The sequence below is a fragment of the Bradyrhizobium sp. P5_C12 genome (assembly GCF_054049735.1).
Genome location: NZ_JBFULU010000019.1, coordinates 1 through 57,110, shown reverse-complemented (window position 1 = coordinate 57,110; position 57,110 = coordinate 1). Strand labels below are relative to the sequence as shown.

The 57,110-nt window shown below is 65.1% G+C and carries 51 protein-coding genes and 1 pseudogene (1 of these 52 running past the window's edge); 29 read left to right on the top strand and 23 right to left on the bottom strand.

The window, feature by feature from the left end; all coding sequences use genetic code 11:
• Window positions 1-580 carry the 3' portion of a hypothetical protein gene (locus tag ACXJMY_RS18665; protein WP_456620802.1) on the top strand. 338 nt of this gene lie to the left of the window's left edge, so only the last 580 of its 918 coding nucleotides appear in the window; its start codon lies beyond the left edge, outside the window; its stop codon occupies window positions 578-580.
• An 18-nt stretch (window positions 581-598) separates the two neighbouring features.
• Window positions 599-1,759, top strand: coding sequence for a TAXI family TRAP transporter solute-binding subunit (locus ACXJMY_RS18660; RefSeq protein WP_456620801.1), 1,161 nt, complete (start codon window positions 599-601; stop codon window positions 1,757-1,759).
• A 182-nt stretch (window positions 1,760-1,941) separates the two neighbouring features.
• On the opposite strand, the gene ACXJMY_RS18655 is transcribed toward ACXJMY_RS18660, so the two are convergent.
• Window positions 1,942-2,331 (bottom strand): YkvA family protein, encoded by a 390-nt coding sequence (locus ACXJMY_RS18655; RefSeq protein ID WP_456620800.1) that lies wholly within the window; start codon window positions 2,329-2,331, stop codon window positions 1,942-1,944.
• 90 nt (window positions 2,332-2,421) lie between these two features.
• Entirely contained in the window at window positions 2,422-2,724 is a 303-nt protein-coding gene (locus ACXJMY_RS18650) for a 4a-hydroxytetrahydrobiopterin dehydratase (protein WP_456620799.1), read from the bottom strand.
• Window positions 2,725-2,875: 151 nt separating this feature from the next.
• Between ACXJMY_RS18650 and ACXJMY_RS18645 the strand changes: the two genes are divergently transcribed.
• Entirely contained in the window at window positions 2,876-4,321 is a 1,446-nt protein-coding gene (locus ACXJMY_RS18645; RefSeq protein WP_456620798.1) for a TAXI family TRAP transporter solute-binding subunit, read from the top strand.
• 173 nt (window positions 4,322-4,494) lie between these two features.
• On the top strand, window positions 4,495-6,036 hold the full coding sequence (locus ACXJMY_RS18640) for an alkaline phosphatase D family protein (protein WP_456620797.1): 1,542 nt from the start codon (window positions 4,495-4,497) through the stop codon (window positions 6,034-6,036).
• 6 nt (window positions 6,037-6,042) lie between these two features.
• Here ACXJMY_RS18640 and ACXJMY_RS18635 read toward each other — a convergent pair whose 3' ends face one another.
• The gene (locus tag ACXJMY_RS18635) at window positions 6,043-6,441 is read right to left on the bottom strand and encodes a response regulator (RefSeq protein ID WP_456620796.1); all 399 of its coding nucleotides are present in this window, start codon (window positions 6,439-6,441) and stop codon (window positions 6,043-6,045) included.
• Between the two features lie 160 nt (window positions 6,442-6,601).
• On the opposite strand from ACXJMY_RS18635, the gene ACXJMY_RS18630 reads away from it, so the two are divergent.
• Entirely contained in the window at window positions 6,602-7,378 is a 777-nt protein-coding gene (locus ACXJMY_RS18630; RefSeq protein ID WP_456620795.1) for a Crp/Fnr family transcriptional regulator, read from the top strand.
• Window positions 7,379-7,681: 303 nt separating this feature from the next.
• Complete coding sequence (gene typA / locus ACXJMY_RS18625; protein ID WP_135178564.1) at window positions 7,682-9,508, top strand: translational GTPase TypA; 1,827 nt, start codon at window positions 7,682-7,684, stop codon at window positions 9,506-9,508.
• A 99-nt stretch (window positions 9,509-9,607) separates the two neighbouring features.
• On the opposite strand, the gene ACXJMY_RS18620 is transcribed toward typA, so the two are convergent.
• The 5 genes from ACXJMY_RS18620 to ccmA all read right to left on the bottom strand — a co-directional run bounded on the left by ACXJMY_RS18620 (window position 9,608) and on the right by ccmA (window position 12,775).
• Complete coding sequence (locus ACXJMY_RS18620) at window positions 9,608-10,192, bottom strand: DsbE family thiol:disulfide interchange protein (protein WP_456620794.1); 585 nt, start codon at window positions 10,190-10,192, stop codon at window positions 9,608-9,610.
• A complete protein-coding gene (gene ccmD, locus ACXJMY_RS18615) occupies window positions 10,189-10,374 on the bottom strand; it encodes a heme exporter protein CcmD (protein ID WP_456620793.1) in 186 nt (61 codons plus the stop codon). The genes ACXJMY_RS18620 and ccmD overlap by 4 nt, the downstream gene beginning before the upstream one ends.
• Complete coding sequence (locus ACXJMY_RS18610; RefSeq protein ID WP_456620792.1) at window positions 10,371-11,162, bottom strand: heme ABC transporter permease; 792 nt, start codon at window positions 11,160-11,162, stop codon at window positions 10,371-10,373. The genes ccmD and ACXJMY_RS18610 overlap by 4 nt, the downstream gene beginning before the upstream one ends.
• Window positions 11,163-11,238: 76 nt before the next feature.
• Entirely contained in the window at window positions 11,239-11,907 is a 669-nt protein-coding gene (gene ccmB / locus ACXJMY_RS18605) for a heme exporter protein CcmB (RefSeq protein WP_456620791.1), read from the bottom strand.
• A 265-nt stretch (window positions 11,908-12,172) separates the two neighbouring features.
• A complete protein-coding gene (gene ccmA, locus ACXJMY_RS18600; protein WP_456620879.1) occupies window positions 12,173-12,775 on the bottom strand; it encodes a heme ABC exporter ATP-binding protein CcmA in 603 nt (200 codons plus the stop codon).
• A gap of 255 nt (window positions 12,776-13,030) precedes the next feature.
• Between ccmA and acnA the strand changes: the two genes are divergently transcribed.
• The 3 genes from acnA (at window position 13,031) to ACXJMY_RS18585 (ending at window position 17,738) form a co-directional block, all read left to right on the top strand.
• Window positions 13,031-15,751, top strand: a complete 2,721-nt coding sequence (gene acnA / locus ACXJMY_RS18595) for an aconitate hydratase AcnA (RefSeq protein WP_456620790.1) — start codon at window positions 13,031-13,033, stop codon at window positions 15,749-15,751.
• Between the two features lie 231 nt (window positions 15,752-15,982).
• A complete protein-coding gene (locus ACXJMY_RS18590; RefSeq protein ID WP_456620789.1) occupies window positions 15,983-16,759 on the top strand; it encodes a DUF1223 domain-containing protein in 777 nt (258 codons plus the stop codon).
• 607 nt (window positions 16,760-17,366) lie between these two features.
• Window positions 17,367-17,738: a DUF2794 domain-containing protein gene (locus ACXJMY_RS18585; RefSeq protein WP_456620788.1), complete on the top strand. Its 372-nt coding sequence runs from the start codon at window positions 17,367-17,369 to the stop codon at window positions 17,736-17,738.
• Between the two features lie 228 nt (window positions 17,739-17,966).
• Here the strand turns inward: ACXJMY_RS18585 and ACXJMY_RS18580 are convergent, their stop codons facing one another.
• The 4 genes from ACXJMY_RS18580 to ACXJMY_RS18565 form a co-directional block, all read right to left on the bottom strand.
• Window positions 17,967-18,497 (bottom strand): N-acetyltransferase family protein, encoded by a 531-nt coding sequence (locus tag ACXJMY_RS18580; RefSeq protein ID WP_456620787.1) that lies wholly within the window; start codon window positions 18,495-18,497, stop codon window positions 17,967-17,969.
• A 317-nt stretch (window positions 18,498-18,814) separates the two neighbouring features.
• Window positions 18,815-19,606, bottom strand: a complete 792-nt coding sequence (locus ACXJMY_RS18575) for a Bax inhibitor-1/YccA family protein (protein WP_014490629.1) — start codon at window positions 19,604-19,606, stop codon at window positions 18,815-18,817.
• Window positions 19,607-19,875: 269 nt separating this feature from the next.
• Window positions 19,876-22,446, bottom strand: a complete 2,571-nt coding sequence (locus tag ACXJMY_RS18570) for an ABC transporter permease (RefSeq protein ID WP_456620786.1) — start codon at window positions 22,444-22,446, stop codon at window positions 19,876-19,878.
• A complete protein-coding gene (locus ACXJMY_RS18565) occupies window positions 22,443-23,165 on the bottom strand; it encodes an ABC transporter ATP-binding protein (protein ID WP_456620785.1) in 723 nt (240 codons plus the stop codon). The genes ACXJMY_RS18570 and ACXJMY_RS18565 overlap by 4 nt, the downstream gene beginning before the upstream one ends.
• A 55-nt stretch (window positions 23,166-23,220) precedes the next feature.
• Here ACXJMY_RS18565 and ACXJMY_RS18560 point away from each other — a divergent pair, with 55 nt between their 5' ends.
• From ACXJMY_RS18560 to ACXJMY_RS18500, 13 genes are all read left to right on the top strand, one after another.
• The gene (locus tag ACXJMY_RS18560) at window positions 23,221-23,865 is read left to right on the top strand and encodes an arylesterase (RefSeq protein WP_456620878.1); all 645 of its coding nucleotides are present in this window, start codon (window positions 23,221-23,223) and stop codon (window positions 23,863-23,865) included.
• Window positions 23,866-24,036: 171 nt separating this feature from the next.
• Entirely contained in the window at window positions 24,037-24,573 is a 537-nt protein-coding gene (gene thpR / locus ACXJMY_RS18555) for an RNA 2',3'-cyclic phosphodiesterase (protein ID WP_456620784.1), read from the top strand.
• Window positions 24,574-24,788: 215 nt separating this feature from the next.
• Window positions 24,789-25,976, top strand: a complete 1,188-nt coding sequence (gene zapE / locus ACXJMY_RS18550) for a cell division protein ZapE (protein ID WP_456620783.1) — start codon at window positions 24,789-24,791, stop codon at window positions 25,974-25,976.
• A 243-nt stretch (window positions 25,977-26,219) separates the two neighbouring features.
• A complete protein-coding gene (mdh, locus tag ACXJMY_RS18545; RefSeq protein ID WP_008145224.1) occupies window positions 26,220-27,188 on the top strand; it encodes a malate dehydrogenase in 969 nt (322 codons plus the stop codon).
• A gap of 219 nt (window positions 27,189-27,407) precedes the next feature.
• Window positions 27,408-28,604 carry an ADP-forming succinate--CoA ligase subunit beta gene (gene sucC, locus ACXJMY_RS18540; RefSeq protein WP_456620782.1) on the top strand — a complete coding sequence of 399 codons (1,197 nt, stop codon included), beginning with the start codon at window positions 27,408-27,410 and terminating at the stop codon, window positions 28,602-28,604.
• Window positions 28,605-28,608: 4 nt separating this feature from the next.
• Window positions 28,609-29,088, top strand: coding sequence for a DUF1579 family protein (locus ACXJMY_RS18535; RefSeq protein ID WP_456620781.1), 480 nt, complete (start codon window positions 28,609-28,611; stop codon window positions 29,086-29,088).
• Window positions 29,089-29,091: 3 nt separating this feature from the next.
• Window positions 29,092-29,718 (top strand): hypothetical protein, encoded by a 627-nt coding sequence (locus tag ACXJMY_RS18530; RefSeq protein WP_456620780.1) that lies wholly within the window; start codon window positions 29,092-29,094, stop codon window positions 29,716-29,718.
• A 23-nt stretch (window positions 29,719-29,741) separates the two neighbouring features.
• Window positions 29,742-30,626, top strand: a complete 885-nt coding sequence (sucD, locus tag ACXJMY_RS18525; RefSeq protein WP_456620779.1) for a succinate--CoA ligase subunit alpha — start codon at window positions 29,742-29,744, stop codon at window positions 30,624-30,626.
• A gap of 136 nt (window positions 30,627-30,762) precedes the next feature.
• Window positions 30,763-33,720: a 2-oxoglutarate dehydrogenase E1 component gene (locus ACXJMY_RS18520; RefSeq protein ID WP_456620778.1), complete on the top strand. Its 2,958-nt coding sequence runs from the start codon at window positions 30,763-30,765 to the stop codon at window positions 33,718-33,720.
• A gap of 162 nt (window positions 33,721-33,882) precedes the next feature.
• Entirely contained in the window at window positions 33,883-35,127 is a 1,245-nt protein-coding gene (gene odhB / locus ACXJMY_RS18515) for a 2-oxoglutarate dehydrogenase complex dihydrolipoyllysine-residue succinyltransferase (protein WP_456620777.1), read from the top strand.
• Between the two features lie 55 nt (window positions 35,128-35,182).
• A complete protein-coding gene (locus ACXJMY_RS18510; RefSeq protein WP_456620776.1) occupies window positions 35,183-35,944 on the top strand; it encodes an SDR family oxidoreductase in 762 nt (253 codons plus the stop codon).
• 38 nt (window positions 35,945-35,982) lie between these two features.
• Window positions 35,983-37,383, top strand: coding sequence for a dihydrolipoyl dehydrogenase (gene lpdA, locus ACXJMY_RS18505; protein ID WP_456620775.1), 1,401 nt, complete (start codon window positions 35,983-35,985; stop codon window positions 37,381-37,383).
• Between the two features lie 34 nt (window positions 37,384-37,417).
• Window positions 37,418-37,948, top strand: a complete 531-nt coding sequence (locus ACXJMY_RS18500) for a hypothetical protein (protein ID WP_456620774.1) — start codon at window positions 37,418-37,420, stop codon at window positions 37,946-37,948.
• Between the two features lie 209 nt (window positions 37,949-38,157).
• Here the strand turns inward: ACXJMY_RS18500 and ACXJMY_RS18495 are convergent, their stop codons facing one another.
• On the bottom strand, window positions 38,158-38,748 hold the full coding sequence (locus tag ACXJMY_RS18495; RefSeq protein ID WP_456620773.1) for a DUF4337 domain-containing protein: 591 nt from the start codon (window positions 38,746-38,748) through the stop codon (window positions 38,158-38,160).
• Window positions 38,749-38,831: 83 nt separating this feature from the next.
• Complete coding sequence (locus ACXJMY_RS18490) at window positions 38,832-39,797, bottom strand: tyrosine recombinase XerC (protein WP_456620772.1); 966 nt, start codon at window positions 39,795-39,797, stop codon at window positions 38,832-38,834.
• A 121-nt stretch (window positions 39,798-39,918) separates the two neighbouring features.
• Here ACXJMY_RS18490 and ACXJMY_RS18485 point away from each other — a divergent pair, with 121 nt between their 5' ends.
• On the top strand, window positions 39,919-42,126 hold the full coding sequence (locus ACXJMY_RS18485) for a primosomal protein N' (protein WP_456620771.1): 2,208 nt from the start codon (window positions 39,919-39,921) through the stop codon (window positions 42,124-42,126).
• Between the two features lie 198 nt (window positions 42,127-42,324).
• Here the strand turns inward: ACXJMY_RS18485 and ACXJMY_RS18480 are convergent, their stop codons facing one another.
• Window positions 42,325-42,822: a septal ring lytic transglycosylase RlpA family protein gene (locus ACXJMY_RS18480; protein WP_456620770.1), complete on the bottom strand. Its 498-nt coding sequence runs from the start codon at window positions 42,820-42,822 to the stop codon at window positions 42,325-42,327.
• Between the two features lie 636 nt (window positions 42,823-43,458).
• On the opposite strand from ACXJMY_RS18480, the gene ACXJMY_RS18475 reads away from it, so the two are divergent.
• From ACXJMY_RS18475 to ACXJMY_RS18450, 6 genes are all read left to right on the top strand, one after another.
• Window positions 43,459-44,019, top strand: a complete 561-nt coding sequence (locus tag ACXJMY_RS18475) for a F0F1 ATP synthase subunit delta (RefSeq protein WP_456620769.1) — start codon at window positions 43,459-43,461, stop codon at window positions 44,017-44,019.
• The gene (atpA, locus tag ACXJMY_RS18470; RefSeq protein WP_456620768.1) at window positions 44,019-45,548 is read left to right on the top strand and encodes a F0F1 ATP synthase subunit alpha; all 1,530 of its coding nucleotides are present in this window, start codon (window positions 44,019-44,021) and stop codon (window positions 45,546-45,548) included. Before ACXJMY_RS18475 ends, atpA begins: the two co-directional genes overlap by 1 nt.
• A gap of 151 nt (window positions 45,549-45,699) precedes the next feature.
• On the top strand, window positions 45,700-46,575 hold the full coding sequence (locus ACXJMY_RS18465) for a F0F1 ATP synthase subunit gamma (protein WP_456620767.1): 876 nt from the start codon (window positions 45,700-45,702) through the stop codon (window positions 46,573-46,575).
• Between the two features lie 54 nt (window positions 46,576-46,629).
• The gene (atpD, locus tag ACXJMY_RS18460; protein WP_456620766.1) at window positions 46,630-48,072 is read left to right on the top strand and encodes a F0F1 ATP synthase subunit beta; all 1,443 of its coding nucleotides are present in this window, start codon (window positions 46,630-46,632) and stop codon (window positions 48,070-48,072) included.
• A 109-nt stretch (window positions 48,073-48,181) separates the two neighbouring features.
• Entirely contained in the window at window positions 48,182-48,589 is a 408-nt protein-coding gene (locus tag ACXJMY_RS18455; RefSeq protein ID WP_456620765.1) for a F0F1 ATP synthase subunit epsilon, read from the top strand.
• 151 nt (window positions 48,590-48,740) lie between these two features.
• Window positions 48,741-50,390 carry an adenylate/guanylate cyclase domain-containing protein gene (locus ACXJMY_RS18450; RefSeq protein ID WP_456620764.1) on the top strand — a complete coding sequence of 550 codons (1,650 nt, stop codon included), beginning with the start codon at window positions 48,741-48,743 and terminating at the stop codon, window positions 50,388-50,390.
• 179 nt (window positions 50,391-50,569) lie between these two features.
• Here the strand turns inward: ACXJMY_RS18450 and ACXJMY_RS18445 are convergent, their stop codons facing one another.
• The 8 genes and pseudogenes from ACXJMY_RS18445 to ACXJMY_RS18410 all read right to left on the bottom strand — a co-directional run.
• Window positions 50,570-51,073 carry an RNA pyrophosphohydrolase gene (locus ACXJMY_RS18445; RefSeq protein ID WP_456620763.1) on the bottom strand — a complete coding sequence of 168 codons (504 nt, stop codon included), beginning with the start codon at window positions 51,071-51,073 and terminating at the stop codon, window positions 50,570-50,572.
• An 85-nt stretch (window positions 51,074-51,158) separates the two neighbouring features.
• Window positions 51,159-51,665 carry an RNA pyrophosphohydrolase gene (locus ACXJMY_RS18440; RefSeq protein ID WP_456620762.1) on the bottom strand — a complete coding sequence of 169 codons (507 nt, stop codon included), beginning with the start codon at window positions 51,663-51,665 and terminating at the stop codon, window positions 51,159-51,161.
• Window positions 51,666-51,737: 72 nt separating this feature from the next.
• On the bottom strand, window positions 51,738-52,979 hold the full coding sequence (locus tag ACXJMY_RS18435; protein WP_456620761.1) for a divergent polysaccharide deacetylase family protein: 1,242 nt from the start codon (window positions 52,977-52,979) through the stop codon (window positions 51,738-51,740).
• 193 nt (window positions 52,980-53,172) lie between these two features.
• Complete coding sequence (locus tag ACXJMY_RS18430) at window positions 53,173-54,531, bottom strand: S41 family peptidase (protein WP_456620760.1); 1,359 nt, start codon at window positions 54,529-54,531, stop codon at window positions 53,173-53,175.
• Window positions 54,528-55,865, bottom strand: a complete 1,338-nt coding sequence (locus ACXJMY_RS18425) for a murein hydrolase activator EnvC family protein (RefSeq protein ID WP_456620759.1) — start codon at window positions 55,863-55,865, stop codon at window positions 54,528-54,530. The genes ACXJMY_RS18430 and ACXJMY_RS18425 overlap by 4 nt, the downstream gene beginning before the upstream one ends.
• 33 nt (window positions 55,866-55,898) lie before the next feature.
• On the bottom strand, window positions 55,899-56,381 hold the full coding sequence (gene rlmH / locus ACXJMY_RS18420) for a 23S rRNA (pseudouridine(1915)-N(3))-methyltransferase RlmH (protein ID WP_456620758.1): 483 nt from the start codon (window positions 56,379-56,381) through the stop codon (window positions 55,899-55,901).
• Window positions 56,382-56,476: 95 nt separating this feature from the next.
• Window positions 56,477-56,833: a ribosome silencing factor gene (gene rsfS, locus ACXJMY_RS18415; protein ID WP_027523570.1), complete on the bottom strand. Its 357-nt coding sequence runs from the start codon at window positions 56,831-56,833 to the stop codon at window positions 56,477-56,479.
• A gap of 208 nt (window positions 56,834-57,041) precedes the next feature.
• A pseudogene (locus ACXJMY_RS18410) lies at window positions 57,042-57,110 on the bottom strand (nicotinic acid mononucleotide adenylyltransferase); the annotation flags it as partial.

Sequence of the window (57,110 nt, the reverse complement as noted above, 5' to 3'; positions counted from 1 at the left end):
GGGCGTCGTGCTCGACCAGGCCATAGCATCGACCAACATGGCGCCGGCCAACGCGCCGGCGGTACCGCAGACCCCGGGCAAGGATCCGGCGCGCGTGACCGGCACAAGGCTGGCGAGCGCTGACGCGCAGGATCTCCGTGCACCGTCGACGCCGAGCCGCGAAGCGATCGCGAGCGCCTATCAGACCGCGCTGCAGGCCCAAGGACCTGTACAAGGACCTGTACAAGCACCCGTGCAGGCGCCCGTGCCTGTCGCGGCGCAGCCTCCGCCCCCTCCGCCCGCCAAGACGCTCGAGAAGACACTCGACGCCGACACGCTGGCCGGGCTGATGGCGCGCGCGAAGAGCCTGCTCACGGTCGGCGATATCGTTGCGGCGCGCCTGCTGCTCGAACGCGCAGCCAATGCACGGGATGCGACGGCCGCCCATCTGCTGGCGCAGACCTATGACCCGGCCGTATTGGGCACCAGCGACGCGCGGCGCATCGCCGCCGACGTGACCGCCGCGCGCGACTGGTATCAAAAGGCCGCGGCACTCGGATCGGCGGAGGCGCGCCAGCGCCTCGCCCAGTTTCAGAACTAGAACGCTTCAGAGGACATCATGCGTAACGCTTTGAAAATGGCGCTTGCCGCCGTCATGACGATCTGTGCCTTCGCGGCCCGCGCCGACCAGACCGAATACGATCCGGCCAAGGTCTCGGACGGCCTGAAGGCCATCTTCCAGTTCGGCTCGACCTCGACCAAGCAGTCGCTGAACGCCAACACCGTCACGCTGATCACCGGCACGATCGGCGGCACCTATGTGCAATTCGGCGCCGACCTCGCCTCCGTGCTCGACGACGGCAACAAGATCCGCGTGCTGCCGATCGTCGGCCGCGGCTCGGTGCAGAGCGTCGCCGACATCCTGTTCCTGCAAGGCGTCGATCTCGGCGTCGTGCGGGCCGATACGCTCGACTATCTTGAACGCAAGGGTTTTGCCAAGGACATCAAGCGGCAGTTCACCTATGTGACCAAGCTCTACAACGAAGAGATGCAGGTGATCGCGCCGAAATCGGTCGCGACATTGAAAGATCTCGAAGGCAAGACGGTGAGCGTGGACCTGCCGAACGGCGGCACCTTCGTCACCGCCCTCACCGTGTTCGAACGGCTCGGGATCAAGGCGAAATTCGTCTATGTCGAGCAGCGTATCGCGATGGAGAAGCTGAAGGCCGGCGAGATCGACGCCGTCATCGTGGTCGGCGGCAAGCCGTACAAGTCGGTCTCGACCTTCGGCAATGACGGCCGCTTCCATCTTGCGAAGGTCGACTATGCCAAGCCGCTCCAGAGCGACTACCTGCCGGCGACGCTGACGCCGAAGGACTATCCGAACCTGATCAAGGACGGCGAGAGCGTGGACACGATCGCGGTGCCCGCGGTGCTTGCGGCCTACAACTGGGCGCCGAACACCGAGCGCTATCGCAAGCTCGCGCTGTTCGTGGACGCGTTCTTCACGAAATTCCCCGCGCTGCAGAACCCGCCCTTCCATCCCAAGTGGAAGGAGGTCTCGCTCGCGGCGCCCCTGTCCGGCTGGAACAGGTTGCCGGTGGCGCAGCAATGGCTCGACAAGCACGGCGTCGAGCCGGTGACGCAGCAGCGCTTCGAGGCGTTCCTGAAGCAGAACGCCGCGGGCGCGAAAGTGTCCGACGCGGACAAGGAAACGCTGTTCAGGCAATTCCAGGCCTGGGACGCGGAGAAGGCGCGGGCGCAGGCGGAGAAGAAGTAGCGAGCAGCCATCCACACGCTCGCTGTCATCGCCCGGTTTGACCGGGCGATCCAGTACTCCATGACGCCAGTGATTGAATCGAGAGGCCGCGGCGTACTGGATTCCCCGCCGGAGCCTGTCATCGGGCTCGCCGAAGGCGAGACCCGGTGGCGGGGAATGACAGCGGAGTGTGTGACGCCACGCTACTGCGCGGCTTCGGCTTCCGCCTCATCCACGCCGCGCTTCAGCGCGGTGCGGGCGGCTTCGCGGTGCTCGGTCGTGATGTGGCTGGCAACCATGCGAATGGCGGTGGCGAGCACGGCGGCGTCGTCGGTGAAGCCGAGGATCGGCATCACGTCGGGAACGAAATCGAACGGCAGGATGAAATAGGCGATGGCACCGAGCAGCGACGCCTGGACGTGGCGCGGCGTCTGCCTGTCGAAGGCGCAGTAATAGGCGGCGAGCAGATCTTCCGCGAACGGCAGTTGCGCGGCGACACGCTTCAGCTTGCGCCAGAAGCGGCGTCGCACGCTCTCGCGATCTTCCGCCAGCCGATCGGCCGGCTCGAAGCCGACACTGTGTTCGGCGGCCATGCTTCCAAACTCCCGGTTCAGCCCGGCGCGGCGGAACGCCGCATCCGGTGCTGATCACAAGATGGGGATGCGGCCCCTGCCTGCAAGATGTCAGCCCGGTGTAAGCTTGGCGATGGCGTTCATCGCCTTGGCGAGCTCGATGTCGAGCGCCGTGACGCCGCCGGCGTCATGGGTCGAAAGCACCACCTCGACGGTCTTGTAGACATTGCGCCATTCGGGGTGGTGATCCATCTTCTCGGCGACCAGCGCGGCGCGGGTCATGAAGCCGAAGGCCTCGTTGAAATCCTTGAAGACAAAGGTCTTCCCGATGGCGTCGCGGCCCGAAACCTCGGTCCAGCCCGGTATTCCGCCCAGCGCCTGCTTGCGCGCCTCCATCGTCAGCCGTTCTGCCATGATCGTCTCCGTGCTTCAGGGGAACTTTACCCTAACACCGTGCTTACGCCCGGGTTCATGCGGGATTTGCCCCATCCGCTAACCATGACGGAGATGTAACCCCGCCGGACAAGAAATTTGCTACAATTGCGGGCGTAAATCGCCGGCCAAGATGAAACTGAGCCTCAAGCGCCTGTTTGGGAGATCGATGACCGGGGGATTGGACCTGGCCGAAGCGCCCACTCCGCCTTCGCCGCGATCCGCGGCGCGGAAGACCGCGCTCGTGACTCTCGCGCTCGTGCTCGCGATCGTCGGCGCGCTTGTCGGCGGCTACTACTTTGCCATGCGGCCGGTGATGCTGAAGATCGCGGTCGGCCCCGCCAACAGCGATGACGTCAAGGTCGTGCAGGCGCTGGCCCAGGCCTTCGCACAGAACAAGAGCTATGTGCGGCTGCGTCCGGTCCAGACCGACGGCGCCACCGCCAGCGCCGAGGCTCTCGCAGAGGGCAAGGCCGATCTCGCCATCGTGCGCGGCGATCTCGACGTGCCGAAGAATGCGCAAGCGGTTGCGACCCTGCGCAAGAACGTCGTGGTGCTGTGGTCCGTCCCCGGCAAGGGTAAGAAGAAGGGCGCGAAGATCACCAAGATCGCGCAGCTCGCCGGCCATCGCGTCGGCGTGGTCGGCCGCACGCAGGCCAACGTCAACCTGCTCAAGGTGATCCTCCAGCAATACGGCGTCGATCCCGCCAAGGTCGAGATCATACAATTCCCGGCCAATGAGGCCGCCGAGGCAATCAAGGCCCAGAAGGTCGATGCCTATCTCGCGGCCGGCCCCGTCAACAGCAAGATCACGTCGGATGCGATCGCCGCTTCCGCCAAGGATTTCGGCACGCCAACGTTCCTCGCCATCGATTCGGCGGATGCGATCGCGCAGAACCATCCCGTCTATGAAGCGTCTGAGATCCCCGCGGGCACGTATGGCGGCTCGCCCGACCGTCCCGACGACGAGGTCAAGACGATCAGCTTCTCCCATCACATCGTGGCACGCAAAGGCCTGTCGGAGACCACCGTCGCGGCGTTCACGCGGCAGCTCTTCGCCGTGCGCCAGCAGCTGGTGACGGAATTCCCGCTCGCCGCCAAGATCGAAACGCCCGATACCGACAAGGATGCCGTGATCCCCGTGCATCCGGGTGCCGCCGCCTTCGTCGACGGCGAGGAAAAGACCTTCCTCGACAAATACAGCGACTACATCTGGTGGAGCCTGATGGGGCTCTCGGCCATGGGCTCGATCGGCGCGTGGTTCGCGGGCTATCTGAAGAAGGACGAGCGCGACAACAACAGCCATCTGCGCGAGCGGCTTTTCGACATGATCGCGGCGGCACGCAAGAGCGAGACGACCGAAGAGCTCGACCAGATGCAGACCGAGGCCGACGAGATCCTGCGCGACACGCTGCGCTGCTACGATCACGGCGCCATCGAGGAAGGTGCACTCACCGCCTTCAACATCGTGCTCGACCAGTTCCACGTCGCGGTCGCCGACCGCAAGGCGGTGCTGTTCAGCATGCCGCAGAACCTGCAGCGCGCCGGTGCGCAATTCAGGGCCGCCGGCAACGCCTGAGCGCTTGCGCGCGTAATCGCTGCGTCACATTGTCACAATATAGCTTCGACCGTCATTCCGGGGCGATGCGTCAGCATCGAACCCGGAATCTCGAAATTTCGGATCTGGTCCCTCAGACCATCCCGGAATGATGGCGCAAGATGCGCGCAAGACAGCCAACTAGCGAACCCGCCATGAAGATCAAAGTCTCCCGCCGCCGCTTCCTCACCACCAGCGCCGGTGCGCTCGGCGCGATCGCGATGCCTCATCTCTCGCGCGCGGCCGACCGGCCGGCCGTCACCCATGGCGTGCAGTCCGGCGACGTCACCGTCGACGGCGGCGTGGTCTGGGCGCGCGCCGACCGGCCCGCGCAGATGCTGGTCGAGGTGGCGACGACGGAATCGTTCAAGGGCGCGCGGGCGCTGCCGCCGATCGCGGCGCTGCCGGAAAGCGACTTCACCGCAAAGATGCTGCTCGAGAATCTTCCCAGTGGCCAGGACATCTTCTACCGCGTCCGCTTCCGCGATCTCTCGCATACCGCGATCGAGGGCGAGCCCGTGACCGGCCGCTTCCGCACCGCGCCGGCCGACCGCGGCGACGTCAGCTTCGTCTGGGGCGGCGATGTCGCGGGACAAGGCTGGGGCATCAATCCCGACGACGGCGGCATGTTCACCTTCTCGGCGATGCGCAAGCACCGTCCGGATTTCTTCCTGCATTCCGGCGACACGATCTATGCCGACGGCCCGATTGCATCCGAGGTGAAACTCCCCGACGGCAAGATCTGGAAGAACGTCACGATCCCGGAGAAGGCCAAGGTCGCCGAGACGCTCGACGAGTACCGCGCCGCGCACAAATACAATCTCACCGACGACAATCTCCGCGCCTTCAATGCCGAGGTGCCGATCTTCGTGCAGTGGGACGATCACGAGGTGACCAACAACTGGTCGCTGTCGAAGGAGCTGCCGGCGTCCTACAAGGTGCGCGACATCACGCTGCTCGCGGCCCGCGCGGGCCGCGCGTTTCACGAGATGTATCCGATGCGCGAAAGCATCGTCGAGTCCGGCCGGGTCTATCGCCAGATCTCCCACGGCCCGCATCTCGACGTGTTCGTGCTCGACGAACGCAGCTATCGCGGCCCGAACGGCGCCAATCTGGAAACCGAATACGGCCCCGGCAGCTACTTCCTCGGTCCGGACCAGATCGCGTGGCTCAAGCGCGGCCTGCTCAATTCGCGCGCGACCTGGAAGGTGATCGCCTCCGACATGCCGCTCAGCTTGATCGTATCAGACACGCCGAAAGGCGGCTCGGAAGCTATTGCGCAAGGCGACGGGCCGGTGCGAGGCCGCGAATTCGAGATCGCCGACATCCTGCGCTTCATCAAGATGGCGCCGATCAGCAACACGGTGTGGCTGACGGCGGACGTGCACTACGCCGCCGCGCATTACTACGACCCGAACAAGGCACAGTTCCAGGACTTCGAGCCGTTCTGGGAATTCGTGTCGGGTCCGCTGCACGCGGGCACTTTCGGTCCGAACGCGCTCGACAACACCTTTGGGCCGGAGGTGCGCTTCGTCAAGGCGCCGGGGAAAGACAACCAGAACCTGCCGCCCTCCGCCGGCATGCAGTTCTTCGGTCACGTCAAGATCGACGGCGCCTCGGGCCAGATGACCGTGACCCTGCGCGACCGCGCCGACGTTGCGCTGTGGTCGACCACGCTCGATCCCAGGCTCGCTTGAGCGGCATCAGCCGCCGCGCGACCGTAGCGCGGCCTCGAGCGCGTCGCTCGAGCATGGCTTTTGCAGACGCGGCCGGTTGACGAATTCGGGCGCGATCCGTGTCTCGGCGCCGTAGCCGGTGACGAAGACGAAGGGAATTTGCAGCGCCGCCAGCCGTTCGGCGACCGCAAAGCTTTTCTCGCGACTGAGCTCGACGTCGAGCAGCGCGAAGTCGGGTGCGCGTGCTGTGATCGCGGCCAGCGCCTGCGCCACCGAGCCCACCGTGCGCACGCTCTTCACACCAAATCCGAGCAGGCGATCCTCGAAGTCGATCGCGATGATCGGATCGTCCTCGACGATCAGGACGTCGGCAGGGCAATCGGAGCCGTCGGGTAAAGCGGGGGCCATGATCTCGTTTTGAAGCATGAGGGTTTTCCGGTCGGGACAGCCGCGCCGCGATGCCYGCGCCCAGCGCGGAGGGTTCCCGGAACGAAACCCACCACATCGCCGTTCTCCAGTCTGTCCACTTGTGCACACAGGGTCTGGACGGAACTCGCTAATGTGGGGGGCGGATGAGGAGTTCACGATGGACGTGCGTACCAGCAAGGCCACCGAGGTCGACAGCCGGCCGGCCAACAATCTGCTGCGGCGCTTGAGCCAGGCGGACTACGCGCTGCTTGCGCCCCACGTCATGGTCGAAAACACCGCGGCGAACGAACTGCTCTACAATCCCGGCGACAACGTCCAGGTGGTCCACTTTCCCTGCGGGCCTGCGCTTGCGACCTTTCTCGTTCCCAACGAGGACGGCCGCGACGTCGAGACCATCCTGGTCGGCCGCGAAGGCGCGGTGGGCGGCATCGTCAGCGAGGGATTCTTGCCGGCCTATACCCGCATCTGCGTGAAGTTCGGCGGGCCGTTCGCGCGCATTCACGTCGGCAAGCTGGAAGCGGCCAAGCAGCGTTCGGTCTCGTTAAGGCACGTTTTCGTGCGTTATGCCGATTGCATGCTGGCGCAGATCTTCCAGTCGACCGCCTGCAACGCCATCCACTCGATCGAGCAGCGCACAGCCAAATGGATTTTGGCGGCGATGGAGCGGACCGGTGACGAGAGCAGCGTGCCGCTGACGCATGAGCAGCTCGCGACATTGCTCGGCGTCGGCCGCAGTTATGCGAGCCGCGTGCTGCAATCGTTCAAGGCGGAGGGCGTCCTCGAAACGCGGCGCGGCTCGATCCTGGTCCGCAACCGCGACGGCCTGCGGCAACGCGCCTGCCTCTGCAATGACGCCGTGAAGATGCACTTCGAGGAGGTATTGCGGGGGGTCTATCCGACCGAGGACGCGGACCTCAGCTCGGCGCAAGGCTGATCTGGCGGTCATTTTGCAGCCCGGCCGGGGGCGGCGCCCCCGATAAGCCCTGGATCGGCCCTAAGCCCCGGGAATTCCCGGACAAAATTCAGTCAACCAACCGCGAAAGAACGCATTGTTTTTTGGCGGTTTTTGCTTATATTGCGCCGCAAACGCGTAGGGTGCCCGGTCGATATGGCCGGGCTTCCTTTTTGGGCGTAGCAGGCCCCGTTTTCCACGTTTCCAGCGTTGTCTGTGAAGAGGTCCCGGCTTGACCGGCGAGATCGCGCTTAACCCATTGTCCGACCGCAAAGAAGCTCACTCATGAATCTCCGCAACGTCGCCATCATCGCCCACGTCGACCACGGCAAGACGACCCTGGTCGACAAACTCCTCCAGCAGTCCGGCACGTTCCGCGAGAACCAGAAGGTGACCGATCGCGCCATGGACTCCAACGACCTGGAGCGTGAGCGCGGCATCACCATTCTGGCCAAGGCGGCCTCGGTGCAGTGGAAGGACACCCGCGTCAACATCGTCGACACCCCCGGCCACGCCGATTTCGGCGGCGAGGTCGAGCGCATCCTCAACATGGTGGACGGCGCGCTGGTGCTGGTCGACGCCGCCGAAGGCCCGCTGCCGCAGACCAAGTTCGTGGTCTCGAAGGCGCTCAAGGTCGGCCTCAAGCCGATCGTCGTCATCAACAAGGTCGACCGCCCCGACGCGCGCCCGACCGAAGTCATCAACGAGGTGTTCGACCTGTTCGCGGCGCTCGATGCCAGCGAGGAGCAGCTCGACTTCCCGATCCTCTACGGGTCGGCCAAGCAGGGCTGGATGGCCGAGAGCCCCGAGGGTCCGCAGGACAAGGGCATGGAGCCGCTGTTCGACCTGATCCTGCGCCACGTCGCGCCGCCCACGGTCGAGGAGGGCCCGTTCCGGATGATCGGCACCATCCTGGAGGCCAACCCCTATCTCGGCCGCATCATCACCGGCCGCATCTCCTCCGGCGTGCTCAAGCCGAACCAGCAGGTCAAGGTGCTGCATGCCGACGGCAAGCTGGTCGAGACCGGGCGTATCACCAAGATTCTCGCGTTCCGCGGTCTCGAGCGCACGCCGCTCGAGGAAGCCGAAGCCGGTGACATCGTCGCCATCGCGGGCCTGACCAAGGGTACGGTCGCCGACACCTTCTGCGATCCGAGCGTCGAGGTGCCGCTGCCGGCACAGCCGATCGACCCGCCGACCGTGTCGATGTCGTTCATCGTCAACAACTCCCCGCTCGCCGGCACTGAAGGCGACAAGGTGACGAGCCGCATGATCCGCGACCGTCTGCTGCGCGAAGCCGAAGGCAACGTCGCGCTGCGCGTCGTCGAAGCCGCCGACAAGGACGCGATGGAAGTCTCGGGCCGCGGCGAATTGCAGCTCGCGATCCTGATCGAGACCATGCGCCGCGAGGGCTTCGAGCTCTCGGTGTCGCGCCCGCGCGTCGTGTACCAGAAGGACGAAGCCACCGGCGCCGCCATGGAGCCGATCGAGGAAGTCGTGATCGACGTCGACGAGGAGCATTCCGGCGTCGTCGTGCAGAAGATGAGCGAGCGCAAGTCCGAGCTGGTCGAGATGAAGCCGTCCGGCGGCAACCGCCTGCGCCTGGTGTTCTACGCGCCGACCCGCGGCCTGATCGGCTATCAGGGCGAACTGCTCACCGACACCCGCGGCACCGCGATCATGAACCGCCTGTTCCACGGCTACGCGCCGTACAAGGGCGAGATCCAGGGCCGCCGCAACGGCGTGCTGATCTCCAACGACCAGGGCGAGGCCGTGGCCTACGCCATGTTCAAGCTGGAGGATCGCGGCCCGATGATGATCGAGCCGGGCTGGAAGGTCTACAAGGGCATGATCGTCGGCGAGCACACCCGCGACAACGATCTCGAGATCAACGTGCTCAAGGGCAAGCAGCTCACCAACATCCGCACCACCTCGAAGGACGAAGCGGTGCGCCTGACCCCGCCGATCCGCATGACCCTGGAAAAGGCGCTGGCCTATATCGAGGACGACGAGCTCGTCGAGGTCACGCCGAAGTCGATCCGCCTGCGCAAGAAGCACCTCGACCCGAACGAGCGCAAGCGCGCGGAGAAGTCCAAGGAAGCCGTGGCGTAAGCCGCGCCGTCAACATGGTCATGCCCCTGGCTTTGCGGGGCATGACCGAAACAGGCGGGTGCACGATTGGCCTCGCCATGACGAGGCTGACGAGCTTTTCTACTTCAAGGCCTTGTCCAGCTGCGGCAGCAGCACCGTTCGCAAATTATCCGGCGTGATCGGCCCCACCAGCTTGTAGACGATGGTGCCGTCGCGTCCGACCACGAACGTCTCGGGCACGCCGTACACTCCCCACTCGATCGAGGCGCGGCCATTGGCGTCGGTGCCGACGCGGCCGAACGGATTGCCGTAGCGGCCGAGGAAGCGCCGCGCGTTGTCCGCTGCATCCTTGTAGTTGATGCCGATGATCTGGAAGCGCTTGTCTTTGGCCAGTTCGGTCAGGAGCGGCGCCTCGTCGTGACAGGGCACGCACCAGGACGCCCAGACATTGACCAGGCTGACCTTGCCCATGAACGCCGCCGGATCGAGGCCCGGCACCTGCGCGCCGTTGTCCTGCAATCCATCGAGCGGCGGCAGCATGGTCTGCGGCGCCGGCCGGCCGATCAGCGCGGAGGGGATGCGCGAGGGATCGCCGCTGCCGAGCCGGAACCAGAACAGCAGCGCAAGGACGATGAAGGCGATCAGCGGCAGCACCATCAGGAAGGTGCGTCGCTGCGGCGTCGCGGGGGTCGATTGATCGCTCATGACATATCCGTCGCGCTGCGGCCCGAGCGGCGGGTGATGCCGCTGCGATCGAGCTCGCGCAGGCGCCGGGTCTGGCTGCGGTGGTCGAGCACGATCCAGCCGATCAGGATCGCCACCACGATGGCCACGGCGGCATAGGACGACACGATGAAGGACGCGTAGGGGCCGAGTGACATCATCATGCGGCCCCAGCTTCCTTCGACGCGCCGTCGTCACGCGAGCCGGCGCCCATTTCGCTCGAAAACGCGATGCGGCTCGCCTGCATCATCTGAAGCGAGCGGACACGGCGGCGCAGGATCTCGTTGCGCATCGCCGCCAGATGCAGCGTGACGAACAGCAGCGTGAACGCGATCGCCATCACGAGAAGTGGGATAAGAAAAGAACGGTCGAGCGAGGAGCCGCCCATGCGCATCACCGAGGCCGGCTGGTGCAGCGTGTTCCACCAGTCGACCGAGAACTTGATGATGGGCAGGTTGATCGCGCCGACCAGGGTCAGCACCGCCGCGGCGCGCGCCGCGCGCGAGGGATCGTCGACCGCGCGCCACAGCGCCATCAGGCCGAGATACATCAGGAACAGGATCAGCACCGAGGTCAGCCGCGCATCCCATTCCCAATAGGTGCCCCACATCGGCCGGCCCCACAGCGATCCCGTGAGCAGCGCGAGGAAGGTGAAGGCGGCGCCGATCGGTGCGGCCGCTTTCGCGGCGACGTCGGCGAGCGGATGCCGCCACACCAGCGTGCCGAGCGAGGCGATGCTCATCACGCCCCACACGAACATCGACAGCCAGGCATTGGGCACGTGGATGAACATGATCTTCACGGTCGCGCCCTGCTGATAGTCGTCGGGCGCGGTGGCGGACTGATAGAGGCCAATGGCGAGCAGGACGATTGTCGCGGCCGCAAGCCACGGCAACAGCCGCGCTGTCAGCGCAAGGAACCGCGTCGGATTGGCGAGATCGGTCAGCGTCATGGTATCCTGATAATCACCGGTGACTGCTCACGCAATCAGCACGAAAGGGCGCAGCGAAAATTGATCGGGGTCAAGCTCAATCAAGGCCGTGCCTCAGGCTTGCCGCCGCCGCGAAGGGACCGACCACGAGGCTGACCAGCGACAGCGCGCAGAGGATCGAGAACGGCGCGCCAAATGACAACGGTCCTGTGATTGCGGCTTGCGAAGCTGCAACGCCGAAGATCAGCACGGGAATTGACAGCGGCAGCACCAGAACCGCCATCAACAGCCCGCCGCGATGCAGCGTCACCGCCAGCGCGGCGCCGATCATGCCGGTGAAGGTCAGGGCCGGGGTGCCCGCGAGCAGCGTCAGCGCCACCGCGCCGGTTGCGACCATGTCCAGGTTGAGCAGCAGGCCCAGCACCGGTGTTGCGACGATCAGCGGCAGGCCCGCAGCCAGCCAATGCGCCAGCGCCTTGGCGGCACAGGCCAGTTCCAACGGCGTCCGGCTCATCGTGATCAGGTCGAGCGAGCCGTCCTCATGGTCGGCCATGAACAGCCGGTCCAGCGTGAGCAGGCTCGCCAGCAGCGCGCCCAGCCACAGGATCGCCGGCCCCAGCCGCGCCAGCAGCGCCAGGTCCGGGCCGACCGCGAACGGCATCAGCACCACGACGGTCAGGAAGAACAGCACGCCAATGAGCGCCCCGCCGCCGACGCGGACCGCGATCCGGATGTCCCGGCGAATGAGGGCGGCGAGGGCGGTCATGGGGGGCTCCCATCAAGCCCCAAGGGCGGTGCGCTCCCTCCCCCGCTTGCGGGGGAGGGTTGGGGAGAGGGTGTCTCGACAAAGAAGACTCCCCCAGAGGAAAGAACCCTCACCCGGCGCTGCGCGCCGACCTCTCCCGCAAGCGGGAGAGGCGAGGGAGCCCGGAGCGCCCCCTCCCCTGCGTCCGCCTTCGCCCAGGCTTCAGCGGGGGAGGGAACGGATGGTGCGGGGCCCGGCCGCTTGGAAAGCTGAGGGTCGTGCCGTCTCATGCCGCACCCCCGATCCGCAGCTCGCGCGCCTCGATCCCCAGCGGCGCGTGGGTGGCGGCGATGATCAGGCCACCGCTGGCGAGGTGGTCGCGCATCAGGCCGCCGAACATGTCCTGGCCGGCGACGTCCAGCGCCGTGGTCGGCTCGTCCAGCAGCCAGACCGGGCGGCGGACCGTGAGCAGGCGGGCCAGCGACAGCCGGCGGCGCTGGCCGGCCGACAGGAAGGCGGCGGGCAGATGGGCGGCGTGGTCGAGGCCAACGGCGGCGAGGCTGTCGGCCGCGTCAAACCGCTCTCCGCCCAGGAAATCAGCCCAGAATGACACATTTTCCGCCACGCTCAGCGCCGGCTTCAGGGCGTCGCGATGGCCGAGATAGTGGCACTGCTCGGCAAGCGTCAGCTCGCCGTCGCCCCCCGCCAGCGCAATCGTTCCGCCGGCCGGAATGAGCAGCCCCGCGATCAGCCGCAGCAGCGACGTCTTGCCCGATCCGTTGCGGCCCACGACCGCCACCGCTTCGCCGGACGTTGCCTCGAAATCGAGCCCGGCAAAGACCTTGCGGCCGCCGCGTACGCAGATGACGCCGCTGCCGGAGAGCCGCATCTCGCCGCGCGTCGAAGCCCTCAACGGAGCCACCAGGAGAACCCTAAGTAAATCTTGGGGTAGCGCATCAGAATTTTTGGCTCGCGAATTGCTGCGGTACGATTGTGGCTGTGGCGGCGCGGTTAGAAAGCTTCTATAAGCCCGGAACTACTTGATGCAGCAACTCAACCTGCCCCTGCAAGCGACCCAGCCGGACTCGCTGACGGTGTTAAAATACCCCTTGCCGGGTATAACTAACAATTGGGATTTCCTTTCATGACCTCGCTCGACAGCTTCAAATGCAAAAAGACCCTCAAGGTCGGCGCCAAGACCTATGTGTATTACAGCCTGCCCACGGCGGAAAAGAACGGTCTGAAGGGAATTTCCAAGCTTCCCTATTCGATGAAGGTCCTGCTCGAGAACCTGCTGCGCAACGAGGACGGCCGCTCGGTCAAGAAGGCGGACATCGTCGCGGTGTCCAAATGGCTGCGCAAGAAGTCGCTCGAGCATGAGATCGCGTTCCGTCCCGCCCGCGTCCTGATGCAGGACTTCACCGGCGTGCCCGCGGTGGTCGATCTCGCCGCGATGCGCAACGCCATGCAGAAGCTCGGCGGCGATGCCGAGAAGATCAATCCGCTGGTGCCGGTCGATCTCGTCATCGACCACTCCGTGATCGTGAACTTCTTCGGCGACAACAAGGCCTTCGCCAAGAACGTCACCGAGGAATACAAGCAGAACCAGGAGCGCTACGAGTTCCTGAAGTGGGGTCAGGCGGCGTTCTCGAACTTCTCCGTCGTGCCGCCCGGCACCGGCATCTGCCACCAGGTCAATCTCGAATATCTCTCCCAGACGGTCTGGACCAAAAAGGAGAAGATGACGGTCGGCAAGAAGACCGGCACCTTCGAGGTCGCCTATCCCGACTCGCTGGTCGGCACCGACTCCCACACCACCATGGTCAACGGTCTCGCCGTGCTCGGCTGGGGCGTCGGCGGCATCGAGGCGGAAGCCTGCATGCTCGGTCAGCCGCTGTCGATGCTGCTGCCCAACGTCGTCGGCTTCAAGCTGAAGGGCGCCATGAAGGAAGGCGTTACCGCGACCGACCTCGTGCTGACCGTGACGCAGATGCTGCGCAAGCTCGGCGTGGTCGGCAAGTTCGTCGAGTTCTTCGGCCCCGGCCTCGACAATCTCTCGGTCGCCGACAAGGCGACGATCGCCAACATGGCGCCTGAATATGGCGCGACCTGCGGCTTCTTCCCGGTCGACGCGGCCGCGATCGACTATCTGAAGACGTCGGGGCGCGCCGCGCCGCGCGTCGCGCTGGTGCAGGCTTATGCGAAGGCGCAGGGCCTGTTCCGCACCGCCAAGTCGGCGGATCCGGTGTTTACCGAGACGCTGACGCTCGACCTCGGCGACGTCGTGCCCTCGATGGCCGGCCCGAAGCGTCCCGAAGGCCGCGTCGCGCTGCCCGCGGTCGCGGAAGGCTTTTCGCTCGCGCTCAGCACCGAGTACAAGAAGGCCGGCGAGCCGACCAAGCGCTTTGCCGTCGATGGCAAGAACTTCGACATCGGCCATGGCGACGTCGTGATCGCCGCCATCACCTCCTGCACCAACACCTCGAATCCGAGCGTGCTGATCGGCGCCGGTCTGCTGGCCCGCAACGCGGCCGCCAAGGGCCTCAAGGCCAAACCGTGGGTGAAGACCTCGCTCGCCCCGGGCAGCCAGGTGGTCGCGGCCTATCTCGCCGATTCCGGTCTCCAGGCCGATCTCGACAAGGTCGGCTTCAACCTGGTCGGCTTCGGCTGCACCACCTGCATCGGCAATTCCGGCCCGCTGCCCGAAGAGATCTCGAAGTCGATCAACGACAACGGCGTCGTCGCCGCGGCCGTGCTCTCCGGTAACCGCAACTTCGAAGGCCGTGTCTCGCCGGACGTGCAGGCGAACTATCTGGCCTCGCCGCCGCTGGTCGTGGCCCACGCGCTCGCGGGATCCGTCACCAAGAACCTCGCGGTCGAGCCGCTCGGCGAAGGCAAGGACGGCAAGCCGGTCTACCTGAAGGACATCTGGCCGACGACCAAGGAGATCAACGCCTTCATGAAGAAGTTCGTGACCGCGTCGATCTTCAAGAAGAAGTATGCCGACGTGTTCAAGGGCGACACCAACTGGCGCAAGATCAAGACCGTCGAGAGCGAGACCTATCGCTGGAACATGAGCTCGACCTACGTGCAGAACCCGCCCTATTTCGACGGCATGAAGAAGGAGCCGGAGCCGGTCACCGACATCGTCGAGGCGCGCATCCTCGCCATGTTCGGCGACAAGATCACCACCGACCACATCTCGCCGGCCGGCTCGATCAAGCTCACCTCGCCCGCGGGCAAATATCTCAGCGAGCACCAGGTGCGTCCCGCCGACTTCAACCAGTACGGCACGCGGCGCGGCAACCATGAAGTGATGATGCGCGGCACCTTCGCCAACATCCGCATCAAGAACTTCATGCTCAAGGGCGCCGACGGCAACATTCCCGAAGGCGGTCTCACCAAGCACTGGCCCGACGGCGAGCAGATGTCGATCTACGACGCCGCGATGAAGTACCAGCAGGAGAGCGTGCCGCTGGTGGTGTTCGCCGGCGCCGAATACGGCAACGGCTCGTCGCGCGACTGGGCCGCCAAGGGCACGCGCCTGCTCGGCGTGCGCGCCGTGATCTGCCAGAGCTTCGAGCGCATCCATCGCTCCAACCTGGTCGGCATGGGCGTGCTGCCGCTGACTTTCGAGGAAGGCACCTCCTGGTCGTCGCTTGGTCTCAAGGGCGACGAGAAGGTCACGCTGCGCGGTCTGGTCGGCGATCTGAAGCCGCGTCAGAAGCTGACCGCGGAGATCGTCTCCGGCGACGGTTCGCTGCAGCGCGTCTCGCTGCTCTGCCGCATCGATACGCTGGACGAGCTCGATTACTACCGCAACGGCGGCATCCTGCACTATGTGCTGCGCAAACTCGCGGCGTAAGCGCGGATTTGTGAACGGTGGCTCACCGCGAAGTGAGTAGAAGGTTAAACGAAGGCGGCCTATCACAAGGCCGCCTTCGCGCGTTTGCGGCAGGCTTCAGACGGCCCGCCCGGCGGAAAACTTCGCCTTGACGGTTGCTTGGACGGCTGAATGTGCGGCGCCCGTAAGACTACGGTGACCATCCGGCGGTAAGATTTCCCCTTTCACGAGCAATGGTGTGTGGCGTTCGACATGACAGCAATGACGGCTTCTCATCTGGTTTCGCGCTGGTCCGGTGCACTGTGGTCGGGAGCACTTGGCATCTGTGCGATCGTCGCCGTCATCCGTCCCGCCGAGGCTGACCCTCGCGCCGTGGTCGAGCTCTTCACCTCGCAGGGCTGCTCGTCCTGTCCGCCCGCCGACAAGATCATCGGCGACCTCTCCAGCGATCCCTCGATCATCGCGCTGAGCATGCCGATCGATTATTGGGACTATCTCGGCTGGAAGGACACGCTGGCGGATTCGCGCTTCTCTGCACGGCAGCGGGCCTATTCGCGCATGCGCGGCGACCGTGAGGTCTATACGCCGCAGGTCGTGGTCAACGGCTCCACGCATGTCATCGGCAGCGACCGCGCCGGCATCGAGAGCGCGATCGGCAAGACCGACAAGGGCGCCGGCGTGATGAGCGTGCCTGTGACGATGTCGCTTGCGGGCAAGCAGATCAACGTCTCGGTGGCCGCGAGCAAGGAGCCAACGGTCGCGCACGGCGAGGTCTGGATCTGCTCGGTCGCCAAGTCGGTGCCGATCTCGATCGCCAAGGGCGAGAATCGCGGCCAGCAGATCACCTATCACAACGTCGTGCGCAACCTGCTCAAGGTCGGCGACTGGAACGGACGTGCCGAAAGCTGGACGGTGCCGATCGAGAACCTGACGCGTGACGGCGTCGACGGTGCGGTGGTCTATGTCCAGGACGGCAGCCGCGAGAAGCCGGGCCCGATGCTCGGCGCGGCGTATACGTCGCTGCACTGATTCGATTCTCTCGCTCCAAGCGTCGCACTCGCTCTCACGCCTCATGGTGAGGAGCGCGCCCTTGCGCGCGTCTAGCGGACGATGCTTCGCATCGCCGCGAGAACCATGCAGGCCCTGCCGATGCATCTCGGCCTCGATCCTTCGAGACGCCGCGAACAGCGCGGCTCCTCAGGATGAGGGGAGAGAGTTTGCGGAGGGATGGAGAGAGGCTCGTCGAGCCAGAAACAGACCCAAACAAAAAAGGACCAACTTGCGTTGGTCCTCCTTGCCGTGCGTACAGACCCGATCCTAACGACCCCGGGGGGCTGGGGGCTGAGGAATCCGGAACCGACAGGACCGGGTCAACGCACACAGGTCTTTTCGCAGTGCAGGGCGGCAGTCGCTAGGCGGAAAAGCGGCGATACTATGATTCCTGCTAACGATCCCGTGACGGTTTGCCGCTGAGAAGTTCCACCGTTGCGTGTGCGCTGGTTCGCTCCGGACTGGCAGGTTTCGCCTGGAACCTCTTGCAGTAGGGAACGGTTGGCGCGATCATGCAACTGTCATGATCCGCCGCCCGGGGACGGTTTCGCGGATGCGATCATGCTGATGCGACAGGAGGCGCTCGATGAGTCTGACGTCGGAGGATGCCGATCCGAGCGAGCAGCGCGCAGTTGCGCGCCCCACCGCTGCGAACGCCCAACCTGGCCGGGTGACGTTCAATCGGCTCGAACTGCACCGCATCCTCAATCTTTACGGCCGCATGGTCGCCGACGGCGAGTGGCGCGACTATGCCATCGACTTCCTCAGAGACCGCGCCGTGTTCTCGGTCTTTCGCCGCGCCTCCGAGGTTCCGATCTATCGCATCGAGAAAGACCCGCGGCTCGCGCGCAAGCAGGGCATGTACAGCGTGATCTCTGCGACCGGCCTGATCCTGCGCCGCGGCCACGAGCTGGAGCGCGTGCTCTTGGTGATCGACCGCAAGCTGGCGGTGGTTTAGCCGCACGAACAGCGCCGTAGGGTGGGCAAAGGCGCAACGCGCCATGCCCACATACTTCCGCAATTGTCGCAGCATGGTGGGCACGCTACGCTTTGCCCACCCTACAAGCTGGCGGTGGTGTAGCCGTAATCCCGTAGCCCGGATGGAGCGAAGCGCAATCCGGGGCCGCTGCGGCCGCGGACAAACTTGTCCCGGATTGCGCTGCGCTCCATCCGGGCTACGAAAGCCCTACTTCCCCGGCACTGTGCTCGCGCCTTCGCCGAGCTCGCGCTGCATCATCACCGTGTCGAGCCAGCGGCCGAATTTCAGCCCGACGCTGGGATGCGTGCCGATCATCCTGAAGCCGCCCTTGGTATGCACGCCGATCGAGCCGGCATTGGCGGAATCGCCGATGACCGCGATCATCTGGCGGAAGCCGCGCGCCTCGCATTCGGTGACCAGCCGTTGCAGCAGCAGAAACCCGATGCCGCGGCGGTGGAAGGAGGGGTCGAGATAGATCGAGTTCTCGACCGTGAAGCGATAGGCCGGCCGTGGCCGGTAGGCGCCGGCATAGGCATAGCCGGCGACGCGTCCGTCGAGCATGGCGACGAAATAGGGATAGCCGCCGTCGACCAGCGCACGGTAGCGGCGCGTCATTTCGCTGAGGTCGGGCGGCGCCAGCTCAAACGTCGCGGTGCCCTCGCGGACGGCCTGCTTGTATATGGCGGTGATGGCGGAAAGGTCGGCCTCGGTGGCGGGCCTGATTTCAGGTTCGGACATGGGGACAAGATTAGAGCCTTCCCGGGACCGCTGGAAGAGGCAACGGTGTTGCCCCACCCGTCATTGCGAGCGTAGCGAAGCAATCCAGAAATGCATCCGCGGAGGGACTCTGGATTGCTTCGCGGCGCTCGCAATGACGGGGAGGGACAGCCCTTGTAGCCCGGATGGAGCGCAGCGAAATCCGGGGCAGGTGTATCCGCTGATGCGACGTTCCCGGATTGCGCTTCGCTCCATCCGGGCTACGGGAGCGGTGCTCCTGCCCAAACAAAAACCCCGGCCTTCCGGCCGGGGCTGATGTCGTCCACTCTGGCTATCGCTTAGTCGCGCTGGCCGAGGAGCTGCAGCAGCAGCGTGAACAGGTTGATGAAGTTCAGGTACAGCGACAGCGCACCGGTGATCGCCGCACGTTCGGCGATGTCACCGCCGGCCGAGGCGTAGCCGTAGATGTAGTCGTTCTTCAGCCGCTGGGTGTCCCAGGCGGTGAGGCCGGCGAACACCAGCACACCGACCACGGACACGATGAACTGCAGCATCGTGCTGGCCAGGAACAGGTTGACCAGGCTCGCGATGATGATGCCGATCAGGCCCATGAACAGGAACGAGCCCATCCCGGTCAGGTCACGCTTGGTGGTGTAGCCGTAGAGGCTCAGCGCACCGAAGGTGGCCGCCGTGATGAAGAACACCCGCACGATCGAGGTGTGCGTGAACACCAGGAAGATCGACGACAGCGAGATGCCCATCAGCGCCGCAAACACCCAGAACAGGATCTGGGCGGTCGAGGGGGCGAGACGGTTGATGCCTGCCGAAATCACGAACACCATGGCGAGCGGCGCCAGCATGAACAGCCATTTCAGCGGGCTCACGAACATCGCGTAGCCGAACGGCGTCAGGAACAGCTTGCCGACGCGGACGGCTTCCGGGGTCGGAACGTCGGTCACGGCGGCCATGTAGACGCCGAGCGCGGCAAGGCCGGTGATGGCCAGGCCAATGCTCATGTAATTGTAGATGCGCAGCATATAGGCGCGCAGGCCGGCATCGACCGTCGCGGCGTCGACACGCCCGGCGGCCCTGCCGAAAGGAGAAGCGTAGTTACGGTCTAGGTCCGACATGGTCGAATTCCCGTTGGTTGGCCGGTCCGGCATGAGGGTCGCCATGCCACCGGTTCGTCAAATTCTATCTCGGATACCGATGTCTGCCGACTAAATTTTGGCTCACAATCGGGGCTCCGAACCCATCCGATATGTGGGAAACTAACACATTCGCTGCAACCGTCCACGCGCGGCCGAATGTCGCCCTTACCAGCAATCCGGCCGAGTAGACGTGGTTAACCGCAGGAATCGTGCGATTTCGCTACCGCACGGCGACCCGCTACCATTTGTCACAAATTCCGCAACACCGTGGCGGGCTTTTTGTTCAACGCCAGCAGCGTGCCGGCGAGCCCGAGCCCGACGGTGACGACGAGGGCGGCCGCGACCACGCCGGCCGCGCTTCCGGCCTGCCAGACGAAAGTGAGCGTCATCACCCGCGTCACGATCATCCAGGCCGCGATGCTGCCGGCAATCACGCCGAACACCGCGGTGGCCAGGCCGATCAGGAGGTATTCGAGGGCGTAGGCGCCGAGCAGCCGCAGCCGGGTCGCGCCCAGCGTCTTCAGGATCACCGCATCATAGACCCTGTGGCGGTGGCCGGCGGCGAGCGCCCCGCCCAGCACCAGGATCGCCGAGATCAGGGTCACCGCGCTGGCGCCGCGGATCGCCAGCGCGAGATTGGTCACGACCGAGCCGACCGTCTCCATCACCTCGCGCACGCGCACGCTGGTCACCATCGGATAGGCGTCCGCCACCTGCTTGATGATCTTGCCGTCGCCGGCCGCGTCGCCGCCGGCTTCCGTCAGCGTCGCGATGTGGGTGTGCGGGGCGCCCTTGAACGCGTTCGGCGAGAACACCAGGACGAAATTGATGCCGAGCCCCTGCCAGTCGATGTTGCGCAGATTGCTGATCTTCGCCGGGATGTCGCGGCCGAGCACGTTGACCACGACCTCGTCGCCGATCTTGAGGCCGAGCCCGTCGGCGATCTTCTTCTCCATCGAGACCAGCGGCGGGCCGGAATAGTCGACGCCCCACCACTCGCCCTCGATGACCTTGGAGCCTTTCGGCAGCTCGCCGGTATAGGTCAGGCCGCGGTCGCTTTGCAGCACCCATTCGGAATCGGTCGAAGGCTTCAGATCTTCGGCGCGGACGCCGCGCGCCGCGACGATGCGTCCGCGCAGCATCGGCACGTCCTCGACCTTCGCGTCGGGCACGATTCCGCGCAGATAGCGGTCGAACTGCGCCGCCTGCGTGCTCGGGATGTCGATGAAGTAGAAGGATGGCGCGCGCTCGGGCAGCGCCGCCAAAAACTGCCGGCGCAGATTGCCGTCGATCTGGGTGATGGTGACGAGCACCGCGAGACCCAATCCCAGCGACAGCACGACGGAGGGCGTCAGCGCGCCCGGCCGGTGGATATTGGCGATCGCGAGCCGCAGCATCGGCAGCCTGGTGCGCGGCAGCCGGCGCGCGATCGCCATCAGCAGGGCGGCAACGCCGCGCAACAGCGCGAACACGACGACGGAGGAGAGCACGAACACCGCGGCGATGCGCTTGTCGAACGACAGGCCGATCACGACGGCGACGAGCAGGGCGACGACGACGCCCATGAAGGCGAGATAGCGCCAGCGCGGCCGGTGCCATTCATTGCTGATGGTGTCGCGGAACAGCGCCGCGACCGGCACGTCGTGCACCCGCCCGAGCGGCCACAGGCCGAAGGCGAGCGCGGTCAAAAGGCCATAGACGAAGGACAGCGCGAGCTCGTCGGCATGTACGGCCGGCACCACCGGCAGCGGCAGCAGCTTCCCGAACAGGCCGACGATGGCGAAAGGCATTGCGGCGCCGAGCGCCAGCCCGATCACCGATCCGATCGCGGCAAGCAGGAGAACCTGCGCGAGATAGATGCCGAACACGTCGCGCCCGGTGGCGCCGACGGCCTTCAGGGCCGCGATCACCTCGAGCTTGCGGTCGATGTGGCTCTTCACCGCATTGGCGACGCCGACGCCGCCGACCAGCAGGGCGGCGAGGCCGACCAGCGTCAGAAACTGCGTGAATCGGTTGATATTGCGTTCGAGCTGCGGCGAGGCATTGGAGCGGCTGCGGACCTCCCAGCCGGCCTGCGGCGCGGCGCTGCGCGCATCGGCGATGAACGCGTCGGTGGCGCGGTCGCTGTTGGCGGCGTCCGGCAGCTTCACCCGGTAGACCCAGCGCACCAGGCTGCCGGGCTGGATCAGGCCGGTGGCGTGCAAGCCCGCCTCGCTGATCAGGAAGCGCGGGCCGAAGCCGATGCCGCCGGCGAGCTTGTCGGGCTCGGCTTCGACGGTGCTGCGGATCTGGAAGGTCGCAGCTCCGATGGTGACGCGGTCGCCGGTCTTCAGCGAGAGTCGCGCCAGCAGCGTCGGATCGGCGGCGGCGCCGAATGCGCCGTCGCGCTCCGCGAGCAGATCGGACAGCGGCAGCGGTGGCGCCAGCGTCAATTGTCCCAGCATCGGGTAGCTGCCGTCGACCGCCTTCATCTCCACCAGCGCCAGCTTGCCCTCGGCCGAGCGCGCCATGCCGCGCAGGGTGGCCGCGATCGAGACGGTGCCGCGCGAGCGCAGGAAGGCGACTTCCTCCGGCTTGGCCTCGCGTTGGAACAGCACGAACGAGACATCGCCGCCGAGCAGCGTGCGGCCCTCGCGCGCGAGACCATCGCTGAGGCTCGCCGAGACCGAGCCGACGCCGGCGATCGCCATCACGCCGAGCGCGATGCAGGAAATGAAGACGTAGAAGCCGCGCAGGCCGCCGCGCAATTCGCGCAGCGCGTAGCGCAATGACAGGGCGACGCCATTGGGGCGCACGAACGGTTCGGCGGCGGCGCTCATGCTTGCGTCGTCTGGGTGTCGATGCGGCCCGAACGCAGGCGGATCACGCGATCGCAGCGATGCGCGAGCGAGGCATCGTGGGTGACCAGCACCAGCGTCATGCCGCGCTCGGCATGCTTGCCGAACAGCAGATCGACGATTTGCTTGCCGGTCGCCTCGTCGAGATTGCCGGTCGGCTCGTCGGCGACGAGGATGGCGGGATCGGGCGCCAGCGCGCGGGCGAGCGCGACGCGCTGCTGCTCGCCGCCGGAGAGCTGGGTCGGATAGTGATGCAGGCGGTCGCCGAGCCCGACCGATTGCAGCTCCTGTGCCGCGCGTTTTGCCGCATCGGGATTGCCGGCGAGTTCGAGCGGGACGGCGACGTTCTCGAGCGCCGTCATGGTCGGGATCAGGTGGAAGGACTGGAAGACGATGCCGACCTGGCGGCCGCGGAAGCGGGCGAGCGCGTCCTCGTCGAGGGCATTGAAAGGCGTGCCGTTGACCACCACCTCTCCGCTATCAGGACGCTCCAACCCCGCCATCACCATCAGCAGCGTGGATTTGCCCGAGCCTGACGGGCCAATCAGGCCGATCGTCTCGCTACGGCCCACCCGCAGGCTGATATCCTTGAGGATGTGAACGCGTGCCGCGCCGGTACCCAGTGAGAGATTGACGTTGGAGATGGCGATGGTGTCCGGCGTGGTGCCGGYGAGCGAAGAGGATTCGATGCGACTGTCCATGGTCCGGTCATATGGCAACTCCGCACACGCGGTCGAGAGGCGTTACGGATTGTTCATGCACATAGCCGTGTTGATGCTCGCTTTGATGACGGTCGCAAATACGGCCTCGGCCCAGACCCAACCTGCGGCGAAACCGATCAAGCTCGTCGTCCTCGGCGATTCCCTGAGCGCCGGCCTCGGCCTTCCGGGCCAGGAGGCATTTCCCGCCAAACTCCAAAAATCCTTGCAGGACAAAGGCATAGATGTCGCCATGATCAATGCCGGGGTGTCGGGTGACACCACCTCCGGGGGGCGCGACCGGCTCGACTGGTCGGTGCCGGAGGGAACCGAGGGCGTGATCGTCGAGCTCGGCGCCAACGACGCGCTGCGCGGCATCGATCCGGACCTGGCGCGGGCCGCGCTGACCGACATCGTCCAGCGGCTGCAGGCGCGCAAGATCGCGGTGATGCTCTGCGGCATGCTGGCGCCGCCGAATTACGGCGCCGAATACGCCGCGCGCTTCAATTCGATTTATCCGGATCTGGCGAAAAAATTCGACGTGCCGCTCTATCCGTTCTTCCTCGACGGTGTCGCGGCCGACGCCAAGCTCAACCAGGCCGACGGCATTCATCCGACCGCGGCCGGCGTCGACATCATCGTCCACAACATCATGCCTACGGTGGAGGCATTCCTGCGCACCATAAGCGAGCAACGTCGTTGAAATGCAGGCAGCGCTAACCCTAATCCCCGGGGTTTTCCCGGAGTGGCCCGCGCCAAGCTTGCAGAGTCATACAACTGCGATAGGAATCAGGGTACCGGTGATTCGTCGCCGGCTCTAATTTGGATAGGGTCCTGCTCAGGGGCCGTACCCAAGCATCGGGAGTGCTGAACGATGCCGCGTTTGTTCACTGGTCTGGAAATCCCGGCCGAGGTCGGCCAGACGCTTTCCAACTTGAGGGGCGGCCTTCCCGGCGCCCGCTGGATCGATCCCGAAAATTATCACGTCACCCTGCGCTTCATCGGCGACATCGACGGCATCTCCGCCAACGAGATCGCCTCGATGCTGTTTCGCGTCAACCGCAAGCCGTTCGAGGTGAAGGTGCAGGGGCTGATGAGTTTCGGTGGACGCAAGCCGCGCGCGGTGGTCGCCACCATCGCGCCGAGCAAGCCGCTGATCGAATTGCAGGCCGAGCTCGAACGGATGATGCAGCGGATCGGCCTCGACCCCGAGGGGCGCAAGTTCATTCCGCATGTCACGCTGGCGCGGTTGCACGACGCCTCCGACCAGGACGTCGCCGACTACCTCTCGCTGCGCGGCTACTTCCCGAGCAAGGCATTCATGGCCGAGCGCTTCGTGCTGTTCTCGTCGCGCGCCTCGACCGGCGGCGGCCCGTATGTGGTCGAGGACGCCTACGAGCTCTGTGCGTGATTTCTTACCTCTCCCCGCTTGCGGGGAGAGGTCGAAATTCAAGCGCAGCTTGAATTTCGGGTGAGGGGGTACAGGTCTCTCAACGATCTCGAGCGCGGAGAGAGGCCCCTCTCCCCTCCCTTTCACCGTAAGAACGGGGAGAGGGAGAAAAACCGCATACCCCCCGCACCAATTCACGGCTTGCAATTTGCCTCCGTCTCTGGCGGTAAAGGGCCATGCTCTCGACCCCCAGTTCCTCATTCCGCGAGGCGTATCAGGCCCAGATCGCGTCCGGCGCGATCGAGCCCGATCCCGCGCAAGCCGAGGTTGCCGAGGCCTATGCGGCGCTCGACCAGCAGCTTGCGAATTACAAGCCGCAGCGCAAGCAGGGCCTGCTCAGCCGCCTGTTCAGCGGCAGCGACAAGGACGACGCGCCGCACGGGCTCTACATCCATGGCGAGGTCGGCCGCGGCAAGACCATGCTGATGGACCTGTTCTTCCAGTACTCCTCCGTCGAGCACAAGCGGCGCGCGCATTTCCACGAATTCATGGCCGAGGCGCATGAGCGCATCTACGATTATCGCCAGGGCATCGCGCGCGGCGAGATCGCCGATGGCGACGTCATCGCGCTGACCGCGAACGCGATCTTCGAGGAGAGCTGGCTGCTCTGCTTCGACGAATTCCACGTCACCGACATCGCGGACGCGATGATCCTCGGCCGCCTGTTCGCAAAGCTGTTTGAATTGGGCACCGTGGTGGTCGCGACCTCCAACGTCGCGCCCGACGATCTCTACAAGGGCGGCCTGAACCGTTCGCTGTTCCTGCCCTTCATCAAGCAGATCACCGACCACATGGACGTGCTGCGGCTGGATGCGCGCACCGATTTCCGGCTGGAAAAACTCCAGGGCGTGCCGATGTGGCTGACGCCGGCGGACACTGACGCGGACACCGCGCTCGACCGCGCCTGGTCGAAGATGACCGGCGGCGCCAAATGCAAGTCGCGCGATATTTCGATCAAGGGCCGCATCCTGCACGTGCCGTGCTCGGCCCATGGCGTGGCGCGGTTTGCGTTCGCCGATCTCTGCGAGAAGCCGCTCGGGGCATCCGACTACCTCAGGCTGGCGCACGACTACCACACTGTCCTGGTCGACCATATTCCAGTGATGGATTTCTCTCAGCGCAACGCCGCCAAGCGTTTCATCACGCTGATCGATACGCTCTATGACAATGCCGTGAAGCTGATGGCCTCGGCCGATGCCAATCCGATTTCGCTCTACCTCGCCGACGAGGGCAACGAGGCCAACGAATTCAAGCGGACGGCGTCGCGCCTGATCGAGATGAGCTCGGAATCCTATCTGGCGCTGCCTCACGGCCGCAAGGATTCCACCGCCAGCGGCTCGACCAAGGGCCTGGTGGAGACTTAAGTCCTATGCGGTCGTCATTCCGGGGCGCGCGTCAGCGCGAACCCGGAATCTCGCGCTACCAACCTCGAGATTMCGGGTTCGCSCGCGCAATGGCGCGGACGCCCCGGAATGACGGCTTGGGGTTGCTGGCCGGATTCTCGGCAAGCCCGACAATTGGGCATCCGGCGACTTGAACGGGGGAAGCGAAAGGGATAACCACCCTGTCAGTTTTCCCCTCCTTACGTGTCTAAAGGACAGGTTCACATGGCGCGCGACAAGATTGCTTTGATTGGCTCCGGTCAGATCGGCGGAACGCTGGCTCATCTCATCGGCCTGAAAGAACTGGGCGACGTGGTGATGTTCGACATCGCCGAGGGGGTGCCGCAGGGCAAGGCGCTCGACATCGCGCAGTCCTCGCCGGTCGACGGTTTTGACGCGCACTACACCGGCGCCAACTCCTACGAGGCGCTCGACAACGCAAAGGTCTGCATCGTCACTGCCGGCGTGCCGCGCAAGCCCGGCATGAGCCGCGACGACCTCCTCTCCATCAACCTCAAGGTCATGGAGCAGGTCGGTGCCGGCATCAAGAAGTACGCCCCCGACGCGTTCGTCATCTGCATCACCAACCCGCTCGACGCCATGGTCTGGGCGCTCCAGAAGGCCTCGGGCCTGCCGCACAAGAAGGTCGTCGGCATGGCCGGCGTGCTCGACTCGGCGCGCTTCCGCTACTTCCTGGCCGACGAGTTCAACGTCTCGGTCGAGGACGTCACCGCCTTCGTGCTCGGCGGCCATGGCGACACCATGGTGCCGCTGGTGAAGTACTCCACCGTCGCCGGCATCCCGCTGCCCGACCTCGTCAAGATGGGTTGGACCTCGCAGGCGCGCCTCGACGAGATCGTCGACCGCACCCGCAACGGCGGCGCCGAGATCGTCAACCTGCTCAAGACCGGCTCGGCCTTCTACGCCCCGGCCGCTTCCGCGATCGCGATGGCCGAGAGCTATCTGCGCGACAAGAAGCGCGTGCTGCCCTCGGCCGCCTACCTCAACGGCGAATACGGCGTGAAGGACATGTATGTCGGCGTGCCCGTCGTGATCGGCTCCAAGGGTGTCGAGCGCGTCGTCGAGATCGAGCTGGCCGGCAAAGACCGCGAGGCCTTCGACAAGTCGGTCGGCGCCGTGCAGGGCCTAGTCGACGCCTGCAAGAAGATCGCGCCCGACCTGCTCGGCCGCTAAGCGCAACATTCCCGCCGAAGATCGAAACCCGGTCTTCGGCGGTTTCATTTCCGGGGCCCGGCTGCAACTCTTGTTGAAGGCTTGGCGGGTTCCGGGTCCGCAAGTCCAGAGATCGATGTCAAAGAATCCGGGTTGCAGTTCCTGTGGTATATGGTATGCCAGCCACAAGACTGAGGTGGGCCTACGAGGTCACCGCCCGCGGATTCAGGGAGCGACCATATGAATATCCATGAATATCAGGCCAAAGCGCTGCTGAACGAGTTCGGCGTGCCGATCTCCAAGGGCGTTCCGGTCCTGAAGGCCGCCGACGCGGACGCTGCGGCCAAGGCGCTGCCGGGCCCAGTCTGGGTGGTGAAGAGCCAGATCCACGCCGGCGGCCGCGGCAAGGGCAAGTTCAAGGAAGCCTCGGCCGGCGACAAGGGCGGCGTCCGCATCGCCAAGTCGGCCGCGGAGGTCACCGAATTCGCCAAGCAGATGCTCGGCGCTACGCTCGTGACGATCCAGACCGGCCCCGCCGGCAAGCAGGTCAACCGCCTCTACATCGAGGACGGCTCCGACATCGACAAGGAGTTCTATCTCTCGATCCTGGTCGACCGCGAGACCTCCCGCGTCTCGTTCGTGGTGTCGACCGAGGGCGGTGTCAACATCGAGGACGTCGCGCACAACAACCCTGAGAAGATCGTCACCTTCTCGGTCGATCCTGCCACCGGCATCATGGGCCATCACGGCCGCACCGTCGCCAACGCGCTGAAACTGTCGGGAGACCTCGCCAAGCAGGCCGAGAAGCTCACCGCGCAGCTGTTCGCGGCCTTCGTCGCCAAGGACATGTCGATGCTGGAGATCAACCCGCTGGTCGTGACCAAGCAGGGCCAGCTCCGCGTGCTCGACGCCAAGGTCTCGTTCGACGACAATGCGCTGTTCCGTCATCCCGAGGTGCTGGCGCTGCGCGACGAGACCGAGGAAGACGCCAAGGAAATCGAGGCGTCGAAATACGACCTCAACTACGTCACGCTCGACGGCAATATCGGCTGCATGGTCAACGGCGCCGGTCTCGCCATGGCGACGATGGACATCATCAAGCTCTACGGCATGGCGCCGGCGAACTTCCTCGACGTCGGCGGCAGCGCCAGCAAGGAAAAGGTCGCCGCCGCCTTCAAGATCATCACCGCGGATCCCAACGTGAAGGGCATCCTGGTCAACATCTTCGGTGGTATCATGAAGTGCGACGTGATCGCCGAAGGCGTCACGGCCGCGGTGCGTGAAGTGGGCCTCAGCGTGCCGCTGGTGGTCCGCCTCGAAGGCACCAATGTCGAACTGGGCAAGAAGATCATCCGTGAATCCGGCCTGAACGTGGTGCCGGCCGACAATCTCGACGACGCCGCGCAGAAGATCGTGAAGGCCGTCAAGGGAGGCTAAGGCCATGACCCAAGACCATCTCGCAGCATCATCTCCACTTGCAGAGCACGCGCGCCTCGCCGCGTTCGCCGGCGAATGGAATGGCGAAGAGGTGGTCTTCCCGTCGCGCTGGAATGCCGGCGGGCCGGCCACCTCGCACACCGTCGCGCGCATGGATCTCAACGGGTTCTACCTGATCCAGGACTCGGTGCAGATGCGCGACGGCAAGCAGATCTTCGCCACCCACGGCATCTTCACCTACGACCGCGAGGACCGGACCTACAAATTGTTCTGGTACGACTCGCTCGGATACACGCCGCCCTCGCCCGCCTCCGGCGGGTGGGTCGGCAAGACCCTGACGCTGGTGCGCGGCTCGCTGCGCGGCAATGCGCGCCACGTCTACGAGATCATCGACGACAATTCCTACGCGTTGAAGATCCAGTTCTCGCCGGACGCGGAAGGCTGGGCTGACGTGCTCACCGGCGTCTATCGTCGGGTGCATTGAGCCGTGAACGAAAGCTTGTCCGTCGATATGCGCTTCGCGGTCGCCTTCATGTCGGCGCAGATTCTGGCGTCGGGAGCCTCTGCCGAAACGCTGTCGGACAAAATGGTCGCGACCCTTGAAAGCGTCTGTGTGGCGCCGGCGTCCTCCGAAGCAATGATGGCTGCCGGCGAAAAAATGGCCGCCGCAGAAAACTGGAAGTTGCTTCGGTCGGGACCAGCGCCGATGCCGATCATGCACAACGAGAATGGTCCGAAGATGTCCTTCGAAAGTGTCTGGGATCTCGATGGCGGCGCATCCTTGTATATCTCGATTGTGCGGCCTGAGCAGGTCGGACTCAGATACGACATTTGCGCCATTCAGCCGGCCGCTCGCGTCAACAGCGAAGAACTGGCTGGCGCGGTCGCTCGCCAGTTCGGATCGACGCTCACGAAGGACACGTCGGGAAGGTACAAGAACCAAGAAGGCTGGTTCTTCACCCAAGAGAAGGCGCGAGGAAACTGCGGAAAACAGGTCACCTTTTCCGGCGGTTCAGGCCAACCTGAAGCTCTCTTCTTCACGAACTTTGCATACCCCAACGACGGCCAATGGGACGTGATGGCTAAACACACCACGCGCTGTCCAATTCAATAACTCGTTCTGAAAGCGGAAAACTCATGTCCATCCTGATCGACAAGAATACCAAGGTCATCTGCCAGGGCTTTACCGGCAAGAACGGCACCTTCCACTCGGAGGCCGCGCTTGCCTACGGCACCAAGATGGTCGGCGGCACTTCGCCGGGCAAAGGCGGCTCGACGCATCTGGGCCTGCCGGTGTTCGACACGGTGCGCGAGGCGCGTGAGAAGACCGGTGCCGATGCGTCGGTGATCTACGTGCCGCCGCCGGGTGCGGCCGATGCGATCTGCGAGGCCATCGACGCCGAGATCCCGCTGATCGTCTGCATCACCGAAGGCATTCCTGTCATCGACATGGTCCGCGTGAAGCGCTCGCTGGCCGGTTCCAAGTCGCGCCTGATCGGGCCGAACTGCCCGGGCGTCATGACCGCGGGCGAGTGCAAGATCGGCATCATGCCCGCCAACATCTTCAAGACCGGCAGCGTCGGCATCGTCTCCCGCTCCGGCACGCTGACCTATGAGGCCGTGTTCCAGACCTCGCAGGAAGGCCTCGGCCAGACCACCGCGGTCGGCATCGGCGGCGACCCGGTCAAGGGCACCGAGTTCATCGACGTGCTGGAAATGCTGCTTGGCGACCCCAAGACCGAATCGATCATCATGATCGGCGAGATCGGCGGCTCCGCCGAGGAGGACGCCGCCCAGTTCCTCAAGGACGAGGCCAAGCGCGGCCGCAAGAAGCCGATGGTCGGTTTCATCGCCGGTGTCACCGCTCCTCCCGGCCGCCGCATGGGCCATGCCGGCGCGATCATCTCGGGCGGCAAGGGCGACGCCGGCTCCAAGACCGACGCGATGAAATCGGCTGGGATTACAGTGTCGCCGTCTCCCGCCCGCCTCGGCCACACGCTTGCCGAAAAGTTGAAAGGCTAATTCACTTCTTCGTACTTTTCCGGGCGAAGTTTCGCAGCAAATAGGATAAATGGTGCCTGTCGCGCTGAGCCCTGCCGGGGAGCTCAGCGCCAGCGCCGTTTGTTATGCGCGAACCGAAATCGCCAGGAACTCAAGTATGTCTCGCCAAGACGCGAACGCAGCCTTTGCCCTCTCCTCCTTTTTGCAGGGCACCAACGCCACCTACATCGACGAAATCTACGCCCGCTACGAGAAGGACCCGTCCTCGGTCGACGCCGAGTGGCAGGAGTTCTTCAAGAGCCTGAAGGACCAGCCGGACGACGTCCGCAAGAACGCCCAGGGCCCGTCTTGGGAGCGTACCAACTGGCCACTGACCCCGCAGGACGACCTGACCTCCGCCCTCGACGGCAACTGGGCGGAAGTCGAGAAGGCGGTCGGCAGCAAGATCGCCGCCAAGGTGCAGGCCAAGGGGGGCGATATCTCCTCCGCCGACGTGCTCCAGGCGACGCGCGACTCGGTCCGCGCGCTGATGCTGATCCGCTCCTACCGCATGCGCGGTCACTTCCACGCCAAGCTCGATCCGCTCGGCATCGAAGCGCCGCGCAATCGCGAAGAGCTTGACCCGCGCACCTACGGCTTCAGCGAAACCGATTTCGACCGCAAGATCTTCCTCGATCACGTGCTGGGCCTCGAATACGCTACGCTGCGCGAGATCACGGCGATCTGCGAGCGCACCTACTGCCAGACGCTCGGCGTCGAGTTCATGCACATCAGCAACGCCGCGCAGAAGGCCTGGATCCAGGAGCGCATCGAAGGGCTGGACAAGGAGATCTCGTTCACCCGCGAAGGTCGCCGTGCCATCCTGATGAAGCTGGTCGAAGCCGAAGGCTTCGAGAAATTCTGCGACACCAAGTTCACCGGCACCAAGCGCTTCGGTCTCGACGGCGGCGAATCGCTGATCCCCGCGCTCGAGCAGATCATCAAGCGCGGCGGCAATCTCGGTGTGAAGGAAGTCGTGGTCGGCATGCCGCATCGCGGCCGCCTCAACGTGCTGACCCAGGTGATGGGCAAGGCGCATCGCGCCCTGTTCCACGAGTTCAAGGGCGGCTCGGCCAACCCCGATGCGGTCGAAGGCTCGGGCGACGTCAAGTACCACCTCGGCGCGTCCTCGGACCGCGAGTTCGACGGCAACCGCATCCATCTGTCGTTGACCGCGAACCCCTCGCATCTCGAGATCGTCGATCCCGTGGTGCTCGGCAAGGTCCGCGCCAAGCAGGACCAGCATGGCGATCCGCCGGACCAGCGCATCTCGGTGATGCCGCTTTTGATGCATGGCGACGCCGCGTTCGCCGGCCAGGGCGTGGTCGCTGAGTGCTTCGGCCTGTCGGACCTGAAGGGCTACCGCACTGGCGGCTCCGTGCACTTCATCGTCAACAACCAGATCGGCTTCACCACCTATCCGCGTTACTCGCGCTCCTCGCCCTATCCGTCGGATGTGGCCAAGATGATCGACGCGCCGATCTTCCACGTGAACGGCGACGATCCGGAAGCCGTGGTGTTCGCGGCCAAGGTCGCGACGGAGTTCCGGCAGAAGTTCCACAAGCCGGTCGTGATCGACATGTGGTGCTATCGTCGCTACGGCCACAACGAGGGCGATGAGCCCGCGTTCACCCAGCCCGTGATGTACAAGCGGATCGCGGCCCATCCCTCGACCCTCACTCTTTACTCCAAGCGCCTGATCGCCGAAGGCGTGGTCACCGAGGGTGAGGTCGACAAGCTGAAGGCCGACTGGCGCTCGCGGCTCGATGCCGAGTTCGAAGCCGGCACCTCCTACAAGCCCAACAAAGCCGACTGGCTCGACGGCAAGTGGTCCGGCTTCAAGATCGCCGACCAGGAAGAGGATGCGCGGCGCGGCGTCACCGGCGTCGACACTGCGGTTCTGAAGGACATTGGCCGCAAGATCACCAAGGTGCCGGACGGTTTCCGCGTCCACCGCACCATCCAGCGTTTCCTCGACAACCGCGCCAAGGCGATCGACACCGGTGTCGGCATCGATTGGGCGACCGGCGAGGCACTGGCGTTCTGCACGCTGCTCAACGAGAACCACCATGTCCGCCTGTCGGGCCAGGATTCCGAACGCGGCACCTTCTCGCAGCGCCACTCGGTTCTGATCGACCAGGAAGACGAGAGCCGCTACACGCCGTTCAACCATCTCGGCCACGAGCAGGGTCATTACGAGGTCATCAACTCGCTGCTGTCGGAAGAAGCCGTGCTCGGCTTCGAATACGGCTATTCGCTCGCGGAGCCGAACACGCTGACGCTGTGGGAAGCCCAGTTCGGCGACTTCGCCAACGGTGCGCAGGTCGTGTTCGACCAGTTCATCTCCTCGGGCGAGCGCAAATGGCTGCGCATGTCCGGCCTCGTCTGCCTGTTGCCGCACGGCTATGAGGGCCAGGGACCGGAGCACTCCTCTGCGCGTCTCGAGCGCTACTTGCAGATGTGCGCCGAAGACAACATGCAGGTGGTCTACCCGACCACGCCGGCGAACTACTTCCACGTGCTGCGGCGCCAGCTCCATCGCGAGATCCGCAAGCCGCTGATCGTGATGACGCCGAAGTCGCTGCTGCGTCACAAGCGGGCGGTGTCGCGTCTGGAGGAACTCGCCAGGGATACGACCTTCCACCGCATCCTCTATGATGACGCCCAGATGCAGCCGAGCGAGGCCATCAAGCTTGTTCCGGACGACAAGATCCGCCGTATCGTGCTCTGCTCGGGCAAGGTCTATTACGACCTCTACGAGGAGCGCGAGAAGCGCGGCATCGACGACATCTATCTGATGCGCGTCGAGCAGCTCTATCCGGTGCCGCTGAAGGCGCTGGTGGCCGAGCTGTCGCGCTTCAAGAAGGCCGAAGTGATCTGGTGCCAGGAAGAGCCGCGCAACATGGGTGCGTGGCACTTCATCGAGCCCTATCTGGAATGGGTCCTCAACCAGGTGAACGGTGCGAGCCGGCGTCCGCGTTATGTCGGCCGCGCCGCTTCCGCCGCGACTGCCACTGGTCTGATGTCCAAGCATCAGGCGCAGCTGAAGGCGTTCCTGGACGAAGCACTGAGCTAAGAGGTTTTTAAGACGTCGTCATGCCCCGCGAAGGCGGGGCATCCAGTATTCCGCGCCGCCCGTCGTCATCGCGACCGTCACGGCGTACTGGATCGCCCGCCTTCGCGGGCGATGACACCTGAAAATTCATGACCGCACCGGCGATCCCTTARGGAAAAGACCATGACTGAAATTCGTGTGCCGACGCTCGGCGAATCCGTCACCGAGGCCACCATCGGCCGCTGGTTCAAGAAGGCCGGCGATCCCGTCGCCGTCGACGAGCCCTTGGTGGAGCTCGAGACCGACAAGGTCACCATCGAAGTCCCGGCGCCCTCGGCCGGCACGCTGAGCGAGATCATCGCTGCCGATGGCGCGACCGTTGCGGTCGGCGCGCTGCTCGGCCAGATCACCGACGGTGCCGGCGCCGCCAGGCCGGCCGCCGCCCCCGCGAAGCCCGCCGCTGCCGCTGCGCCCGTCGCCGCTGCTGCTGCCGCGCCGGCTCCGGCCGCGAAGGCGCCGCCGGCCGACGCGCCGCTCGCGCCGTCCGTGCGCAAGCTTTCCGCCGAGACCGGCATCGACGCCTCGACCGTTCCGGGCTCCGGCAAGGACGGCCGCGTCACCAAGGGCGACATGCTCGCCGCGATCGAGCGCGCCGCTTCCGCGCCGACCCCGGTCAACCAGCCGGCCGCCGCCGTCCAGGTCCGCGCGCCGTCGCCGGCCGATGACGCCGCCCGCGAGGAGCGCGTCAAGATGACCCGGCTGCGCCAGACCATCGCGCGCCGCCTCAAGGACGTCCAGAACACGGCTGCGATGCTCACGACCTTCAACGAGGTCGACATGACCAACGTCATGGCGCTGCGCGCGCACTACAAGGACGCGTTCGAGAAGAAGCACGGCTCGAAGCTCGGCTTCATGGGCTTCTTCACCAAGGCCGTCGTGCAGGCGCTGAAGGACATCCCGGCCGTCAACGCCGAGATCGACGGTACCGACCTGATCTACAAGAACTATTACCACATCGGCGTCGCCGTCGGCACCGACAAGGGCCTCGTCGTGCCTGTCGTGCGCGACTGCGACCACAAGTCGATCGCCGACATCGAAAAGGGCATCGCCGATTTCGGTCGCCGCGCCCGCGACGGCCAGCTCAAGATCGACGAGATGCAGGGCGGCACCTTCACCATCACCAATGGCGGCATCTACGGCTCGCTGATGTCGACCCCGATCCTGAACGCGCCGCAGTCCGGCATCCTCGGCATGCACAAGATCCAGGAGCGGCCGATGGCGATCGGCGGCAAGATCGAGGTCCGTCCGATGATGTATCTGGCGCTGTCCTACGATCACCGCGTCATCGATGGCAAGGAAGCCGTCACCTTCCTGGTCCGCGTCAAGGAGAGCCTGGAAGATCCGGCGCGGCTGGTGCTGGACCTCTGATTTCTGATGCCTTGAAAGCGCCGTCGCCTGTATGGGCGACGGCGTTTGTCGAAAGATGGAGGCGAGCGTGACGGATAAGGTCGTTGTCATCACCGGCGGCAGCCGCGGCATCGGGCGGGCGACCGCGATCGCGGCGGCCGCGCGCGGCTTCCGTGTCGTCGTCGGCTATGCCAGCAACAAGACGGCCGCCGACGAAGTGGTCTCGCTGATCGAGGCCAGCAACGGCAAGGCCATTGCGGTGAAATGCGATGTCGCCGAGGAAAGCGACATCCTCGAACTGTTCAAGCAAGCCGACAAGTTCGGCACGCTCGGGGCGCTCGTCAACAATGGCGGCATCGTCGGCCAGAGCGGCGTGCGCGTCGACGAGATGTCGGCCGAGCGCATCCAGCGCGTGATGGCGGTCAATGTCACCGGCTCGATTCTCTGCGCGCGCGAAGCCGTGAAGCGGATGTCGACCAAGCACGGCGGCCAGGGCGGCGTCATCGTCAATCTGTCATCGGTTGCTGCCAGACTTGGTGCGCCGAATACATATGTCGACTATGCCGCCTCCAAGGGCGCGGTCGATTCCTTCACCGTCGGGCTCGGCTATGAGGTCGCGAACGAAGGCATCCGCGTCGCCGCGATCCGGCCCGGCCTGATCGACACCGAAATCCACGCCGCCGGTGGCGAGCCCGACCGCGCCCATCGTCTGGCCCATCTGGTGCCGATGAAGCGCGTCGGCACCGCCGAGGAAATCGCCAACGCCATCGTCTGGCTGATGTCGGACGATGCCTCCTACGTCACCTCAGCCATTCTCGATGTGTCCGGCGGACGCTGACACATCCTCATCACGCTAAACCTACGGGACTTTCTCTCATGGCTACCTACGATCTCGTCGTCATCGGCACCGGACCGGGCGGTTATGTCTGCGCGGTGCGCGCAGCCCAGCTCGGCATGAAAGTCGCCGTGGTGGAAAAGGACGCCACGCTCGGCGGCACCTGCCTCAATGTCGGCTGCATGCCGTCGAAGGCGCTGCTGCACGCCTCCGAGATGTTCGAGGAAGCCGCGCATTCCTTCGCCAAGATGGGCGTTTCCGTTTCCGCGCCGAAGCTCGAGCTGCCGGCGATGATGAACTTCAAGCAGCAGGGCATCGACGGCAACGTCAAGGGCGTCGAGTTCCTGATGAAGAAGAACAAGATCGACGTGCTCAAGGGCACCGGCAAGATTCTCGGCACCGGCAAGGTGGAAGTCTCCGCCGACGGCAAGTCGCAAATGGTCGAGACCAAGAACATCGTCATCGCCACCGGCTCGGACATCGCGCGCCTCAAAGGCATCGAGATCGACGAGAAGCGCATCGTGTCCTCGACCGGCGCATTGTCACTGGACAAGGTCCCCGGCAAGCTGCTGATCGTCGGCGCCGGCGTGATCGGCCTCGAGCTCGGCTCGGTGTGGAAGCGTCTCGGCGCCGAAGTCGTCGTCGTCGAATTCCTGGACCGCATCATGCCTGGCATGGACGGCGAGATCGCCAAGCAGTTCCAGCGCATCCTGGAAAAGCAGGGCTTTGCGTTCAAGCTCGGGGCCAAGGTCACCGGCGTCGACACCTCCGGCAAGACGCTGAAGGCGACCATCGAGCCCGCCGCCGGCGGCGCCGCTGAATCCATCGAAGCCGACATCGTTTTGGTCTGCATCGGTCGCGTGCCCTACACCGACGGCCTCGGCCTGAAGGAAGCCGGCGTCGCGCTCGACAACCGGGGCCGCGTCCAGATCGACCCGCATTTTGCCACCAGCGTGAAGGGCGTCTATGCCATCGGCGACGTCGTCGCGGGCCCCATGCTCGCGCACAAGGCCGAGGACGAAGGCGTTGCGGTCGCGGAAATCATTGCGGGCCAGTCCGGGCACGTGAACTACGACGTTATCCCAGGCGTCGTGTATACCACGCCCGAAGTGTCTGCCGTCGGCAAGACTGAGGAGGAACTGAAGCAGGCTGGCGTGGCTTATACCGTCGGAAAGTTTCCGTTCACCGCCAATGGCCGTTCCAAGGTCAACCAGACCACCGACGGCTTTGTGAAGATTCTCGCAGATGCGAAGACCGATCGCGTGCTCGGTGTGCACATTATCGGCCGCGAAGCCGGCGAAATGATCCATGAAGCGTGTGTTCTTATGGAATTTGGCGGCAGTGCGGAAGATCTCGCGCGCACCTGCCACGCGCATCCGACCCGCTCCGAGGCCATCAAGGAGGCTGCGCTTGCAGTCGGCAAGCGGGCCATCCATATGTAGGCGACGCCCCGAGCCGTTTCGGGCGGGACAACACATGCTGCGCCGCCTTCTTCAACCGGTCTGGGTCCTGCTGGCGATCATCTTCCTGATCGAAGCCTGGCTGTGGGACCATCTCGAGCCGATCGTCGCGCGGGTTGTCGCATTGATTCCGCTCGCGCGGTTCAAGCAATGGCTGACTGAGCGCGTCGACGCGCTGTCGCCGGCGATGACGCTGATCGTGTTCGCGGTCCCCATCATTCCGCTGTTTCCGCTGAAGCTGGTTGGCCTGTGGCTGCTCACGCACGAATACTGGACCAGCGCGGTCTTCACGATCCTGTTCGCGAAGCTGCTCGGCGTCGGCGTCACCGCCTTCGTCTTCGACGTGACGCGCGACAAGCTGATGGAGATGGCCTGGTTCGAGCGGCTCTACGATCTCGTGATGAAGCTACGCGCCAAGGCGGCCGAGCTGGTCGATCCGATCAAGCGGCGCATCAGGGAGCTGATCACCGGCAACGGCGAAGGCTGGTCCTCGCGCACCCTCCGCCTGATCCAGCGCTTCCGCAAGAGCGTGCACGAAGCGCGGTAAGCGCTGTTGTGAGTTCAGGCTCGCACCAATTCCCAGGTGTCGTCCCGGCCTAGTGCGCAATTGCGCACGGGGGGCCGGGACCCATAACCCCAGGGAGAAGTTTGGCGAAGACTCGCCGTTCGGTACTCCCATCATCCGCAATCGATAGATCACGCGGTATGGGTCCCGGCCTTCGCCGGGACGACGGCGGAGTAAGCTGCCTTAATTCCTCAATGCAGATGCAGCACATGCGGCCACCACAGGCCGAACGCGGTCATGAGGATGCCGGCGAGGGTCAGGATGCCGCCGACATAGGCGAGCGCGAAGATGCCGGTGATGATGGTGGCCGAGGCCAGCACGATGCCGATCTGGAACGCGGCCGACGCCAGCTCGAAATGATGATACTTCGCGGTCGCCTCGTCGCGCTCGTGCTCGGCGTGCTTGGCCTTCTCGGCGAGCTGCTCGGTGCCTTCGCCCGTCTCCGGCTCGGAGCGGTAGCGCGCCGCGGTCTTGGTCCAGTCCTCGACCTGCTTCTGCAGCACCGGCTTCAGGGCCTCGTCGGTGGTGCCGGCCAGCGCGAGCTTGCCTTGCTCGGACGCGGTCAGCACCACGGTGCGACGGATGGTCTTGGCCTGGAAGAAGGCCCAGAGATTGGCGGCCTCGACGTTCTTGCTGATCGATTCGGTCTGGGCGCCCTTGCCGAGCGTTTCCGAGATCGCCAGGAACAGCGCCAGCACGGCGATCAGAAGGGCGATCTTCTTGTTCGAGCCGGACGCGTGTTCGGCGTGCTCGGCGTGCTCCATGCTTTCATGTGCGCTCATGATGTCCCTCCTGCCTCGGTTCCCCACGATTGACCGAACCGCGGGCGCCGCGCAAGAGGCAAGGGAGTTGTGACATCAGTGTGTCACCGCCGCGGATGCGCGCTCGCATAGACTTCCAGCAGCCGCTCGGAATCGATGCCGGTGTAGATCTGCGTGGTCGACAGCGAGGAATGGCCGAGCAGTTCCTGGATCGCGCGCAGATCGCCGCCGCGCGACAACAGGTGCGTCGCAAAGGAATGGCGGAGCGCGTGCGGCGTGGCGCTGTCGGGCAGGCCGAGCGCGCCACGCAGCCGCTCCATCGCGAGCTGGATGATGCGCGGGCTCAGCGGGCCGCCGCGCGCGCCGACGAAGATCGGGCCTTCCGCGGGCAGCGGATACGGGCACATCGAAACATATTCCTGCACGAGCGCGAGTACGTTTTGCAGCACCGGCACCATGCGGGTCTTGTTGCCTTTGCCGGTGACGACGAGCACGTCGCCTTCGCCGGGCCGCGGCACTTCGCGGCGCTTCAACCCGAGCGCTTCGGAGATGCGCAGGCCCGAGCCGTAGAGCAGCGCCATCACGGCGGCGTCGCGGGCCAGGATCCAGCTCTCGCGCTCCTCGCCGGCGCGCTCGTCGGCGTCCGCAAGGCGTTTGGCCGACGCCATCGGCAGCGGCTTGGGCAGGCTTTTTGCTACCTTCGGCGCGCGGATCGCCGACAAGGCGCCGACCTTGCCCTTGCCCTCGCGTTCGAGGAAACGGCCGAACGAGCGCAGGCCGGCGAGCGCCCGCATCAGCGAGCGGCCGGCAATGTCGTCGGCGCGGCGCATCGCCATGAAGGCGCGGATGTCGGTGGCCTCGAGCGCGGCAAACCGCGCCAGCGTCACGCGCTCGCCCCAATGGGTGCAGAGGAAATCGAGGCACTGCCGCAAGTCGCGGGCATAGGCCTCCAGCGTCTTCGGCGACAGCCGCCGTTCGGCGCCGAGATGCGACAGCCAGCGCGCCATCTCCTGCGCGATCGAGGGATCGGCGCTGGCGAGCTCGATGTGTGGGGCGGCCGCTTTGCTCATGAGCTCTGGACCTGGTGATTCCGCACAGTATATCGCATCACACTCGTTTATCGTTCGCTAAGGCCGCCTGCCGCGGCTAGCCTTGAAGCCCCGGGTTCCGATTCTCCGCCAAAGACCATTCATGGATCACTTGCCGCGCAGTGCCGCCTCCGCCAACGCGACCCGCATGGTCGACGTGCTGGTGCCGGTCGCGCTCGACCAGACCTATTCCTACAAGGTGCCGCGCGGCATGGAGCTGAAGGCGGGCGATCTCGTCGGCGTGCCGCTTGGGCCCCGCGAGGTGCTCGCCGTGGTCTGGGCCGAAAATGCCAATCCCGATCCACGCCTGCACAACCGGCTCAAGGAGGTCAGCGAGAAGCTCGATCTGCCGCCTTTGAAACCCGAGCTGCGTTCGGTCGTCGATTGGGTCGCCAATTACACGCTGAGCCCGCGCGGCATGGTGCTGCGCATGTGCCTGCGGATGGGCGAGAATCTCGGTCCCGAGCGGGTGCGCGCCGGCGTGCGCCTGGTCGGCGATCCGCCGCGGCGGCTGACGCCGGCGCGGCAGCGCGTCATCGAGCTGCTGTCCGACCGGCTGCTGCATGGCAAATCCGAGGCCGCCAAGGAAGCCGGCGTGTCCGCGGGCGTGATCGACGGTCTGGTCGACGAGGGCACGCTGACGGTCGAGCCGCTGCCGCCGCCTCCGCCGCCGCCGGCACCCGATCCCGGCTTTGGCCGGCCGGAGTTCACGCCGCTGCAGCTGTCCGCGGTCGATGCGATGCGTGCGCTCGCGGCCAACGGCACCTTTCACGTGGCGCTGCTCGACGGCGTCACCGGCTCGGGCAAGACCGAGGTCTATTTCGAGGCGGTCGCCGAGAACATCCGCCKCGGCCGGCAGTCGCTGATCCTGATGCCGGAGATCGCGCTGACCGGCCAGTTCCTCGACCGCTTCGCGCAACGCTTTGGCGCGCGGCCGCTGGAATGGCACTCGGAACTGACGCCGCGCACCCGCGCGCGCAATTGGGCCGCGATCTCCGACGGCAGCGCGCCCGTCGTGGTCGGCGCGCGCTCGGCGCTGTTCCTGCCCTACGCCAATCTCGGGCTGATCGTCGTCGATGAAGAGCACGACCAGGCCTACAAGCAGGAGGACGGCGTGCATTACCACGCCCGCGACATGGCGGTGGTGCGGGCGCATATCGCCAAGATTCCGATCGTGCTGGCGTCCGCGACGCCATCGGTCGAGTCCGAGGTCAATGCGCGCAAGAACCGCTATCAGCGCATCGCGCTGCCGTCGCGCTTCGGCGGCCAGCACATGCCGCATATCGAGGCGATCGATCTGCGCCGCGAGCAGCCGGCGCGCGGCCGCTTCATCTCGCCGCGCCTGGCCTCCGAGATCAAGACCGCGATCGAACGGCGCGAGCAGGCGCTATTGTTCCTCAATCGCCGCGGCTACGCGCCGCTGACGCTGTGCCGCGCCTGCGGCCATCGCTTCGCCTGCACCATCTGCGACGCCTGGCTGGTCGATCATCGCTTCCGGCAGCGGCTGGTCTGCCATCACTGCGGCTTCTCGATGCCGCGCCCGCAGACCTGCCCGCACTGCGCGGCGGAGGAATCGCTGGTCGCGGTCGGTCCCGGCGTCGAGCGCTTGCAGGAGGAGGCGGCCGCGCTGTTCCCGGACGCGCGGACCATGGTGCTGTCGAGCGATCTCATCACCTCGATCGAAACGATGCGCTCGGAGCTGAATGACATCGCCGAGGGCCGCGTCGACATCATCATCGGCACGCAGCTTGTTGCCAAAGGCCACAATTTTCCCCGGCTCAATCTCGTCGGCGTGGTTGATGCGGATCTGGGCCTGTCCAATGGCGATCCGCGCGCGTCGGAACGCACTTGGCAATTGCTCAACCAGGTGATCGGCCGTGCCGGGCGCGAGCAGGGCCGCGGCGTCGGCTATCTCCAGACGCACCAGCCCGACCATCCCGTGATGAAGGCGCTGATCGCCTGCGACCGCGAGGCCTTCTACGACAGCGAGATCGATTTGCGCGAACGGACGCTCTATCCGCCGTTCGGCCGGCTCGCGAGCCTGATCATCTCCGCCGGCGATCGTCCGAGCGCGGAAGGTTTGGGCCGCAGGCTGGTTGCGCTGGCGCCGCGCGACGAGCGCGTGCAGGTGCTGGGTCCGGCAGAGGCGCCGCTCGCCGTGATCAAGGGCCGCTATCGCTTCCGCATCCTGGTGAAATCGGCGCGCGGCTTCGACCTGTCGGATTATTTGCGCAACTGGCTCGCCGTCAGCCCGAAGCCGAAGGGCAATCAAAAGCTCGAGGTCGACGTCGACCCGCAGAGCTTTTTGTAGGCCTTTGCCGTCATTCCAGGGCGATGCGTAGCATCGAACCCGGAATCTCGAGATTCCGGGTTCACGCTTCGCGTGCCCCAGAATGACCGAGAATAGAAAAAGCCCGCCGTCCCCCAAGACGGCGGGCTTGTTCACCCGATGACCCCGCCGCTCACACGGCAGCAGCCGATGGCGAGGCCTGCGCGCGCGTCGAGGGCCTTAGGAGACGACCTCGGCGGTGACGCGGCCGACGCCGGCGCCGGTCAGGCCGATGGCGCGGGCAGCGCCGGTGGAGAGGTCGAGGACACGGCCGCGAATGAACGGGCCGCGGTCATTGATGGTGACGATGACGCTCTGGCCGCCATGGGTGACGCGCAGCTTGGTGCCGAACGGCAGCGAACGGTGCGCCGCGGTCATGGCGTTCTGGTTGAAGCGCTGGCCCGACGCGGTGCGGCTGCCGGACTCGTTGCCGTAGAAGGAGGCCATGCCGGAGAAACTGTGCCCCGTGCCCGACGACGGCGTCATGGCCGCGTTGGCGTTGCGCCAATCCGAGCCGGTCTCGGTCTGGGCGTGGTGGCGATGATGGTGATGGTAGCGGTGATGCCTGGATTTGGCGGAAGCTTCGGTGGCAGTTCCCCCGATCAGGAGAGTTGCGGCGACAAAAGCGATCGCCGTGCGCGGCTGGGTCACATAGCCCAGCGTCTTCAGTGACAGCATTTAGTGGTCCCTAAGCTAGTATTGCCACACATGTGGCCAGTGGAGCCCCCGTAGGTTTGTGAGCGGGTTGGCGTTTCGTTGCGCAATGAGGCGTGAATTGGGCAGTAGTTCCGCTATGTGTGCGGCTGAAACATCTTGTTACCTGCGCCGATATTCAGCCGATGTTCCGTAATCTTTGTCTTTAACGATTTGTTAACTGATGGATTACTTGCGAATACTGTAGATTAAAGTCATTGCTCGGATTGTTTAGAATTAGGTAAGTATTCAGCGAGTGGTGCGGACACGGACGGTCTCACACCTCTGCGAGCTGTGTTCATGGCCGCCATGCGCTGAGGGCAGGAACGAACGGCCGGGACGGCGCGCCTCAAGCCGTGTCAATTCCGCGGCATGGCAGGTGATCGCCGATGCCTCGCGCCGTGCGACGAACTGGCGAGCAATCGCCGTGGCTTTAGTTTGGCGTCATGTTGCACGTGCGCGCCTGCTATGTTAGCAAAGCCGCGATTTTAACGAGCCCGGCACGTCCCGTGTCGGTCGTAAATCGAAGTCCCGCTTGAATTCCAAGGGCTTGGATCGCTAGGCGCCGCTTCGTGGCGACGGTTTTTCCCTTGCGAATTTGACAGCTAAAAGAGCGCGTCTGTGGCTGCAGAAGATACGTCCGTTTCAGGTGTGTCGGGTCGTTATGCAACGGCCTTGTTTGAACTGGCCCGTGACCAGAACGTGGTCGACGAGGTCAAGGCCGATCTCGAGCGGTTCGAGGGCCTGCTGAACGAAAGCGCCGATCTGAAGCGCCTCGTCCGGAGTCCGGTGTTCGCGGCCGATGCCCAGTCCAGGGCGCTCGGTGCGGTGCTGGACAAGGCCGGCATTGCCGGCATCTCAGCCAATTTCCTCAAGGTTCTGACCGCCAACCGCCGGCTGTTCGCGGTGGCTGACGTCATCCGCGCCTACCGCGCCCTCGTCGCCAAGTTCAAGGGCGAGGCAACTGCCGACGTCACCGTCGCGGAGGCGCTCTCGGACAAGAATCTCGACGCCCTCAAGGTTGCCCTGAAGTCGGTGACCGGCAAGGACGTCGCGCTCAACGTGAAAGTCGACCCCTCGATCATCGGTGGCCTCGTGGTCAAGCTTGGCAGCCGCATGATCGATAGTTCGCTTCGCACCAAACTCAATTCGATCAAGCACGCGATGAAAGAGGCAGGCTGATGGACATCCGCGCCGCGGAAATTTCCGCGATCCTGAAGGACCAGATCAAGAATTTCGGCCAGGAAGCTGAAGTCTCCGAAGTCGGACAGGTGCTGTCCGTCGGCGACGGTATCGCCCGCGTCTACGGTCTGGACAACGTCCAGGCCGGCGAAATGGTCGAGTTCGAGAACGGCACCCGCGGCATGGCGCTGAACCTCGAAACCGACAACGTCGGTATCGTGATTTTCGGCGCCGACCGCGAGATCAAGGAAGGCCAGACCGTCAAGCGCACACGCGCCATCGTGGACGCGCCGGTCGGCAAGGGCCTGCTCGGCCGCGTCGTCGACGCGCTCGGCAACCCGATCGACGGCAAGGGCCCGATCCAGGCCGACAAGCGCATGCGCGTCGACGTCAAGGCGCCCGGCATCATTCCGCGCAAGTCGGTGAACGAGCCGATGGCGACCGGCCTCAAGGCGATCGACGCCCTGATCCCGATCGGCCGCGGCCAGCGCGAGCTGATCATCGGCGACCGCCAGACCGGCAAGACCGCGATCGCGCTCGACACCATCCTCAACCAGAAGCCGCTCAACGCGCAGCCGGACGAGAACATCAAGCTGTATTGCGTCTACGTCGCGATCGGCCAGAAGCGTTCGACCGTCGCCCAGTTCGTGAAGGTGCTGGAGGAGCAGGGCGCGCTGGAATATTCGATCATCGTCGCCGCCACCGCGTCCGATCCGGCCCCGATGCAGTACATCGCGCCCTTCACCGGCTGCACCATGGGCGAGTACTTCCGCGACAACGGCATGCACGCCGTCATCATCTATGACGATCTGTCCAAGCAGGCCGTCGCCTACCGCCAGATGTCGCTGCTGCTGCGCCGCCCGCCGGGCCGCGAAGCCTATCCGGGCGACGTGTTCTACCTGCACTCCCGTCTGCTCGAGCGCGCGGCGAAGCTGAACAAGGACCAGGGCTCCGGCTCGCTGACCGCGCTGCCGGTCATCGAAACCCAGGCCAACGACGTCTCGGCCTACATTCCGACCAACGTCATCTCGATCACCGACGGCCAGATCTTCCTGGAAACCGACCTGTTCTTCCAGGGCATCCGTCCCGCCGTGAACGTCGGTCTGTCGGTGTCGCGCGTCGGCTCCTCGGCGCAGACCAAGGCCACCAAGAAGGTCGCCGGCAAGATCAAGGGCGAGCTCGCGCAGTACCGCGAAATGGCGGCGTTCGCGCAGTTCGGCTCCGACCTCGACGCCTCGACCCAGCGCCTGCTCAACCGCGGCTCGCGCCTGACCGAGCTGCTGAAGCAGCCGCAGTTCGCGCCGCTGAAGATGGAGGAGCAGGTCTGCGTGATCTGGGCCGGCACCAACGGCTATCTCGATCCGCTTCCGGTCAGCAAGGTGCGCGCGTTCGAGGACGGCCTGTTGTCGCTGCTGCGCGGCAAGAACACCGAGATCCTCAATGCGATCCGCGACAGCCGCGATCTGTCCGACGACACCGCTGCCAAGCTGAAGTCGGTGGTCGAAGGCTTCGCGAAGACCTTCGCGTAAATAAAAGGCGTCATGGCCGGGCTTGACCCGGCCATCCACGTTTAACTGCGTGGAGAAGAAGACGTGGATGCCCGGGACAAGCCCGGGCATGACGACAGAGCTAGGCTAGCGGTTTGACCGCAAGGGATCGAACCGTCGGGGTGAACGAAGAATGGCGTCACTTAAAGACATGCGCGTCCGCATCGCCTCCACCAAGGCGACGCAGAAGATCACCAAGGCCATGCAGATGGTCGCGGCCTCCAGATTGCGCCGCGCCCAGCAGGCGGCTGAGGCGGCGCGGCCCTATGCCAACAAGATGAGCGCGGTGATCTCCAATATCGCCAGCGCGGCCGCGGGCTCGCCCGGTGCGCCGGCATTGCTCGCCGGCACCGGCCGGGACCAGGTTCACCTGCTGCTGGTCTGCACCGGAGAGCGCGGCCTGTCCGGCGCCTTCAACTCCTCGATCGTGCGCTTGGCGCGCGAGCGCGCGCAGGCGCTGATGGCGCAGGGCAAGGAAGTGAAATTCTTCTGCGTCGGCCGCAAGGGTTACGAGCAGCTCCGCCGCCTGTTCGACAAGCAGATCGTCGAGCATCTCGATCTGCGCAGCGTTCGTCAGCTCGGCTTCGTCAACGCCGAGGACATCGCCAAGAAGGTGCTGGCGCGCTTCGACGCCGGCGAATTCGACGTCTGCACGCTGTTCTACTCGCAGTTCAAGTCGGTGATCGCTCAGATCCCGACCGCGCAGCAGATCATTCCGCTGACCGTGGAAGAAAAGGCGGCGAACGCGCCGTCGACGTCCTACGAATACGAGCCGGAAGAGGACGAGCTTCTCTCCGGCCTGTTGCCCCGCAATATCGCGGTGCAGATCTTCCGCGCGCTGCTGGAAAACACCGCTTCGTTCTATGGCGCGCAGATGAGCTCGATGGACAACGCCACCCGCAACGCCGGCGAAATGATCCGCAAGCAAACCCAGATCTACAACCGAACCCGTCAAGCCCAGATCACCAAGGAGCTGATCGAGATCATCTCCGGCGCCGAGGCGATCTGACGCACCAACCAGACGACGGTCGTTCAAGTCCAGAATTTCGAAGGAGAGCTATTCATGGCTACAGCAGCTAACCAGATCGGTCGCGTCACCCAGGTCATGGGCGCCGTCGTCGACGTGCAGTTCGAAGGCCACCTGCCGGCCATTCTCAACTCGCTGGAAACCAAGAACGGCAACATCCGCCTCGTGCTGGAAGTCGCCCAGCATCTCGGTGAGTCCACCGTGCGCACGATCGCGATGGACGTGACCGAAGGTCTGGTGCGCGGCCAGGAAGTGACCGACACCGGCCAGCCGATCGCGGTTCCGGTCGGCGACGGCACGCTCGGTCGCATCATGAACGTCATCGGCGAGCCGATCGACGAAGCAGGTCCCATCAAGTTCGAAGGCAAGCGCGCCATCCATCAGGAAGCGCCGAGCTATACCGACCAGTCCACCGAAGCTGAAATTCTCGTCACCGGCATCAAGGTCGTCGATCTTCTTGCTCCGTACGCGAAGGGCGGCAAGATCGGCCTGTTCGGCGGCGCCGGCGTCGGCAAGACCGTGCTGATTCAGGAACTGATCAACAACGTCGCCAAGGCGCACGGCGGTTACTCCGTGTTCGCCGGCGTCGGCGAGCGTACCCGCGAGGGCAACGATCTCTATCACGAGTTCATCGAGTCCAAGGTCAATGCCGATCCGCACAATCCGGATCCGAGCGTGAAGTCGAAGTGCGCGCTGGTGTTCGGCCAGATGAACGAGCCGCCGGGCGCGCGCGCCCGCGTCGGCCTCACCGGCTTGACCGTCGCCGAGCACTTCCGCGACCAGGGCCAGGACGTGCTGTTCTTCGTCGACAACATCTTCCGCTTCACGCAAGCCGGCTCGGAAGTGTCGGCGCTGCTCGGCCGTATTCCTTCGGCGGTGGGTTATCAGCCGACGCTCGCCACCGACATGGGCGCGCTGCAGGAGCGCATCACCACCACCCAGAAGGGCTCGATCACCTCGGTGCAGGCCATCTATGTTCCGGCCGACGACTTGACCGACCCGGCGCCCGCGACCTCGTTCGCGCATTTGGACGCCACCACCGTGCTGTCGCGCGCGATCTCGGAAAAGGGCATCTACCCCGCGGTGGACCCGCTCGACTCGACCTCGCGCATGCTCTCCCCGCTCGTCGTTGGTCAGGAGCACTATGACACCGCGCGCCAGGTCCAGCAGGTTCTGCAGCGCTACAAGTCGCTCCAGGACATCATCGCCATTCTCGGCATGGACGAACTGTCGGAAGAGGACAAGCTGACGGTGGCCCGCGCCCGCAAGATCGAGCGCTTCCTGTCGCAGCCGTTCCACGTCGCCGAAATCTTCACCGGCTCGCCCGGCAAGTTCGTCGACCTCGCGGACACCATCAAGGGCTTCCGCGGCCTCTGCGAAGGCAAGTATGACCACCTGCCGGAAGCCGCCTTCTACATGGTCGGCACCATCGAAGAGGCGGTCGAGAAGGGCAAGAAGCTGGCTGCGGAAGCGGCCTAATTCTGGGTGTCATTGCCGGGCTTGACCCGGCAATCCATCAAGTAAGAATTTTGATGGATGGACCCGCGGGTCGAGCCCGCGGGTGACAGACAAAGCAAGCGGAAACATCATGGCCACCTTCCACTTCGATCTCGTCTCGCCGGAAAAGCTCGCATTCTCGGGCGAGGTCGACCAGGTCGACGTTCCCGGCGTCGAGGGTGACTTCGGCGTGCTGGCGGGACATGCGCCGGTCGTGGCCGCGATCCGGCCGGGCATTCTCACCATCACCACCGGCGGCAAGCACGAGAAGATCATCGTGCTCGGCGGCCTCGCCGAAGTCTCCGAAAACGGCCTGACGGTGCTCGCCGACGTCGCGACCTCACTCGACGAGCTCGACCGTGCGCGGTTCGCCGAGACCATCGCCGAGATGGAAGAGAAGCTCAAGGAGCACGAGGACGGCGAGCTCGATCAAGCGATCGAACGGCTCGACCACTTCAAGAGCATCCAGCAGCAGCTCAACTCCACGGCTATGCACTAAGCCCCGGGGCACCGCTCCGGGGCTCGGATACAAGATTTCTGAATAGTTTCAGCGCTCGTCACGGCCGTGGCGGGCGCTGAAACTTTGTTGCACCGCGCCGCCGATAGCGGCATTCTCTGCCGCGCGAATTTTGTTCCGGGACGGGTCACAGATGAAACGCAAGATCGCAGCGATTTTCGCAGCCGATATTGCCGGGTATTCGAGGCTGGTCGCGGAGGACGAGGAAGAGACGCTGCGGCGTCTGGCATCCTACCGCGAGGTCGTCGACGATTTCATCGCCAAGGCGGGCGGACGAATCTTCAACACCGCCGGCGATGCCGTGCTCGCGGAATTTCCCAGCGCCGTCGACGCGGTGCGCTGCGCGATCGACATCCAGGAAAGCTTGCGAACCCGGAACATGGCCTATCCGCCGAGCCGGCAGATGTCGTTTCGCATCGGCATCACCATCGGCGACGTGGTCGAGCGCGACGGCGATCTGCTCGGCGACGGCGTCAACATCGCGGCGCGGCTCGAGGGCCTCGCCGAGGTCGGCGGCATCTGCGTCTCCCGCGCCGTGCATGAGCAGGTCGCCAACAAGCTGTCGGTGCAGTTCGCCGACATCGGCGCGCAGGAGGTCAAGAACATCCCGACGCCGGTGCATGCCTACATGGTGGCGATGCGGCGCGAGGACGGCAGCTACAACATGCCGCAGGTGAAGAAAGGCGCGGGCAAGGGCGCGCCTGCGCCGAACTGGATGTGGCCGCTGGTGGTCGGCGTCGTCTCCATCGTCGCGATCGGCGTTGGCGGCTTCCTCTATTTCACCAAGCTCGAGACCACGAGGGCACCGGCGAGCTTCGCTGCGACCGCGCCAAGTCCGGCGCCGAGCGCGGCGGCCCCCAGCCCGACGCCCACCATGGCCGCAAAGGCGCCGATGCCGGCGCAAGGCGCCATGGCTGCGGCGAACCCGGCGCCGATGCCGTCGCCGCCCGCCGTCTCAGGCGGCAAATTCCAGGCCGACATGGTGCCGTTCATCGGCGAGCGCGTGCGCGGCTTTCTCGTCAACGATTATTCCGCCGCCGGCGACTACAAGGCCTTTGCGCTCAACATCGGCGGCTTCACCGGCTCCGCGCTCAATCAGCCGAGCGAGGAAGCTGCGCGCAGTGCCGCGCTCGAGCAGTGCCAGAAGCGCGCGGATGCGTCGCAATCGCCGCGGCGCTGCGAGCTCTATGCGGTCGGCAACACCGTCGTCTATGCCCACGGCAAGCCGCCGATGCCGCCGCAACCCTGGATCCGGCATGACACCATGACCGAGCGCCCCTTCGCGTCGAAGGACTTTCCGATCGTGCGCGATCCCGCGAAACTCCGGCTCGAGAACATGTATGCGCCGGCTGCGAAATCGCGGTCGGTCGCGCTCGCCCCGGGCGGCCAGTATTTCATGGTGATGGGCGCGTCGTCCCCAGACGATTCGGCGCGCCGCTCGCTGGAATCCTGCGGGGCGATCGCCGGCGTCGCCTGCATGATCGTGGCGGCCGATGATAATTTCGTCGTGCCGATCCCGACCTTGCTCAAGATCACCGGCTTCTTCCATGCCGCAAGCAACGCGTCCATCGTCGCCGATGCGCGCGACGAGGTGGTGCGCAAGCTTGCCGACGGCATGGGCTGGAATGCGGTCGCCGTCGGCACCGCGGGCCGTCCCGGTCTCGGCCTGAAAGCCGCCGACGAGCAGAGCGCCGTCAACTCAGCGCTCGCCGATTGCGCCAGGCGCGACAGCGATTGCCACGTCATCGCGATCGGCCCGTTCACGGTGGGCCCGACGAATTAGCGCGGGATGAGACCCGACTAGCGCCCCGACATTGGTGCGTTCCCTCCCCCCTTGTGGGGGAGGCTAGGGTGCTTGCGCTCCGCCGCCGACTTCTCTCGACGCTTCAGCACCTTCGCCACAACCACCGCGCATCGCGCCAGCGGTGTCCGGCTACTGTGCATGGGGTTGTTTGCGATATTTTATGTTGCGAAGGGCGCGAACTGCTTCGCGACGGCCTGATAGACCTCGCGGCGGAACGGCACCACCAGATCGGGGACGCGGTCGAGGCGCTCCCAGCGCCACGCATCGAACTCGGCAGGCTGGTCGTTGCGCGGTGTCAGCGGGTCGATCTCGTCGTCGCGGCCGGTGAAGCGCAACGCGAACCATTTTTGACGCTGGCCGCGGAATTTCGCCAGCCGATGCGTCTGCGGTCCGTCATAGGGCGGGAACTCGTAAGTCAGCCAGTCGGTCTCGCCGAGATAGGCGGCGCTCGTGACGCTGGTCTCTTCCCAGAGCTCGCGCATCGCGGCATCGCGCAGATCCTCGCCCTCATCGACGCCGCCTTGCGGCATCTGCCAGTCGAGGCCGGGCAGGATGATCTCGGGTCCATCGCCCTTGAAGCGGTGGCCGATCAGCACACGGCCGTCGGCGTTGAACAGCGCGATCCCGACATTGGGACGGTAGGGCTTGTTGATGTTCGACATGCGGCCACTTGTTTGATCGTCATTCTCAGGTGCGCAAGCGCGCACCGTAGTTCGTGCTTCGCACGCCCCGGAATGACGGCGCAAACTATTCCTCTGCGAGCGCGGAAAATTCCTTCACGACGCGCTCATAGACCGGGCGCTTGAAGGGAATGATCAGCCCGGTCAGGTTCTTCATCGGCTCCCAGCGCCAGCTCACGAATTCGGCCTTGTGGCCGCCGCCGCCCGGCTTCTCGACATTGATCTCGCTGTCCTTGCCGGTGAAGCGCACCGCGAACCATTTCTGGCGCTGGCCGCGGTAGCGGCCCTTCCAGGCGCGGCCGGCAACGGTGCGCGGAATGTCATAGATCAGCCAGTCCGGAACTTCGCCGAGCCGCTCGACCGAACGCACGCTGGTCTCCTCATAGAGCTCGCGCTTGGCGGCTTCCCAGGTGTCCTCGCCGGGGTCGACGCCGCCTTGCGGCATCTGCCAGACATGGGTGTCGTCGACATGCTCGATGCCGCCGGCGCGGCGGCCGATGAACACCAGTCCCTTCGTATTGATCAGCATCACGCCGACGCAGGTTCGGTAGGGCAGATCCTCGTAACGCGCCATTCCGCCAAACCTTTCGTGCTGATGGCGGGCACGTCGGCCCCCCGGGGACCCGTGCCGTACCAATCCGTTGATTTAGCTGGATTTTGATTTCAGCATCGCGGTTGTCAATGGCACCAAGAGGATGCCCCGCTCGCTCAATGTCTTGGTCCAGGCGCCGATCCGCTCGATTGAGACCGGCAGGGCAGAGGCGGTTCCGACCGCCGCGCCGCGCTCGCGCGCCGCCGCTTCGAGCTTGTTCAGGGCGCGGTCGATCTCGGCCGGGGTCGGCACCACGTCGATGGCGATGTCACCCTTGCCGAACGGCATCGCCTGGCTTGCGGCGGCCTGGGGCGCGATGCTGCGGGGTGAGGAGCCGTCGTCGAAGAAGCCGAGCCCGCGCTTGGCCGCCTCGCGGATGATCGGCTGCATCGCCGCATCGGTCGCCACGAAACGGGCGCCCATGAAATTGGTGATGCCGGCATAGCCCTGCATCCGGCTCAGATGCCAGTACAGGCGGTCCATGTTCTGGTCGCTGCTCAGCGACGTCAGCAGCGTCTGCGGCCCTGGATCGTTGTCGGGGAAATCGTACGGCTCCATCGGGATCTGGAGGAAGATCTCGTGACGCTGGGCGCGGGCCCGCTCGGCGAGTTTTCCTGGATCTGAACCATAAGGCGTGAAGGCCAGCGTCACTGCCGGCGGCAGCTTCATGATCGCGTCGGTGGTCTTGGCGGCACCGACGCCGAGGCCGCCGATCACGATCGCGACCACCGGCATCTTGGCGGCCTTGGCGCGGTCGGCATCCGCGGCATAGACGTTGAACGGCTTCAGCCCGTCGGCGACCACGGGAATCATGCCGTAGCGCGATTTCTCCAGCAGCTTCGAGTCGACCCCGGCCATGACGGGCGGCACGGCTGCGGCCGCCTCGCCCTTGCCGGCGGCGTCGCCGCCGCCGATCACCACGTCGTGGCGCGCGCCGCTGGAGCCGTCGATGATGGTGACGGTCTTCTGCTCGCCGGAGGCGGCCTGTTTCGGCGCCTCCCTGGTCTCCTGCTTGCTGTCCTGGCCGTGTTCTTGGCCGCGTTCTTGGCTATGGCCGGCCGCCGCCGGTGCCGGCTTCTCGTCCGTGGCCTTCGGCTCGCGAATCGCGAGCCGGGTCATTGGCTCGCCGCCGAGCGGGTCCTTGTTGAGGATGGCGAAGCCGGCAAAGGTCACCAGGAACAGGCCGAGCAGCACGGCCAGGAGTTGCATGGCCGTGAACGGCAGCCGCAGCCGCCGTTTGCGGCGCGGCTTATCCTGTCCGAGCGGGGCGCTCAGATCATCGGCCGTTTCAGTCATGCGCGATCCCGAATCACTCGGGCCGACGATACCACGCCGAGGTCAAGCGGCGGCAGGCCGGGATAGGCCGGGGGCGGTCCGGAGCCTCCAAGCAAAAAGGGCGGCTTCGGGAAGCCGCCCTTTCGATGGATCGCGTGGTGCCAAGACGACTTGGCTCAAGACGACTTGGCTCAAGACGACTTGGCTTGAGGCCTTAGTTTGCCGCTTTGGGCTTGTCGGTCGTGCCCTTGTTGTCGCCGCCCGGCGTCGGCGCCGCGGAGGCGCTGTTCTTGATGCCGTGAAGCAGGTCGTCGGCCATCTTGAGCGCCTTGTCGTCCTTGGCGTCCGGCGGGACGTAGGACTGCGAGCCGGTCTTCTCGTCGCCGTCGTTCTTGAGATGGCCGCGCAGCGAAGCCTCGCCCTTGGTGTCGGTGCGCGACTTCAGCTCGTCCGGCACGTCCTGAAGCACTTCGATGTCGGGCACGATGCCCTTGGCCTGGATCGACTTGCCCGACGGCGTGTAGTAGCGCGCCGTGGTCAGCCGCAGCGCGCCATTGCCCGAGCCGAGCGGAATGATGGTCTGCACCGAACCCTTGCCGAACGAACGCGTGCCGACAATGGTCGCGCGCTTGTGGTCCTGCAGTGCGCCGGCGACGATTTCCGACGCCGAGGCCGAGCCGCCGTTGACCAGCACGATCACCGGCTTGCCCTTGGTCAGGTCACCCGCATGCGCGGTGCGGCGCTGCGTCTCCTCGGCATTGCGGCCGCGGGTCGAGACGATCTCGCCCTTCTCCAGGAAGGAATCGGAGACGGTGACGGCCTCCTCGAGCAGGCCGCCCGGATTGTTGCGGAGGTCGATGATGTAGCCCTTGAGCTTGTCGCCGATCTGATTCGAGAGGTTGGCAACCTCGCGCTTCAGGCCTTCGGTGGTCTGCTCGTTGAAGGTGGTGATGCGGATATAGGCGATGTCGTCGGCTTCGATGCGCGCGCGCACCGAGCGGACGCGGATGTTGTCGCGCACCAGCGTGACGTCGATCGGATTGTCCTGGCCCTTGCGGATGATCTTGAGCTTGATCTTGGTGTTGACCGGCCCGCGCATCTTCTCGACCGCCTGGTTCAGGGTCAGGCCCTGCACCGCCTCTTCGTCGAGATTGGTGATGATGTCGTTGGCCATGATGCCGGCGCGCGAGGCCGGCGTATCGTCGATCGGCGAGACCACCTTGATCAGGCCGTCTTCCATCGTGACCTCGATGCCGAGGCCGCCGAACTCACCGCGAGTCTGGACCTGCATGTCGCGGAAGCTCTTGGCGTCCATGTAGCTCGAATGCGGGTCGAGACCGGTGAGCATGCCGCTGATGGCGGATTCGATCAGCTTGGTGTCGTCGGGCTTCTCGACATAGTCGGAGCGAACGCGTTCGAAGACGTCGCCGAACAGATTGAGCTGGCGATAGGTGTCCGCGGTCGCGGCCCGTGCGCTCGAGCCCATGAACACCGCGCGCGGCTGGGTCACGAACAGCGTCAGCGCCGCACCGGTGGCCGCGCTGAGGAGGATAACTGAAGTCTTGCGCATCATCCGCGAACCTTCTCGCCTTCATTTGCGGCCCACCATGGGCCTGGATCGATAGGAGTGCCGTCTTTGCGGAACTCGACATACAACACAGGTTGACTCGCGTTCGTGGCGAGAATGGAGGCGACTTGAGAGGTCGACCCCATGGTCGCGACAGGCTCCCCCGTGAGCACAAACTGTCCGATGTTTACCGAAATGCGCTCCATCCCGGCGATCAAGACATGATACCCGCCCCCGGCATTAAGGATCAAGAGTTGTCCATAGCTGCGGAACGGGCCGGAATAGACCACCCAGCCGTCACACGGCGTTGTGACCTGGGAGCCGGGCCGGGTTGCCAGGGAAATGCCCTTCTGGACCCCGCCGACCCCGTCGGAACCGCCAAAGTCCCTGATCTTGTTACCGTTAACCGGAAGCGGCAGCAGCCCCTTGGCCGACGCGAACAGGATCGCCGGGCTGGTCCGGGACCGGTCCTTGAAAGCGGCAGGACCGGGCTTTGCGTTGGCGTTGGCGCTGGCAGCCGCCTTTGCCTCGGCCTGCTTTGCGGCCTCGGCCGCCTTCTCAGCCGCCTTGGCGGCGCTTTGCAGATCCTGCTCCATCTTGGCGATCAGCCCCTGGAGATCGCCGACCTGCCTGGAGAGCACGATGGCGCGCGAATTCTCGGCGTCGAGATCCTTTTCGCGCGACGCCTGCTGGCGTTGCCGCTCGTCGACCAGGGCGGTGAGCCGGGTCTGGTCGTTGCGGACCTTGTCGCGGTCCGAGGCGAGAAGGTCGCGCTCGGCGGCGATGTTCTTGCGTAAGGCCACGAGCTCGCCGAGCTCGCTTGCGATCTTCTCGGCCCGGCCGCGCAAGTCCGGCACCACGGCGCCGAGCAGCATGGCGGTGCGCAGCGATTGCAGCGCATCCTCGGGGCGCACCAGCAGCGCAGGCGGCGTGCGCCGGCCGGCGCGCTGCAAGGCCGCCAGCACCTCGACGATGTCGGCGCGGCGCGAATCGAGCGAGGCGCGCATCGCCTGCTCGCGGCCGTTCAGCGTCTTCAGCCGCGCTTCGGCTTCCTCGATCTTGGTCTCGACGGCGCGCACATTGGCCGCGGTATCGATCAGCTGCTGATTGAGCTGGCTACGGTCCTGTCCGAGCGAGGTGATCTCGGCCTTGAGCTTGGCCTGGGCTTCCTCCGCGCTCTTCTGCTTCGCGCGCGCGGCCTCCAGCTCCTGCTCGCGCTGCTTGATCGCATCGGGCGAGATCGCCGCGGTCTGCGGTGGCGGCGCCGCCGTCTGAGCTTGCGCGAGGCTTGCGCCGGCGAGCATTGCGATCAGCAGCAGGTTGGGAATCGGCGCTCGCATCGCTTTACGCAAAGGTGCTCGTTGTGGCGCGCATCACGCGCGGTGATAGGGGTGGCCGGCCAGAATGGTGGCGGCCCGATAAAGCTGTTCCAGAAGCATGACGCGGACCATTTGATGCGGCCAGGTCGCAGAGCCGAACGCGATCGCGAGCTTGGCCTTACGGCGCAATTCGGGCGAAAGTCCGTCCGCCCCTCCGATCACGAAGATAGTATGACCGGCGCCCTCGTCGCGCCAGCGCCCGAGGTGCCGTGCGAATACGGTGGAATCGAGATTCTGGCCGCGCTCGTCCAGCGCCACCAGGATCGATTTCTCCGGAATATGCGCACTGATCGCCGCGGCCTCTTCGGCCATCCGCGTCGGTGCGTCGCGCGCGCGGCTTTCGGGAATTTCGTGGACGGTGAGCTCGCGGAATCCGAGCTTGCGGCCGGCCTCGTCGAACCGCTCGAAATAGCGGTCGGCAAGCTCCCGTTCGGGGCCCTGCTTCAGCCGGCCCACCGCAATGACAGCAACACGCATGTGTTCAGAGTCGTGTTTTCAAGACCGCGCGCATCTCGCGCGCGCACGACGCTAGCATGCGCGTCAGCCGATTCGAAATCGGCTCTTTCAGGCCTCTAGATCGCCTTCGCCGCCCCTGGGCCCTGCGTGTACAATCTCTCGAGATTGTAGAACTCACGGACCTCGGGTCTGAACACGTGCACGATCACATCGCCGGAATCGATCAGCACCCAGTCGCAATTGGGCAAGCCCTCGACATGGATGTTCTTGATGCCGGTTTCCTTGAGGCTCTTCGTGACGTTTTCCGCGATCGCGCCAACGTGCCGGTTGGCCCGGCCCGTGGTGACGATCATGTAGTCGGAGTACGCCGATTTGCCGCGAAGGTCGATGGTGACCGTCTCTTCCGCCTTCATATCCTCGAGGCGGGAGAGGATCAGGCTCAGCGTCTTGTCGGCGTCGGGTTGCGCCTTCAAGGCCGCAGCTTTGGTCGATGTTTTACGCGCCGGTTTCGCTACCTTGGGTAAAACAGACTTGGACAATACAGACGTGGTCAGGGACCATTCCTTTCACTGTATCGCGAACACCGAATCCAGTGCTCACCGGTTACACTACATCATGTGGGGTTAAGGGTTTCAATATGCCAGAGAGCCCGAAGTCCACACCACCTCCGCACAGTCTGACTCACTTCGTACCTTTCCAGCTCCCGTCCGGGTTCCGCAGGCGGGTTGAGGAGAGGTTCAGCTTCAACCC

Bases quoted from the DNA above. Each gene is read 5' to 3' on its own strand.
- ACXJMY_RS18660 (WP_456620801.1), top strand. From the start codon at position 599: ATGCGTAACGCTTTGAAAATGGCGCTTGCCGCCGTCATGACGATCTGT.
- ACXJMY_RS18655 (WP_456620800.1), bottom strand. From the start codon at position 2,331: ATGGCCGCCGAACACAGTGTCGGCTTCGAGCCGGCCGATCGGCTGGCG.
- ACXJMY_RS18650 (WP_456620799.1), bottom strand. From the start codon at position 2,724: ATGGCAGAACGGCTGACGATGGAGGCGCGCAAGCAGGCGCTGGGCGGA.
- ACXJMY_RS18645 (WP_456620798.1), top strand. From the start codon at position 2,876: ATGAAACTGAGCCTCAAGCGCCTGTTTGGGAGATCGATGACCGGGGGA.
- ACXJMY_RS18640 (WP_456620797.1), top strand. From the start codon at position 4,495: ATGAAGATCAAAGTCTCCCGCCGCCGCTTCCTCACCACCAGCGCCGGT.
- ACXJMY_RS18635 (WP_456620796.1), bottom strand. From the start codon at position 6,441: ATGCTTCAAAACGAGATCATGGCCCCCGCTTTACCCGACGGCTCCGAT.
- ACXJMY_RS18630 (WP_456620795.1), top strand. From the start codon at position 6,602: ATGGACGTGCGTACCAGCAAGGCCACCGAGGTCGACAGCCGGCCGGCC.
- typA (WP_135178564.1), top strand. From the start codon at position 7,682: ATGAATCTCCGCAACGTCGCCATCATCGCCCACGTCGACCACGGCAAG.
- ACXJMY_RS18620 (WP_456620794.1), bottom strand. From the start codon at position 10,192: ATGAGCGATCAATCGACCCCCGCGACGCCGCAGCGACGCACCTTCCTG.
- ccmD (WP_456620793.1), bottom strand. From the start codon at position 10,374: ATGATGATGTCACTCGGCCCCTACGCGTCCTTCATCGTGTCGTCCTAT.
- ACXJMY_RS18610 (WP_456620792.1), bottom strand. From the start codon at position 11,162: ATGACGCTGACCGATCTCGCCAATCCGACGCGGTTCCTTGCGCTGACA.
- ccmB (WP_456620791.1), bottom strand. From the start codon at position 11,907: ATGACCGCCCTCGCCGCCCTCATTCGCCGGGACATCCGGATCGCGGTC.
- ccmA (WP_456620879.1), bottom strand. From the start codon at position 12,775: ATGCGGCTCTCCGGCAGCGGCGTCATCTGCGTACGCGGCGGCCGCAAG.
- acnA (WP_456620790.1), top strand. From the start codon at position 13,031: ATGACCTCGCTCGACAGCTTCAAATGCAAAAAGACCCTCAAGGTCGGC.
- ACXJMY_RS18590 (WP_456620789.1), top strand. From the start codon at position 15,983: ATGACAGCAATGACGGCTTCTCATCTGGTTTCGCGCTGGTCCGGTGCA.
- ACXJMY_RS18585 (WP_456620788.1), top strand. From the start codon at position 17,367: ATGAGTCTGACGTCGGAGGATGCCGATCCGAGCGAGCAGCGCGCAGTT.
- ACXJMY_RS18580 (WP_456620787.1), bottom strand. From the start codon at position 18,497: ATGTCCGAACCTGAAATCAGGCCCGCCACCGAGGCCGACCTTTCCGCC.
- ACXJMY_RS18575 (WP_014490629.1), bottom strand. From the start codon at position 19,606: ATGTCGGACCTAGACCGTAACTACGCTTCTCCTTTCGGCAGGGCCGCC.
- ACXJMY_RS18570 (WP_456620786.1), bottom strand. From the start codon at position 22,446: ATGAGCGCCGCCGCCGAACCGTTCGTGCGCCCCAATGGCGTCGCCCTG.
- ACXJMY_RS18560 (WP_456620878.1), top strand. From the start codon at position 23,221: ATGCACATAGCCGTGTTGATGCTCGCTTTGATGACGGTCGCAAATACG.
- thpR (WP_456620784.1), top strand. From the start codon at position 24,037: ATGCCGCGTTTGTTCACTGGTCTGGAAATCCCGGCCGAGGTCGGCCAG.
- zapE (WP_456620783.1), top strand. From the start codon at position 24,789: ATGCTCTCGACCCCCAGTTCCTCATTCCGCGAGGCGTATCAGGCCCAG.
- mdh (WP_008145224.1), top strand. From the start codon at position 26,220: ATGGCGCGCGACAAGATTGCTTTGATTGGCTCCGGTCAGATCGGCGGA.
- sucC (WP_456620782.1), top strand. From the start codon at position 27,408: ATGAATATCCATGAATATCAGGCCAAAGCGCTGCTGAACGAGTTCGGC.
- ACXJMY_RS18535 (WP_456620781.1), top strand. From the start codon at position 28,609: ATGACCCAAGACCATCTCGCAGCATCATCTCCACTTGCAGAGCACGCG.
- sucD (WP_456620779.1), top strand. From the start codon at position 29,742: ATGTCCATCCTGATCGACAAGAATACCAAGGTCATCTGCCAGGGCTTT.
- ACXJMY_RS18520 (WP_456620778.1), top strand. From the start codon at position 30,763: ATGTCTCGCCAAGACGCGAACGCAGCCTTTGCCCTCTCCTCCTTTTTG.
- odhB (WP_456620777.1), top strand. From the start codon at position 33,883: ATGACTGAAATTCGTGTGCCGACGCTCGGCGAATCCGTCACCGAGGCC.
- ACXJMY_RS18510 (WP_456620776.1), top strand. From the start codon at position 35,183: ATGGAGGCGAGCGTGACGGATAAGGTCGTTGTCATCACCGGCGGCAGC.
- lpdA (WP_456620775.1), top strand. From the start codon at position 35,983: ATGGCTACCTACGATCTCGTCGTCATCGGCACCGGACCGGGCGGTTAT.
- ACXJMY_RS18500 (WP_456620774.1), top strand. From the start codon at position 37,418: ATGCTGCGCCGCCTTCTTCAACCGGTCTGGGTCCTGCTGGCGATCATC.
- ACXJMY_RS18495 (WP_456620773.1), bottom strand. From the start codon at position 38,748: ATGAGCGCACATGAAAGCATGGAGCACGCCGAGCACGCCGAACACGCG.
- ACXJMY_RS18490 (WP_456620772.1), bottom strand. From the start codon at position 39,797: ATGAGCAAAGCGGCCGCCCCACACATCGAGCTCGCCAGCGCCGATCCC.
- ACXJMY_RS18480 (WP_456620770.1), bottom strand. From the start codon at position 42,822: ATGCTGTCACTGAAGACGCTGGGCTATGTGACCCAGCCGCGCACGGCG.
- atpA (WP_456620768.1), top strand. From the start codon at position 44,019: ATGGACATCCGCGCCGCGGAAATTTCCGCGATCCTGAAGGACCAGATC.
- ACXJMY_RS18465 (WP_456620767.1), top strand. From the start codon at position 45,700: ATGGCGTCACTTAAAGACATGCGCGTCCGCATCGCCTCCACCAAGGCG.
- atpD (WP_456620766.1), top strand. From the start codon at position 46,630: ATGGCTACAGCAGCTAACCAGATCGGTCGCGTCACCCAGGTCATGGGC.
- ACXJMY_RS18455 (WP_456620765.1), top strand. From the start codon at position 48,182: ATGGCCACCTTCCACTTCGATCTCGTCTCGCCGGAAAAGCTCGCATTC.
- ACXJMY_RS18450 (WP_456620764.1), top strand. From the start codon at position 48,741: ATGAAACGCAAGATCGCAGCGATTTTCGCAGCCGATATTGCCGGGTAT.
- ACXJMY_RS18445 (WP_456620763.1), bottom strand. From the start codon at position 51,073: ATGTCGAACATCAACAAGCCCTACCGTCCCAATGTCGGGATCGCGCTG.
- ACXJMY_RS18440 (WP_456620762.1), bottom strand. From the start codon at position 51,665: ATGGCGCGTTACGAGGATCTGCCCTACCGAACCTGCGTCGGCGTGATG.
- ACXJMY_RS18435 (WP_456620761.1), bottom strand. From the start codon at position 52,979: ATGACTGAAACGGCCGATGATCTGAGCGCCCCGCTCGGACAGGATAAG.
- ACXJMY_RS18430 (WP_456620760.1), bottom strand. From the start codon at position 54,531: ATGATGCGCAAGACTTCAGTTATCCTCCTCAGCGCGGCCACCGGTGCG.
- ACXJMY_RS18425 (WP_456620759.1), bottom strand. From the start codon at position 55,865: ATGCGAGCGCCGATTCCCAACCTGCTGCTGATCGCAATGCTCGCCGGC.
- rlmH (WP_456620758.1), bottom strand. From the start codon at position 56,381: ATGCGTGTTGCTGTCATTGCGGTGGGCCGGCTGAAGCAGGGCCCCGAA.